Origin of the sequence: Methylobacterium sp. C25, assembly GCF_021352225.1 — a bacterium.
In the GTDB taxonomy this organism is placed as follows: Bacteria; Pseudomonadota; Alphaproteobacteria; order Rhizobiales; family Beijerinckiaceae; genus Methylobacterium.
Genome location: NZ_JAAUVI010000002.1, coordinates 664,464 through 720,039 on the forward strand (window position 1 = coordinate 664,464; position 55,576 = coordinate 720,039).

General features: G+C 66.4%; 54 protein-coding genes and 1 tRNA gene (1 of these 55 running past the window's edge). 18 read left to right on the forward strand and 37 right to left on the reverse strand.

Annotation, left to right across the window (positions count from 1 at the left end; genetic code table 11):
• Positions 1-21: 21 nt before the first annotated feature.
• The 6 genes from rpmH (at position 22) to HCU64_RS09540 (ending at position 5,895) form a co-directional block, all read left to right on the forward strand.
• Positions 22-156 carry a 50S ribosomal protein L34 gene (rpmH, locus tag HCU64_RS09515; protein WP_055947927.1) on the forward strand — a complete coding sequence of 45 codons (135 nt, stop codon included), beginning with the start codon at positions 22-24 and terminating at the stop codon, positions 154-156.
• A 47-nt stretch (positions 157-203) separates the two neighbouring features.
• The gene (gene rnpA, locus HCU64_RS09520) at positions 204-728 is read left to right on the forward strand and encodes a ribonuclease P protein component (protein WP_233383581.1); all 525 of its coding nucleotides are present in this window, start codon (positions 204-206) and stop codon (positions 726-728) included.
• Complete coding sequence (yidC, locus tag HCU64_RS09525; RefSeq protein ID WP_233383582.1) at positions 721-2,568, forward strand: membrane protein insertase YidC; 1,848 nt, start codon at positions 721-723, stop codon at positions 2,566-2,568. The genes rnpA and yidC overlap by 8 nt, the downstream gene beginning before the upstream one ends.
• A gap of 15 nt (positions 2,569-2,583) precedes the next feature.
• Positions 2,584-3,237: a ribosome biogenesis GTP-binding protein YihA/YsxC gene (yihA, locus tag HCU64_RS09530; RefSeq protein ID WP_233383583.1), complete on the forward strand. Its 654-nt coding sequence runs from the start codon at positions 2,584-2,586 to the stop codon at positions 3,235-3,237.
• A 146-nt stretch (positions 3,238-3,383) separates the two neighbouring features.
• Positions 3,384-5,480, forward strand: a complete 2,097-nt coding sequence (locus HCU64_RS09535) for a methyl-accepting chemotaxis protein (protein WP_233383584.1) — start codon at positions 3,384-3,386, stop codon at positions 5,478-5,480.
• 43 nt (positions 5,481-5,523) lie between these two features.
• Positions 5,524-5,895: a DUF423 domain-containing protein gene (locus HCU64_RS09540; protein WP_233383585.1), complete on the forward strand. Its 372-nt coding sequence runs from the start codon at positions 5,524-5,526 to the stop codon at positions 5,893-5,895.
• A 234-nt stretch (positions 5,896-6,129) separates the two neighbouring features.
• On the opposite strand, the gene HCU64_RS09545 is transcribed toward HCU64_RS09540, so the two are convergent.
• The 5 genes from HCU64_RS09545 to clpB form a co-directional block, all read right to left on the reverse strand.
• On the reverse strand, positions 6,130-6,753 hold the full coding sequence (locus tag HCU64_RS09545) for a carboxymuconolactone decarboxylase family protein (RefSeq protein WP_325169962.1): 624 nt from the start codon (positions 6,751-6,753) through the stop codon (positions 6,130-6,132).
• Between the two features lie 14 nt (positions 6,754-6,767).
• Positions 6,768-8,216, reverse strand: coding sequence for a short-chain fatty acid transporter (locus HCU64_RS09550; protein ID WP_233383586.1), 1,449 nt, complete (start codon positions 8,214-8,216; stop codon positions 6,768-6,770).
• A 64-nt stretch (positions 8,217-8,280) separates the two neighbouring features.
• Positions 8,281-8,955 (reverse strand): metallophosphoesterase family protein, encoded by a 675-nt coding sequence (locus HCU64_RS09555; RefSeq protein ID WP_233383587.1) that lies wholly within the window; start codon positions 8,953-8,955, stop codon positions 8,281-8,283.
• 49 nt (positions 8,956-9,004) lie between these two features.
• Entirely contained in the window at positions 9,005-10,180 is a 1,176-nt protein-coding gene (locus HCU64_RS09560; protein WP_233383588.1) for a glycosyltransferase family 61 protein, read from the reverse strand.
• A gap of 118 nt (positions 10,181-10,298) precedes the next feature.
• Positions 10,299-12,929 carry an ATP-dependent chaperone ClpB gene (clpB, locus tag HCU64_RS09565; protein WP_233383589.1) on the reverse strand — a complete coding sequence of 877 codons (2,631 nt, stop codon included), beginning with the start codon at positions 12,927-12,929 and terminating at the stop codon, positions 10,299-10,301.
• 233 nt (positions 12,930-13,162) lie between these two features.
• Here clpB and HCU64_RS09570 point away from each other — a divergent pair, with 233 nt between their 5' ends.
• Positions 13,163-13,939, forward strand: a complete 777-nt coding sequence (locus tag HCU64_RS09570; protein WP_233383590.1) for an MOSC domain-containing protein — start codon at positions 13,163-13,165, stop codon at positions 13,937-13,939.
• Between the two features lie 10 nt (positions 13,940-13,949).
• Here the strand turns inward: HCU64_RS09570 and HCU64_RS09575 are convergent, their stop codons facing one another.
• Together HCU64_RS09575 and HCU64_RS09580 are read right to left on the reverse strand one after the other, a co-directional pair.
• Positions 13,950-14,189 (reverse strand): hypothetical protein, encoded by a 240-nt coding sequence (locus tag HCU64_RS09575; protein WP_233383591.1) that lies wholly within the window; start codon positions 14,187-14,189, stop codon positions 13,950-13,952.
• Between the two features lie 184 nt (positions 14,190-14,373).
• A complete protein-coding gene (locus tag HCU64_RS09580) occupies positions 14,374-14,583 on the reverse strand; it encodes a hypothetical protein (RefSeq protein WP_233383592.1) in 210 nt (69 codons plus the stop codon).
• 323 nt (positions 14,584-14,906) lie between these two features.
• On the opposite strand from HCU64_RS09580, the gene argB reads away from it, so the two are divergent.
• The 3 genes from argB (at position 14,907) to HCU64_RS09595 (ending at position 17,151) form a co-directional block, all read left to right on the forward strand.
• Positions 14,907-15,803: an acetylglutamate kinase gene (gene argB, locus HCU64_RS09585; RefSeq protein WP_233383593.1), complete on the forward strand. Its 897-nt coding sequence runs from the start codon at positions 14,907-14,909 to the stop codon at positions 15,801-15,803.
• 191 nt (positions 15,804-15,994) lie between these two features.
• Positions 15,995-16,747 carry a pyrimidine 5'-nucleotidase gene (locus HCU64_RS09590; RefSeq protein ID WP_233383594.1) on the forward strand — a complete coding sequence of 251 codons (753 nt, stop codon included), beginning with the start codon at positions 15,995-15,997 and terminating at the stop codon, positions 16,745-16,747.
• Complete coding sequence (locus HCU64_RS09595) at positions 16,744-17,151, forward strand: metallopeptidase family protein (protein WP_233383595.1); 408 nt, start codon at positions 16,744-16,746, stop codon at positions 17,149-17,151. The genes HCU64_RS09590 and HCU64_RS09595 overlap by 4 nt, the downstream gene beginning before the upstream one ends.
• Before the next feature lie 4 nt (positions 17,152-17,155).
• On the opposite strand, the gene HCU64_RS09600 is transcribed toward HCU64_RS09595, so the two are convergent.
• From HCU64_RS09600 to HCU64_RS09620, 5 genes are all read right to left on the reverse strand, one after another.
• The gene (locus HCU64_RS09600) at positions 17,156-18,379 is read right to left on the reverse strand and encodes a peptide ABC transporter permease (protein WP_233383596.1); all 1,224 of its coding nucleotides are present in this window, start codon (positions 18,377-18,379) and stop codon (positions 17,156-17,158) included.
• 127 nt (positions 18,380-18,506) lie between these two features.
• Entirely contained in the window at positions 18,507-19,037 is a 531-nt protein-coding gene (locus HCU64_RS09605; RefSeq protein ID WP_233383597.1) for a DUF2937 family protein, read from the reverse strand.
• 63 nt (positions 19,038-19,100) lie between these two features.
• Complete coding sequence (locus HCU64_RS09610; RefSeq protein ID WP_233383598.1) at positions 19,101-19,367, reverse strand: hypothetical protein; 267 nt, start codon at positions 19,365-19,367, stop codon at positions 19,101-19,103.
• 9 nt (positions 19,368-19,376) lie between these two features.
• On the reverse strand, positions 19,377-20,384 hold the full coding sequence (locus HCU64_RS09615; RefSeq protein ID WP_233383599.1) for a WD40 repeat domain-containing protein: 1,008 nt from the start codon (positions 20,382-20,384) through the stop codon (positions 19,377-19,379).
• A gap of 31 nt (positions 20,385-20,415) precedes the next feature.
• Positions 20,416-21,087, reverse strand: a complete 672-nt coding sequence (locus HCU64_RS09620) for a YoaK family protein (RefSeq protein ID WP_233383600.1) — start codon at positions 21,085-21,087, stop codon at positions 20,416-20,418.
• 177 nt (positions 21,088-21,264) lie between these two features.
• On the opposite strand from HCU64_RS09620, the gene HCU64_RS09625 reads away from it, so the two are divergent.
• Together HCU64_RS09625 and HCU64_RS09630 are read left to right on the forward strand one after the other, a co-directional pair.
• Positions 21,265-21,699 (forward strand): response regulator, encoded by a 435-nt coding sequence (locus HCU64_RS09625; RefSeq protein WP_233383601.1) that lies wholly within the window; start codon positions 21,265-21,267, stop codon positions 21,697-21,699.
• A gap of 89 nt (positions 21,700-21,788) precedes the next feature.
• The gene (locus tag HCU64_RS09630) at positions 21,789-22,139 is read left to right on the forward strand and encodes a photosystem reaction center subunit H (RefSeq protein WP_233383602.1); all 351 of its coding nucleotides are present in this window, start codon (positions 21,789-21,791) and stop codon (positions 22,137-22,139) included.
• Positions 22,140-22,153: 14 nt separating this feature from the next.
• Here the strand turns inward: HCU64_RS09630 and HCU64_RS09635 are convergent, their stop codons facing one another.
• From HCU64_RS09635 to HCU64_RS09675, 9 genes are all read right to left on the reverse strand, one after another.
• Positions 22,154-22,813: a DUF2939 domain-containing protein gene (locus HCU64_RS09635; protein ID WP_233383603.1), complete on the reverse strand. Its 660-nt coding sequence runs from the start codon at positions 22,811-22,813 to the stop codon at positions 22,154-22,156.
• A gap of 45 nt (positions 22,814-22,858) precedes the next feature.
• Entirely contained in the window at positions 22,859-23,404 is a 546-nt protein-coding gene (locus tag HCU64_RS09640) for an RNA pyrophosphohydrolase (RefSeq protein WP_233383604.1), read from the reverse strand.
• Positions 23,405-23,462: 58 nt separating this feature from the next.
• A complete protein-coding gene (locus HCU64_RS09645; RefSeq protein ID WP_233383605.1) occupies positions 23,463-24,686 on the reverse strand; it encodes a divergent polysaccharide deacetylase family protein in 1,224 nt (407 codons plus the stop codon).
• A gap of 144 nt (positions 24,687-24,830) precedes the next feature.
• Entirely contained in the window at positions 24,831-26,153 is a 1,323-nt protein-coding gene (locus tag HCU64_RS09650; protein ID WP_233383606.1) for a S41 family peptidase, read from the reverse strand.
• The gene (locus HCU64_RS09655; RefSeq protein WP_233383682.1) at positions 26,153-27,505 is read right to left on the reverse strand and encodes a murein hydrolase activator EnvC family protein; all 1,353 of its coding nucleotides are present in this window, start codon (positions 27,503-27,505) and stop codon (positions 26,153-26,155) included. Before HCU64_RS09655 ends, HCU64_RS09650 begins: the two co-directional genes overlap by 1 nt.
• Before the next feature lie 25 nt (positions 27,506-27,530).
• Positions 27,531-28,022: a 23S rRNA (pseudouridine(1915)-N(3))-methyltransferase RlmH gene (gene rlmH, locus HCU64_RS09660; protein ID WP_233383607.1), complete on the reverse strand. Its 492-nt coding sequence runs from the start codon at positions 28,020-28,022 to the stop codon at positions 27,531-27,533.
• Between the two features lie 70 nt (positions 28,023-28,092).
• A complete protein-coding gene (locus tag HCU64_RS09665; RefSeq protein WP_233383608.1) occupies positions 28,093-28,287 on the reverse strand; it encodes a hypothetical protein in 195 nt (64 codons plus the stop codon).
• 94 nt (positions 28,288-28,381) lie between these two features.
• Positions 28,382-29,671, reverse strand: a complete 1,290-nt coding sequence (gene oxlT, locus HCU64_RS09670; protein WP_267922234.1) for an oxalate/formate MFS antiporter — start codon at positions 29,669-29,671, stop codon at positions 28,382-28,384.
• 332 nt (positions 29,672-30,003) lie between these two features.
• Positions 30,004-30,630, reverse strand: coding sequence for a 2-hydroxychromene-2-carboxylate isomerase (locus HCU64_RS09675; RefSeq protein ID WP_233383609.1), 627 nt, complete (start codon positions 30,628-30,630; stop codon positions 30,004-30,006).
• Between the two features lie 201 nt (positions 30,631-30,831).
• Between HCU64_RS09675 and HCU64_RS09680 the strand changes: the two genes are divergently transcribed.
• On the forward strand, positions 30,832-32,076 hold the full coding sequence (locus HCU64_RS09680) for an argininosuccinate synthase (RefSeq protein WP_233383610.1): 1,245 nt from the start codon (positions 30,832-30,834) through the stop codon (positions 32,074-32,076).
• A 46-nt stretch (positions 32,077-32,122) separates the two neighbouring features.
• On the opposite strand, the gene HCU64_RS09685 is transcribed toward HCU64_RS09680, so the two are convergent.
• A complete protein-coding gene (locus tag HCU64_RS09685) occupies positions 32,123-32,695 on the reverse strand; it encodes a hypothetical protein (RefSeq protein WP_233383611.1) in 573 nt (190 codons plus the stop codon).
• Positions 32,696-32,752: 57 nt separating this feature from the next.
• A complete protein-coding gene (mtgA, locus tag HCU64_RS09690) occupies positions 32,753-33,526 on the reverse strand; it encodes a monofunctional biosynthetic peptidoglycan transglycosylase (RefSeq protein WP_325169963.1) in 774 nt (257 codons plus the stop codon).
• 21 nt (positions 33,527-33,547) lie between these two features.
• Between mtgA and HCU64_RS09695 the strand changes: the two genes are divergently transcribed.
• Positions 33,548-34,510, forward strand: a complete 963-nt coding sequence (locus tag HCU64_RS09695) for a polyprenyl synthetase family protein (RefSeq protein ID WP_233383612.1) — start codon at positions 33,548-33,550, stop codon at positions 34,508-34,510.
• Between the two features lie 12 nt (positions 34,511-34,522).
• Here HCU64_RS09695 and HCU64_RS09700 read toward each other — a convergent pair whose 3' ends face one another.
• Together HCU64_RS09700 and HCU64_RS09705 are read right to left on the reverse strand one after the other, a co-directional pair.
• Positions 34,523-35,236: a DUF3053 family protein gene (locus HCU64_RS09700; RefSeq protein WP_233383613.1), complete on the reverse strand. Its 714-nt coding sequence runs from the start codon at positions 35,234-35,236 to the stop codon at positions 34,523-34,525.
• A gap of 33 nt (positions 35,237-35,269) precedes the next feature.
• The gene (locus HCU64_RS09705; protein WP_233383614.1) at positions 35,270-36,811 is read right to left on the reverse strand and encodes a caspase family protein; all 1,542 of its coding nucleotides are present in this window, start codon (positions 36,809-36,811) and stop codon (positions 35,270-35,272) included.
• A 223-nt stretch (positions 36,812-37,034) separates the two neighbouring features.
• On the opposite strand from HCU64_RS09705, the gene HCU64_RS09710 reads away from it, so the two are divergent.
• From HCU64_RS09710 to leuB, 3 genes are all read left to right on the forward strand, one after another.
• Entirely contained in the window at positions 37,035-39,362 is a 2,328-nt protein-coding gene (locus HCU64_RS09710) for a hybrid sensor histidine kinase/response regulator (RefSeq protein ID WP_233383615.1), read from the forward strand.
• A 121-nt stretch (positions 39,363-39,483) separates the two neighbouring features.
• Positions 39,484-40,923, forward strand: a complete 1,440-nt coding sequence (locus HCU64_RS09715; RefSeq protein ID WP_233383616.1) for a diguanylate cyclase domain-containing protein — start codon at positions 39,484-39,486, stop codon at positions 40,921-40,923.
• Between the two features lie 101 nt (positions 40,924-41,024).
• Positions 41,025-42,131, forward strand: coding sequence for a 3-isopropylmalate dehydrogenase (leuB, locus tag HCU64_RS09720; protein WP_233383617.1), 1,107 nt, complete (start codon positions 41,025-41,027; stop codon positions 42,129-42,131).
• A 116-nt stretch (positions 42,132-42,247) separates the two neighbouring features.
• On the opposite strand, the gene HCU64_RS09725 is transcribed toward leuB, so the two are convergent.
• From HCU64_RS09725 to HCU64_RS09780, 12 genes are all read right to left on the reverse strand, one after another.
• A complete protein-coding gene (locus HCU64_RS09725) occupies positions 42,248-42,661 on the reverse strand; it encodes a hypothetical protein (RefSeq protein ID WP_233383618.1) in 414 nt (137 codons plus the stop codon).
• Positions 42,662-42,758: 97 nt separating this feature from the next.
• A complete protein-coding gene (locus HCU64_RS09730) occupies positions 42,759-43,673 on the reverse strand; it encodes a hypothetical protein (protein WP_233383619.1) in 915 nt (304 codons plus the stop codon).
• Positions 43,674-43,814: 141 nt separating this feature from the next.
• Positions 43,815-44,432, reverse strand: a complete 618-nt coding sequence (locus HCU64_RS09735; protein WP_233383620.1) for a biliverdin-producing heme oxygenase — start codon at positions 44,430-44,432, stop codon at positions 43,815-43,817.
• The gene (locus HCU64_RS09740; protein ID WP_233383621.1) at positions 44,429-47,041 is read right to left on the reverse strand and encodes a histidine kinase dimerization/phosphoacceptor domain -containing protein; all 2,613 of its coding nucleotides are present in this window, start codon (positions 47,039-47,041) and stop codon (positions 44,429-44,431) included. The genes HCU64_RS09735 and HCU64_RS09740 overlap by 4 nt, the downstream gene beginning before the upstream one ends.
• 243 nt (positions 47,042-47,284) lie before the next feature.
• Entirely contained in the window at positions 47,285-48,064 is a 780-nt protein-coding gene (eutC, locus tag HCU64_RS09745) for an ethanolamine ammonia-lyase subunit EutC (protein ID WP_233383622.1), read from the reverse strand.
• Positions 48,061-49,443: an ethanolamine ammonia-lyase subunit EutB gene (locus HCU64_RS09750; RefSeq protein ID WP_233383623.1), complete on the reverse strand. Its 1,383-nt coding sequence runs from the start codon at positions 49,441-49,443 to the stop codon at positions 48,061-48,063. The genes eutC and HCU64_RS09750 overlap by 4 nt, the downstream gene beginning before the upstream one ends.
• 68 nt (positions 49,444-49,511) lie before the next feature.
• Positions 49,512-50,102 (reverse strand): LutC/YkgG family protein, encoded by a 591-nt coding sequence (locus HCU64_RS09755; RefSeq protein WP_233383624.1) that lies wholly within the window; start codon positions 50,100-50,102, stop codon positions 49,512-49,514.
• Entirely contained in the window at positions 50,099-51,664 is a 1,566-nt protein-coding gene (locus HCU64_RS09760; protein WP_233383625.1) for a lactate utilization protein B, read from the reverse strand. Before HCU64_RS09760 ends, HCU64_RS09755 begins: the two co-directional genes overlap by 4 nt.
• Positions 51,661-52,404 (reverse strand): (Fe-S)-binding protein, encoded by a 744-nt coding sequence (locus HCU64_RS09765; protein WP_233383626.1) that lies wholly within the window; start codon positions 52,402-52,404, stop codon positions 51,661-51,663. The genes HCU64_RS09760 and HCU64_RS09765 overlap by 4 nt, the downstream gene beginning before the upstream one ends.
• Before the next feature lie 110 nt (positions 52,405-52,514).
• Positions 52,515-54,275, reverse strand: coding sequence for a ubiquinone-dependent pyruvate dehydrogenase (gene poxB / locus HCU64_RS09770; protein WP_233383627.1), 1,761 nt, complete (start codon positions 54,273-54,275; stop codon positions 52,515-52,517).
• 82 nt (positions 54,276-54,357) lie between these two features.
• On the reverse strand, positions 54,358-54,957 hold the full coding sequence (locus HCU64_RS09775) for a cysteine hydrolase family protein (RefSeq protein WP_233383628.1): 600 nt from the start codon (positions 54,955-54,957) through the stop codon (positions 54,358-54,360).
• Between the two features lie 42 nt (positions 54,958-54,999).
• A tRNA-Arg gene (locus tag HCU64_RS09780) sits at positions 55,000-55,076 on the reverse strand.
• A gap of 219 nt (positions 55,077-55,295) precedes the next feature.
• Here HCU64_RS09780 and HCU64_RS09785 point away from each other — a divergent pair.
• On the forward strand, positions 55,296-55,576 hold the 5' end (the start) of the coding sequence (locus tag HCU64_RS09785; RefSeq protein ID WP_233383629.1) for an integrase family protein. It continues 1,309 nt past the right edge of the window; only the first 281 of its 1,590 coding nucleotides appear in the window; its start codon is at positions 55,296-55,298; its stop codon lies off the right edge, out of view.

Consider the following 55,576-nt stretch of genomic DNA (forward strand, 5'->3'; position numbering starts at 1 on the left):
CCGTCGCCCGGAGTTCACGTCATGAAGAGAACCTATCAGCCGAGCAAGCTCGTCCGGAAGCGCCGTCATGGCTTCCGCGCGCGCATGGCGACCGCCGGCGGCCGTAAGGTCATTGCCGCCCGCCGTGCCCATGGCCGCAAGAAGCTATCCGCCTAAGACGGCGCGCCGGCCCGCCAGGGCCGGATCTCAGGGACCCGGTGGCCGTGCCGAGCATTCGACGCCTGAGGCGGCGACCGGACTTCCTCGCAGCCGCGTCCGGCCGGCGCTTCCACACAGAGCGGATGACCGCGCAGGGGCGGCTCCGCGAGCCGGATGAGATGCGCGACGGTGGCCCTGCCGAGGGCATGCATCTCGGCTTCACCATCACCAAGCGAGTCGGCCAGGCCGTGGAGCGCAATCGCATCCGACGCCGCCTGCGTGGCGCCGTTGCCGCGGTCGCCGGCGATGCGCCCGATTGCGCGGCCGACGTCGTGCTCGTCGCGCGCCGTTCCGCCCTCGATGCGCCTTTCGACACTCTGGTGGACGACCTACGCCGAGCCCTCAGGGTGGTGACGAAGCCGCGCGGCGCGAAGGACACGCCCGGCCGCAGGAGTGACAACCCCGGCGTCGCGGCCCCTGGCGCTCAATCACGATCGGGGGCACATGTCGCCCGCCGGACGAATCCCGGCAGAGCACAGCCCCACACGACTTCCAAAACACAGACGGCGCACGGATCGACCGATGGGTAACGACAAGACGAACATGTTCGTCGCGATCGCCTTGTCTCTGGCGGTGCTGCTCGGCTGGAACTACTTCGTCGCCGCGCCGATGAGCGAGCGGCAGAAGCAGGCCGCCGCGCATAACCAGGCGCCAGGACAGGCTCCGAACGGAGCGCCTGTCGCTTCGCCGAGCCCGAAGGAAGGCGGCCCCGCCGCGCCCGCGCCGGGCACCGTCCCCAGCGCCGGACAGGCTCCGGTCTCGCGCGACGAGGCGATTGCCCGTTCGGCGCGCCTGCGCATCGACACCCCTGCCCTGTTCGGCTCGGTCGCTCTCAAGGGCGGCCGCATCGACGACGTGCTGCTGAAAAACTACCACGAGACCGTCAGCGACGAGAGCCCGCGCATCGTGCTGCTCTCGCCAAGCGGCAGCGCCAATCCGTATTACGCCGAGTTCGGCTGGGTCGGCTCCGATGCCGGTCCGCTTCCGAACGCCGACACGCTCTGGAAGGCCGATGCCGAGGTGCTCTCGCCCGGCAAGCCGGTCACCCTTACCTCGGACAACGGCGCAGGCCTGACCTTCAAGCGCATCCTCGCCGTCGACGACAAGTTCATGTTCACGGTGCGCGACGAGGTCGACAACACCGGCTCCAAGGCCGTGACCCTCTACCCGTACAGCCTGGTCTCGCGCTGGGGTAAGCCGCAGACCCAGGGCTACTACGTTCTGCACGAGGGTCTGATCGGTGCCCTCGGCGCCGACGGCCTGCAGGAATACACGTACGACAAGATCGGCAAGGAGCCGGTCTTCGGCGGCAACCCGAACACCCATGGCAAGGCGTGGGACAACGTGACGGGCGGCTTCGTCGGCATCACCGACAAGTACTGGGCAGCCGCTGTCATCCCTGATCAGGATAAGCCCTTCAACGGCGCCTATACCGAGCGCACCGAGGGTGCCACCAAAGTCTATCAGACCAGTGTGCGCGGCGACGCCGTCACGGTGGCGCCGGGCGCCTCGTCCTCAGCGACGCAGCGCCTGTTCGCAGGCGCCAAGGAGGTCAACCAGATCAACGGCTACCAGAAGGACCTCAACATCAAGCAGTTCGATCTGATGATCGATTGGGGCTGGTTCTGGTTCCTGACCAAGCCGATGTTCAAGGCGCTGGACTTCTTCTTCCACTGGCTCGGCAATTTCGGCGTCGCGATCCTGCTCGTTACGCTGATCCTGAAGATCTTCTTCTTGCCGATCGCGAACCGTTCCTACGTCTCCATGGCCAAGATGAAGGCCGTGCAGCCGGAGATGGCCTCCATCCGGGAGCGGTACAAAGACGACAAGATGAAGCAACAGCAGGCCATGATGGAGTTGTACAAGAAGGAGAAGATCAATCCCGTCGCCGGCTGCTGGCCGGTGCTGATCCAGATCCCGGTCTTCTTCTCGCTCTACAAGGTCCTGTTCATCACCATCGAGATGCGGCACGCGCCGTTCTTCGGCTGGATCCACGATCTCGCAGCGCCGGATCCGACAAGCGTCCTGAACCTGTTTGGCCTGCTGCCCTACGCAGCGCCCGACTTCGTCCATCTCGGCGTTTGGCCGCTGATCATGGGCGTGACGATGTTCGTCCAGATGAAGATGAACCCCGCGCCGCCGGACCCGGTCCAGGCGCAGGTCTTCACCTTCATGCCGATCATCTTCACCTTCATGCTCGGCTCCTTCCCGGCCGGCCTGGTGATCTACTGGGCATGGAACAACACCCTCTCGGTGCTGCAGCAATACGTCATCATGCGCCGCAACGGCGTGAAGGTGGAGTTGTGGGACAACCTGAGGGGAACCTTCAGCAAGAAACCGCCCGAGAAGGGCGCCGCAGCCAAGAGCTGACGGATCAGGGCCGACGTGAACGATACCGAGACAGAAAAGGCCGGCCTCGAGGAGGCCGGCCGCCTGCTTTTCGCCGGAAGCGCCGATTTCTTCGCCGCAGCGCCTTCGCTCGGTGTTCTGCCGCCGATGGACGGCGTCGAGATCGCCTTCGCCGGGCGGTCAAATGTCGGCAAGTCGAGCCTGATCAACGCCCTGACCGGGCGCAACACCCTGGCGCGCACGTCGCACACGCCGGGTCGCACCCAGCAGCTCAACTTCTTCAAGATCGCCGAACGACTGACGCTCGTCGACATGCCGGGCTACGGCTACGCGGCGGTCGAGAAGGCTAAGGTCGAGGCATGGACCAAGCTGATCCATGCCTACCTGAAGGGCCGGGCCAACCTCGCCCGCGTCTTCATGCTGATCGATTCTCGCCACGGCCTGAAGAGCATCGACACCGACGTGCTCGACGGCCTCGACAAGGCGGCCGTGTCCTATCAGATCGTCCTGACCAAGGGTGACGCGCTCAAGAAGAACGAAATCGAAGCGCGCATCGCTGGAATCCAGGCGGCCATAGCCAAGCGGCCGGCCGCCTATCCGGAGGTTATCCTGACCTCTAGCCGAGACGATCGCGGCGTAGCGGATCTGCGTGCCGCCGTGGCGCGCCTGCTAGCCGAGCGCGGGGCCTGAGCCGTCGGCACAATCAATTGTGTTGCCTGCCAAAATCACTGGCGCACAGCAGCGATCTCATCATTTGTTTACCGGTTCCAAGTAAAAATTAACAAAAGATAGCCGGCACTAGAGATGTCGCCGCCGGCCGGTGGAATCGGAATACGATGCGGGCTTTCTCTCTCTCGCTCAGGACCTGCCTTTTTGCCGTCGTGGGGCTGTTGGGGCTCAGTCTGACCGCGACGGCAGTCAACAATTTACTCGGCGCCTGGAGCGTGATGGCTCGGTCCGAACTCGCGCAGCACGAAGCCCTGGCCGATAAGGCGGTGCTGTCTGCCCTGCAAGCCACGCGCTTCGAGAAGAGCTACACGCGCAGTGCGCTGCAAGTGAGCCCCGTCACGGATGCCATGCGCGCGAAGATCGTCGCAACCCGCGCCGAGCTCGACGCGGCCATGGCCGATCTCGGCAAGCAGACCGCGTCCTTCACAGACCCGGGGACGAAGCCGACCGTCGAGCAGGTCTCGACCGACTACCAACAGCTCGCGGCTCTGCGCGTTGGCGTCGACGAGGCCTTCGGAAAGGCGCTGGATGCCCGCGATGTCTCGCTGCTGGGCAGTTGGTCGGCGAAGGGCGACCGGCTGCTCGTCGCCCTCGATGACCTCTCGGGAGCGCTGAGCGATCGCATCAAGCAAAGCGCGAGCGGCAGCGCGGTCTTCGTCAACATCAAGAATGCCGCTTGGCGCACCCGCGCCAGCATCGGTGAGGTCTACTCCATCCTGACGCAGGCCGTCGTGCGCATGCAGCCGCTGACCCAGGTGGAAACCGACGCGATGGCCGTGGGTTATGGCAAAGCCGAGGCGCATTGGTCGAATGTATTGGGCGAAATTCGCCGCGGCGGCATTCCCGACACGATCACCCAGGCGCAGATGGGGGTACAGACGGCGATCTTCTCGCCTGAGGGGATCGCTTGGCGGGAGGCGGTGCGCCAAGGCCTTGCCTCGGGCCATCTCGGCATGTCAGCGGGCGACTATCAGAACGAGAGCGGCCAACGGCAGCGCAGCGTCCTCAACGTCGCCACGAGCGCCATGGACAAGGTCATCGCCATGACCGAGGCGATGGCCGAGCGTGCGAAGATCGACATGTTACGGGCCGTCTTCGTGATTGCGCTGGCAGTGCTGCTCTCGCTCGGCGGCCTCGCGCTCGCGCAGTATCGCGTCGCCAAACCGCTCACAGCGATGACCGACGTGATGTCACGGCTGAGCCGCGGCGACATCGACGCGCACGTTCCCGGCGTGGGACGCCGGGACGAGATTGGCGCGATGGCGGCCTCGGTCCAGATCTTCAAGGACAACCTCATCCGCAGCCAAGTGCTCGAGGAGGAAGCGTCGCTCGCCCGTGCCGGTGCGGAGACCCAGCGCAAGCACGCCATGCGGCGGATGGCGGATACCTTCGAGGGGAGTGTGAGCGGGATCATCGGTGCCGTCACCTCCGCCGCCGCCCAGCTCCAGTCGACCGCACGGAGCATGGCCTCCACAGCGACCGCGACGGCGAGCCAGTCCGTCAACGTGGCCAGCGCTGCGGAAGAGGCCTCGGTCAACGTCAATACCGTCGCCGCCGCCGCAGAGCAGCTCGGATCCTCGGTCCAGGAAATCGGGCGGCAGGTCGAAAGCTCCGCGAATCTGGCGCAGATGGCGGTGAGCGAGGCGGCGCAGACCGGCGCCCTCGTCCAGAACCTCAGCAGCGCTGCTGCCAAGATCGGTGACGTGGTGGCGATGATCACCACGATCGCCGGCCAGACCAACCTGCTCGCCCTCAACGCGACGATCGAGGCGGCTCGTGCGGGCGAGGCGGGGCGGGGCTTCGCCGTCGTAGCGGCCGAAGTGAAGGCCCTGGCCAACCAGACCGCCAAGGCCACCGAGGAGATCTCTGGGCAGATCGGCCAGATCCAGGCAGCGGCCGGCCACGCCGTCGGCGCGATCGACGGGATCGCCGCACGCATCCAGGAGATCAGCGGTGTCGCAACCTCGATCTCCGCAGCCGTCGAGGAACAGGGCGCGGCGACCCAGGAGATCGTGCGCAACGTCTCGCAGGCCGCCGTCGGCACGAGCGAGGTGACCGGCAACATCGCCGGCGTCGCCCATGCGGTTGAGGCAACTGGCGCCTCGGCCGGCCAAGTGCTGAGCGCAGCCAACGAGCTTTCGCGCCAGTCCGAGGCATTGTCGGACGAGGTGCGGCATTTCCTCTCCGGCGTGCGGGCGGCATAGCTTCGATCGTGCCGGCAGGGCATGAGCCGATGCGGAGATGCCCATGACCGTTATCGATCGTATCCTGCTGGCCCTGGCGGCCCTGTCCGGCCTTCTCGGCGTGCTCGCGAGCGCCGTGGCCGCGCACAGGGACGGCGGCGAGACCTTGAAGACCGCGGCGCAATTCCTTCTGTTCCACGCGCCGCTCGTCGTCGGCCTCGTCGCGCTGGCCGGCTCGGGCGCGACTCATGGCCGGCTCACGCGGCTTGCGGGCGCCGCCATCCTCGCAGGCCTTGCCCTGTTCTCCGGCGATCTCGCGATGCGCGCCCTCTCCGGCGTACCGCTGTTCCCGATGGCCGCTCCGGTCGGTGGGTTCGTCCTGATGGCGGGATGGCTTCTCGTCGTTGCGACAGCGGTGGTTCCGCGACGAAAGTAACGGGCGAGCCCATCGTTCTTCCGAACTCTGGTTTTTCTGCTCGCAACTCTCGCTACTCCGCACAAGCGGGAGCGGAGTTCATGATGTTGCATGTCGTCTCACATGCAATGGACCTAGCGCGTGTGCTGAAGCCGGCCGGTCTTAGGTTGACGCTTGGACTAAACTAAAGGTGCGCAAGCAGGGGGCCGCGTCGGTCGCCAAGCGCGTGAGCGGGTCGCCCAGTCCGCTCAGCCGTTATTTCACGAGTACAGGTAGTGGCGGCGCGACGCCTGGAGGCAAGGCCGTGCGGGCCATGTTCAAGGTCATCGCGAGCAGCGTGTAGTAGCCGTTGATGCCGGCGAGATCGATGGCGCCCTGCTCCCCAAATTTCTGCACGACGCGAGTGTAGGTCGTATCGCTGACGGCCTTGTTGCGATGAAGTTCGGTCGAGAAGGCGTAAATCAGCGTCTCCTCTTCGCCCATCGCATCGGGCCGGCGGCCCTCCTTCACGGCCTCGACGATCGCCGGATCGAGCCCGGCCTTGAGCGCAATCGGCTCGTGGATCTGCCATTCGAGCTGCTGGCTCCACTCACGCGCTGTCAGCAGGATCGTGAACTCGCTGAGCTTGAGCGGGATCACGCTGTTGTAGCGCAGATAGAGCCCCATATTGCTCGCGTTGAGCATGAGTTCCGGGCTGCGCAACAGCGGCACGAAGGGGCCGAAGACCGGCACCTTTCGCGCCGCGAGGAACTGCTCGGAGGCCTTCTTTTGCGCCTCGGTCTGCTTATCGGCAGGGATCTCGGGGAGGCGATCCTGCGCCGAGGCGGTCGCCGTCATGAGCAGTCCCATAGCGAGTGTGAGAATGAAACGCATGGACATGTCCCTGCCATCCCTCAGCTCGGCAGCACCGGCGGGTGGTAATCCAGTGTGAAGGCGAAGGCCCACAGCAGGAACAGGACCACCGGCAGGTGGAAGATCAGCTGCAGGAAGCTGAAGCCGACGATGTCGCGCGCCTTCAGTCCGAGGATGCCAAGTAGCGGCAGCATGAAGAACGGGTTGATCAGGTTCGGCAGCGCTTCGGCCGCATTGTAGACCTGCACCGCCCAGCCGAGATGCACCTTCAGCTCGTTGGCCGCCTGCATCACGTAGGGCGCCTCGAGCAGCCATTTGCCACCGCCCGACGGCACGAAGAAGCCGAGCACGGCCGAATACACGCCCATTGCCAACGGGAAGCTGCCTTGCGTGTTCAGGGCCACGAAGGCGTGCGCGATGACGTCAGCGAGGCTATGGCCTCCTGCATTCTTGGCGCCGGTCAGGATCGCGGCAATCGCGGCATAGAACGGGAACTGGATCAGGATGCCGGCGGTGGCCGGCACGGCCTTCCCGAGCGAGACCAGGAAGCGCTTCGGGCGCCAGTGCAGCACGAAGCCGAGGAGCAGGAACAGGAAGTTGTAAGTATTGAGGTTGGAGATCGCGACGATCCAGCTCTGGCGCGCGAATTCCTGGATCAGCCAACCTGCGGCGAGCAGACCGATGGCGATGGTGAGGACCGGCGCATGCTCCAGCCACTCCCCCGGCTGCCGCGGCCCGGTGATCTGTTCTTCCTCGCGTTTCGGATCGATGCCGAGGTCCTGGGCGGTGACGGCACTGTCACGGCCCGGCGCGGAAGCCAGTGCGATCACCGTCGACATGATCACCAACATGGCGGCGATCACCATCGACTGCCAAAGGAAGATCGTCTCGCTGAACGGAATCACGCCGGTGATCGGCAGCAGGCTCGGCGGCAGACTTTTCGGATTGGCCTGAAGCTGCGCCGCGGAGGAGGACAGGCCCATCGCCCAGGTCGCCCCGAGCCCGAGATAGGCGGCGGCGCCCGCCGCGCGATAATCCATGCGCAGGTCTTCGCGCCGTGCCAGCGCGCGGGCGAGCAAGCCGCCGAAGATCAGGCTCAGGCCCCAGCTCAGGAGCGAGGACAGCATCGTCGCGATGGCAACAAGGCCGATTGCGCCGCGGCCCGTCTTCGGCACGAGGGCGAGGCGGTCGATCAGGGCCTGGACGGGGGGCGAGGTCGCGACGACATAGCCGCCGATGGTCACGAAGACCATCTGCATCGTGAAGGGGATCAGACTCCAGAAGCCGTCGCCGAAGCTCTTCGTCACACTCTCGACAGGGGCACCGTTGAGGAGCGCCGCGCCTGCCACGATGACCACGGCGATGGCGACGAACACGAAGGCGTCGGGGAACCACTTCTCGGCCCATTCGGTGAACCGCAGGGCGAGGCGCGCCAGAGCGCCCTCCCCTGCCGCCGCCGATCCGGATCCCCGCTGATTGTGCTCGGCCATTCACGCGTTCCCCTTTACGGGCATAGGTGCCGAAACCGCGTCCCGGCTCAAGCGGCGAGGCATGTCATGGGGCGCGGACCTGCAGGAAGTCCACCGCCTTCGACTCGTCGGGGCCGAAGACGCCCGCGGTCAGCGCACCGCCATAGACCGCGCCCGTGTCGAGGTTGGTGCGGAAGCGTCGTACGTCGGGCCGGCCCTTCGAGAGCGGCGTGTGCCCGTGCACGACGTGGCGGCCGTAATCGCGCTCTTCGGACAGGAACGGCTCGCGAATCCAGAGGCGCGCGCCATCATCCGGATCGGGCACGCCCGCCTCTGGCCTGAAACCGGCATGGACGTACCAGCGCCGGGCATCCTGGTGCAGGGTCGGCAGCGCCTCGATCCAGTCGAGCACGTCTCCAGGCAGGCCCTCCGGTCCGTCTGCGCCGAACGAGCGCAGTGTTTCGTGGCCGCCATTCTGCAGCCAGACCTCGCGAGCGCCGCGCTCGTGCAGGGTCTTCAGGAGCATCGCCTCGTGGTTGCCCATGAGACAGGTGACGCCACCCTCGTCGCGCCATTGCAGCCTGCGCAGGGTCTCGATGACCCGAGCGCTGTCGGCCCCGCGATCGATATAGTCGCCCAGGAAGACGAGCCGGCGCGAACGCCCGGCTGCGTGGGCTTCGATCTTCTCCAACAGAGCGTCGAGCAGGTCGGCGCAGCCGTGGATGTCGCCGATGGCGTAGGTCAGCGTATCGGCGTTCATGGAGCGGTTGTCGGAGCAATCGCCCGAAGGGGCAAGACGTCCAGCGCCACTACGGATCACGGCGCTGCGGAAAGGCGACACGGCTCAACCGACGGCCGATCCATCGGCGGCCGCTCTCGATGCGGCCGGCAAGCGAGCGCGCCCGGCGCTCCACGGTCTCGTCCTCCTCAGCGTCGCGCGCATCGACGCCGGCGAAGTCGTTCGCGCGTTCCATCAGCTCGGCTGCGGCGGCTGCGGGATTCTCGATCGTCCAGCGCAACAGATAATCGCCGCCCTTCGTGTACCGAGTCGTGCGAGGGGCATAGTAGAAGGCCGTGTTGTCATTGAGTCGATCGATCACCGGGAAGTTGGCGTTGATCTTCTCCCAGTAGTTCAGGGCGATGATCCGCCGTCTCGGCGCCGAATAGAGCGATGTGTGCAAGGCCGAGCCGGCAATGCCCATGATCGTCCGCCGGCGGGCCAAAAGTGCGACCTGCTCGGGAAAGCTCAGATCCTCGGGGAAGACGATCTCGACTCCGCGGCGTTCGAGCTCATCGACCAGGGCCTGCTCGTCGCTGGGCTTGTGCATGGAGCCCGCCGATAGCTTGAGCTTCGACAGGAAGATTGGCCGGTCCTCGGTATCGACCTCGTCGTCCCGCCAGAACGGTCGCCCGATGTGCCGACAGAGGGTCGCGTATTCTTCGTGAGCCCGGCCGTGGCTGAAGCTGGGTCCGGGAACCACGAGGTTCGGGATCCTGTGAGGCTCGTCGAAGCAGACGAGATCGTCGATGTCGAGGCCGAACCGCGCGAGCATCAACGCGATGAAGCTGTGCTCGCGCCACTGATCGAGCCCGGACGGCCCGTGATAGAGGAGCCTCGGCCGCTCGCCCTGCCACGCCACGAGAGGCCACAGCCGCGCAACCACATCGGTCACGAAGTGTCCGAAATGAGCGGTCATAGGCCCGAGATACAGATGGAGCCGCTCGTCCGCCGCAGGAAGTTCATCGCCGAGGGCGGCCGTGTCGAGTCCCACGCCGACGGCTGCTGCATTGGCCCCGCCGATCTCCCCGCCGGCATCGTAGATGCCCCAAGGACCCGGGCCGCAGAGCGGAACGTAGACGGCATCCGCGACGTGCCCGATGCCGGGCTGCGGGCCGATCAGCTCGACCGTTCCATTCGTTTCTCGGCAGCGCCGGATGGCCGGTTCGGTCCAGCGGCCCCTCGATGCTGGGCGAAGCGGCGTCATCGTCGTCCCTGTTGCGCCGGGCTATAGGCCCGATGCCGTCTCGATGCACAAGGGACGGCATCCGAAGCGACGAGGCGGCCGACGCTGCCGGTCGCCCCGTCCCTTCCTCAATGCGGCGTCAGTTCAACGTCGCGCCTGCGGGGCGCTTGTCGGCACCCACGGTGATGTCGCCGATCATCAGCCCCAGCGAGCCGAGCCGGACCGGCACCTCCTCGCCGTCATGGATCTGCCCGGCGAGCAATTGCTCGGCCATCGGATCCTGGACGTTCTTCTGGATCACCCGCTTGAGCGGCCGCGCCCCGTAGGCCGGGTCGTAGCCCTTGTCGGCGAGCCAGTTGCGAGCCTCGGCGTCCACGTCGAGCGTAATCTTGCGCTCGTCGAGGAGCTTCTGCAGGCGGCTGAGCTGGATATCGACGATCGCGCCCATCTCCGACCGCGCGAGGCGGTGGAACAGGATGATCTCGTCTATCCGGTTCAGGAATTCCGGACGGAAGTGTCCGCGCACGACGCCCATCACCTCCTCGCGGACCGCGTCCGTGTCCTGGCCGGCCGGCTGGTTGACCAGATACTCGGAGCCGAGATTCGAGGTCATGATCAGCAGGGTGTTGCGGAAGTCGACCGTGCGTCCCTGTCCATCCGTCAGGCGCCCGTCATCGAGCACCTGCAGCAGGATGTTGAACACGTCCGGATGCGCCTTTTCGACCTCGTCGAACAGCACGACCTGGTAGGGACGGCGCCGCACGGCTTCGGTCAGCGCCCCGCCCTCCTCGTAGCCGACATAGCCGGGAGGGGCGCCGATCAGCCGGGCGACCGCGTGCTTCTCCATGTATTCGGACATATCGATGCGCACGAGCGCGGTGTCGTCCTCGAAGAGGAAGCCGGCGAGCGCCTTGGTCAGCTCGGTCTTGCCGACGCCTGTGGGCCCGAGGAACATGAACGAGCCGATCGGCCGGTTCGGGTCCTGCAGCCCGGCGCGGGCACGGCGCACGGCCGTCGAGACGGCATCCACCGCCTCCCGCTGGCCGACGACGCGCTTGCCGAGCGCCTGCTCCATGGCGAGCAGTTTCTCACGCTCGCCTTCGAGCATCTTGTCGACGGGCACGCCGGTCCAGCGCGAGACGACGCCCGCGATGTGCTGTGGCGTCACCGCCTCTTCGACCATGCCGTCGCGCGCGATGGCGCTCTCGGCAGCCGCTTCGATCTCGGCGAGCTGCTTCTCGATCCCCGGGATCACGCCATAGGCGAGCTCGCCCGCGCGCTGGTACTGGCCCTGGCGCTGCGCGTTGGCGAGTTCGGTGCGCGCCTCGTCGAGCTTGCGCTTGAGGTCGGCCGCCGCGCCGAGCTTGTCCTTCTCCGCCTTCCAGCGGGCCGTGATGAGGGCGGATTGCTCCTCAAGATCGCCGAGCTCCTTCTCGAGCCGCTGGAGGCGGTCGCGGGAAGCCGTGTCGTTCTCCTTCTTGAGGGCCTCACCCTCAATCTTCAGGCGCACGATCTCGCGGTCGACGTTGTCGAGCTCTTCGGGCTTCGAATCCACCTGCATGCGCAGGCGCGAGCCGGCCTCGTCGACGAGGTCGATCGCCTTGTCAGGAAGGAAGCGGTCGGTGATGTAGCGGTTCGAGAGCGTCGCGGCGGCAACCAGGGCGGAATCCTGGATACGGACGCCGTGGTGCTGCTCGTACTTCTCCTTGATGCCGCGCAGGATCGAAACCGTGTCCTCGACGGTCGGCTCGGACACGAAGACCGGCTGAAAGCGCCGGGCGAGCGCCGCGTCTTTCTCGACGTGCTTGCGGTACTCGTCGAGCGTGGTCGCGCCGACGCAGTGCAGCTCGCCCCGGGCGAGCGCAGGCTTCAGCAGGTTCGAGGCGTCCATTGCCCCGTCCGCCTTCCCGGCGCCAACCAGCGTGTGCATCTCGTCGATGAACAGGATGATCTGGCCAGCCGCCGCCTGCACCTCGGAGAGCACGCCCTTCAGGCGCTCCTCGAACTCGCCGCGATACTTCGCTCCGGCGATCAATGCGCCCAGGTCGAGCGAAAGCAGGCTCTTCTCCTTGAGGCTCTCCGGCACGTCGCCGTTGACGATACGCAGAGCGAGGCCCTCGACGATGGCGGTCTTGCCGACGCCGGGCTCGCCGATGAGGACGGGATTGTTCTTGGTGCGCCGGGATAGCACCTGAATGGTGCGCCGGATCTCCTCGTCGCGGCCGATCACCGGATCGAGCTTGCCCTCGCGGGCCGCCTCGGTGAGGTCGCGGGCGTATTTCTTGAGCGCGTCATAGGCGTTCTCGGCCGAGGCGTTGTCGGCCGTGCGGCCCTTGCGCAGCGCGTTGATCGCGGCGTTCAGCGAGGCCGCGGTGACACCGGCCGCAGCGAGGATCTTGCCGGCCTCGGTATCCTTCTCGACGGCGAAGGCGAGCAGCAGCCTTTCCACCGTGACGTAGCTGTCGCCAGCCTTCTCGGCCGCCTTCTCGGCGGTGTCGAACAGGCGCACGAGATCGCGCGTCGCCTGCGGCTGCGCGGAATTGCCGGAAACCTTCGGCTGCTTGGCGAGCCACTGCTCGACCTGCGCCAAAGCGACCCGCGACTGGCCGCCGGCGCGGTCGATCAGACCGGCGCAAAGGCCTTCGGGGTCGTCGAGGAGTACCTTGAGCAGATGGCCCGGTGCGAGTTGGGGGTTGCCCTCGCGCGCTGCGAGGGACTGCGCGGACTGGACGAAGCCACGCGCGCGTTCCGTGTATTTTTCGAAGTTCATGCGTCGATGCCCTTTCCCGATCGAACGCACGGCCCGGTCAAACGGCGCGGCACGCTCGATGCGAATTCCCGCGAGGTCTGCCCCGCCGGGATACCGGCGCTCCCAGAGCCGCCAGCCTCACTGATTTGGTGTTGCAAATTCGCGACACAAGGGGCGAGATGTCAACCATCGGCGTGACTGCCCCGCACCCAAGAGTGCTTGCGTGGCGCTCGCACCGGGGCTAGCCGATACGAATGACGACCGAGCCGCCGATCCGCATCGCGCATCTCTACCGATACCCCGTGAAAGGCCTTTCACCAGAACGGGTTATGGAAGCCAGCCTGGAGACCAGCGGCTACTTCCCGGGCGATCGGCTCTACGCAATCGAGAACGGTCCGTCGGGCTTCAACGAGGTCGCGCCTCGCCACCTGCCAAAGATGGTTTACCTGATGCTGATGCGCAACGAGGCACTGGCCCGGCTGCGCACCCGGTATGACGGGGCCACGGGAGAGCTCAGCATCACCCAAGAGGACCGGCCAACGACGTCCTATGATCTCCGGAGCTCTCAGGGGCGCGACGCGCTCGCCGGATTCATGAAGGCCTATCTGCCGCATGAGTTGCGCGGTGAGCCGAGGGTGCTGGAGGCGCCGCCTGGATACCGCTTCACCGATTCCCGGACCGGGTTCGTATCGCTGATCAATCTCGCCAGCGTCCGCGCCGTCGAGGACTTCGTCGGTACAGCCGTGGACCCGCTGCGCTTTCGCGGCAACGTGTTCCTGGAAGGGCTCGAGCCCTGGGCCGAGCTCGACCTCGTCGGCCGGATCGTAGAGGCTCCGGGCGGCGCGCGCCTGAAGGTCACGTCGCGCACGGTGCGATGCGCGGCGACCAACGTCGATCCGCAGACCGGCTTTCGCGATCTCCAGATCCCGCGCGCACTCAGCGAGCACCTCGGCCACGCCGATTGCGGCGTCTATGCCGAGGTGATTGCCGGCGGCGCGCTGCGTGAGGGCGACGCGCTGATGCTCAGCTGAGCACCCGCGATCAATGGTCCGCTGGCTCGATGACGGAGGCCAGCTTGGTGCGACGCTCGCAGGAGATCTTGAGGTAGCGCCCGTCGCCGCCAGGAAGGCCGGCCGCGGCGGCGGAGGCCTGGGCGTGCATCATGCACTCCATGGCCGAGTGGACCGGCGAGATGATGACGTCGAGGGCGGTGTCGCGAGAGCACTCTGCAGAGGAGAGCGTGGTCGCGCAGACGAGGGCGACGGCGAGAAGTTCAGGCATGACGGACCCCATTTTCGTGTTGCGAAAAGGTCCGCGGAGTTGCTCCGGCGTGTGAGCCACCGCGTGGTCGTTGCCTGGGCGTTCCCCTCTTATGGTCTTACGGGCAATGTAAGCAGCGAGCGTGCCAGATTTGCCCTGCTACTTGTAGTGAGGTGTGCTGCGTGGGCGGAATGCCACACTGTGATCAGCCGCGCGCCTCAAGCCAGGCGGGCTCTGGCTCGCGCGGGGGCAGCAGGGCCGCCACGGCGTCGAGATCGACCGTGAAGCTCTGCGTCAGCCGATGCCAGACATCCTCCTGGGACGGTGCGTCCTTGCCGAACGCATGAAGTGCGCGGGCGAGCAGGTTCGGGCTGGTGAGCGTGGGACGCGGCGTGAACAGGTCGGTGTCGAGCATTTTCGCATTCCTAGACGACAGGAACACTATCCTCAGGCATGGTTAATCGGTCGTTAAATGGGGTCCGCTTGGCCCGCCTCGCCGGATAGCAGTGGTGCGAAGCTTTCGACCGATGATCGCATCGCCCGCGAACCGCAGTCTTCGCGAACACCGACACAGTCCCGTCGTCTCAGAGGGCGATGTCGATGCAACGATGGGCCGGTCTGGAGGGGCGCTTTGCTTGGGCCTCGCAGCTTTCTCGCAAGACGACGCTTCGCATGCCTCCGCGCCTGCGATAGAAGCCCGCCCGCGAGAGCCCTCAGCTACGGAGCCACAGGACCGCGATGACCGATCCGCTGCCGAACGTGCATGTGCGCGCCGAAATCCTGACCCAGGCGCTGCCCCACATGCAGCGCTACGATCAGGAGATCGTGGTCATCAAGTATGGCGGCCACGCCATGGGCGACCCGGCCGCCGCCGAGGACTTCGCCGAGGACATCGTGCTCCTGGAGCAGTCCGGCCTCAAGCCGATCGTCGTGCACGGCGGCGGCCCGCAGATCGGGAAGATGCTGAACCGGCTCGGCATCGAATCCGAGTTCAAGGGCGGCCTGCGCGTCACCGACGAGGCCACCGTCGAGGTGGTTGAGATGGTTTTGGCCGGCTCGATCAACAAGCAGATCGTCGGCTGGATCTCGGCCGAGGGCGGCCGCGCGATCGGCCTGTGCGGCAAGGACGGCAACATGGTGCGCGCCAAGCGCGCGCTGCGCACCATGAAGGACCCCGAGACGCATGCCGAGACCGAGCTCGATCTCGGCCTCGTCGGTGAGCCGGATCATGTCGAGCGCGGCGTGCTCGACGCGGTGCTCAAGGCCGAGTTGATCCCGGTTCTCGCCCCGGTCGCCTACGGTCCGGATGGCAAGACCTACAACGTCAATGCCGATACCTTCGCCGGCGCCATCGCCGGAGCTCTGCGGGCCAAGCGCCTTCTCCTGCTCACCGACGTGCCCGGCGTGCTCGACAAGGACAAGAACCTGATCCCGGAGCTTTCCGTCGAGGATTGCCGCCGGCTCATCGCCGACGGGACCATCACAGCAGGCATGATCCCGAAGGTCGAAACCTGCATCTACGCGCTGGAGCAGGGTGTCGAGGCCGTGGTCATCCTCGACGGGAAGGTGCCGCACGCAGCACTCCTGGAGCTGTTCACCGATTACGGTGCCGGCACTCTGATCCGCCGAGGATAACCGGCGCATCCCGACGAAACCATCCGTGGCCTGCCTATGGGACGCCACGGATGGCGACGCGCTGAGGGGCAGAGAGCGCGGCTGACCCGGATCGGCACGGGCCGCAGCGCTCTCCTGCGTTTCCCTTCCCCGCTGGCCTCCTCTATATGTCCACCGCGACGCCGTCGGGCCGCTCGCCACTACGAAGCCGCATGACAGGCCATATTTCTCCTCGCGACCCCACTGCCTTCAGCACCTCGGACAGCCGCGGCTTCGGCCAAGTCGATACCTGGGTGTTCGACCTCGACAACACGCTCTATCCGAGCGACGCCCGGGTCTGGCCGCAGGTGGACGAGCGCATCACGCTCTACGTCATGGGCCTATACGGCCTCGATGGGATCTCGGCGCGGGCGCTGCAGAAGTATTTCTACCACCACTACGGCACGACGCTGAAGGCGCTGATGGTCGAGGACGGCGTCGACCCGCACGACTTCCTCGACTTCGCGCACGACATCGATCACTCGACCATCAAGCTCGACGAGGCCCTCGGCGCGGCCATCGAGCGGCTGCCCGGCCGCAAGCTGATCCTCACAAACGGCTCGCGCCGCCATGCTGAACGCGTGGCGGACAAGCTCGGCATCCTCGATCATTTCGAGGACGTGTTCGACATCGCCGCCGCCGACTTCGTGCCGAAGCCGGAGCGCGTGACGTATGAGCGATTTCTCGACCGTCACGGCGTCGATCCGGAGCGCTCGGCCCTGTTCGAGGACATCGCCCGCAACCTGATCGTGCCGCATGATCTCGGCATGGCGACGGTGCTTGTCGTGCCGCCCATCCCCGATCCGTTCCGCGAGCGCTTCGAACAGGAAGCGGTGCAGGAACCGCATATCGACCACATCACCAGCGATCTCGCGGGCTTTCTCCAGACCTGCGTCTTGCCGCAAACCGCGACGGAAGCCGGATGAGCGACCGCTCCCACGAACGCGCGCCGAGCCTCGCCGAGATCGAGGCCATCGCGGAGGAGGCCTTCGCGGGTCTGCCCTTCGCCTTCCGTCGCCTTTGCGCGGGCGTGCGCATCCATGTCGATGATTTCCCCGACGACGCAACGCTCGACGAAATGAACTGCGAGAGCGAGTTCGACCTGCTCGGCCTGTTTCGCGGCGTGGGCCTCGCGCAATCTGGCGAGCCCACGACGGGCCAGATGCCCAACGCCGTGTGGCTCTACCGCCGGCCGCTTCTCGATTACTGGGCCGAACATGACGAGACGCTCGGCCACCTCGTCACCCACGTCCTGATCCACGAGATCGGCCACCATTTCGGCCTGTCCGACGGGGACATGGATCGGATCGAGGCGCAGGCGGACCGCTGAAAATTCAGCCAGGGAGCTTCGGCAGCAAACTCGCCTTCGGGCGGCTTGCCCGGAATTGCCCCTGCTCGATTGCCACGAAGGCGAGGATCGCAATGGCGAGCGAGGTCAGCCACCAGATCGCCGTGAGGCCGACGCCGACGCAGCCGATCGTGAAGGCCGTGGCGAAGGCGGCAATGGCGCCGGGTACCAACAGCGAGGTATCGCGGCCGGTCCTGCGAATCGCAGCATAGAGAGCGAAGGCCGCTGCGAAGGCGCCGACGATGCCGAGTTCGAACCAGAGCTCGAAGAGCATCGTGGTCGGCGCATTCATCGGCAAAAGGTTCACGAAGCGGCCGCGCAGGGCCGTCTCGAAGCCGTGGCCGGTGATCAGCCGCAGTGGCTCGGAGGTCACCAACTTCTGCCAGATCTTGAGCGAGATCGAGCTCGGGGCGGTCGAGCCGACGATAAGCGAGACGATTGGCCGGAGCAGGAACGGCAACAGCGGCGCGAGCGCCAGGAGCAGTGCCACCGCGAGCGCGGTGACCCGGACGCCGAGGCTTTGTCGATAGGTCGTCAGGGCGAAGGCCAGCGCGCCAACGCCTAGCGCAAGGAGCGGCGTCAGGCCGGGTGCAAGCAGCAGCGCGCCAGCCACGAGCAGGGCGGTCGCCAGGGCTCCGGTGTCGCGGCGGCGAGAGCGCAGCCACGCCACGGCCGGCCAGCACAGGATCGCGAGCAAGATGGCGCCGCGTTCCAGCGCGCCGTCGGCATCGCCGGCGTCGCGCATCATCGCGTCGCCGAACAGCCCGATCAGGATCGCGACGATTGCCGCCGCTCCGACGCCGAGCGGCAGCAGATAGAGGTTGGCCGAACGCATCCGGTCAGGCAGCGCGAGATAGCCAGCGAGCGTCAGCCCTAGCGTCGCGATGAGATTGGCGAGGCGTTCGGTGGCGGGACCCGGAAAGGGTGTCCAGGCCAGCGACAATGCTGACCAGAACACCATCAGCATGGCGGCGGCGAAGGCAGGTGAGCGCACCAGGCGCTTGACGCTTGTGCCTGGCGGCCGGTTCTTGCGGTCGATAGCGCTGGCGATGATCAGCAGGACGATGGTGATCGGAGCGAGCACCACCGTTGCACGGCGCGAGACCTGGGCCGCGACCGGCACGATCACGAACAGCGTGAAGAAGCCGATGCGCCGCAGCAAGGCTGCTGCGTCGAGGGCCGGATCAGTGGAGGTGGGCGCACGCGCCATATTCAGACCAAGTCCGGCGCAGCCAGCGGATGCTGGCACGGTCATGTTTCTCCTAGATAACTCGACGCTTCAACGCTGTAGGGCTCCTGCAACACCTGTGCCCCGACGGACAAGCGTTTGTGAGCGTTCAAACCGCGCGCGTTGCGGGGGCCGGACGGCGGCCACGGCGACCCATGCTGCGCCCGAGATCCGCGATGATCCGCCAGCCGCCCCAGGCGACAAGGAAGCCGACGAAGCCGGCGACCAGGCCGTCCGTCGTGGTTGGCACGGCCGGCTGATAGTCGCGATAAGCCGCACTGGCGACGGCCATATCGGGATTGCGGGCCACCGCGACCGTCTTGCCGAGCGGGGAGGACGCGGCGTCGATCGCCTGCTTCTGCGCGTCCAGAGCCTTGAAACGCTCGACATCGCCGCGCACTGCGTCGCCCCGGCGTGCGACGAGTGCATCCGCATTCTTGCGCAGGTTCTCGATGGCGCTCTCGCGGGTGTTACCGGTGGCCTGCGCATCCGCATCCAGAGTCGCGATCTGGCGGCGCAATTCCTCTATCGCGCCCCCGAGTCGCTGTGCGTATTGCTGAGCGAATTCAGGCGCTTGAGCCGCGATGGCAGCGCCGATCAAGCCGAGTGCGAGGCCGAATGTGCGGATGACCCGAAACACGATTGTCTCCTCGATTGCCCGAGGACAAAAGCATGACCGGCATGCCTGTTCCAACCGTCCCGATCACGAAGATGCAGGGATCGTGGCGATCACGTCCTCGTGGGTCACGTCGGAGAGTGGCTTGGCGATCTTGCCGGCCACGCTGCGCACGCCCGGCGCCATCACCAGGATCACGGTCTCGAAGCCTGGACAGGCCGGATCGGCGCAGACGATCTCGTTGACCTTTACGACGACGGCCTCGCCGTAGCCTCCGGCTTGGCGCGCCCACCCCTCGATCCTGCGTCGCTCGGCTTCGCCGGGGCGCGGTCTGCCAAAGCCGAACAGCGCCACGAAAACCCCTCAGCGCGGGAGGGTCAGGATGCCGGCCTGCCCATCGGCGCAGCCGAAGGCGAGGCGGCCGCCGGAGCCATCCCAGGCGAGTGCCGAGATACCGCTGTCCTTGACGGCCGGCCGCACCAGCAATTCGGCTGCATCGGTAAAGCGCACGAGCAGGATGCAGCCGTCCTCGTAGCCGATGGCGAGGACCAGCGCCTTGGGGTGGAAGGCGACGCGCGAGACTCGGGCGGGCCGTACGCCGCATTCGCGAGGCGCCTTTCCGGTCGGGCCTTCCTTGCTGTCGAACGGCCAGACGATGGCAGCTTCCGCACCGCTCGTCGCCAGCCAGTCGCCGTCATGCGACCAGGCGGTGGAGCGCACTTTGGCCGGATATCCCGACATCCGCATATGGCCGCGGTCGGGCTGAAGGCGCCAGCCATGCAGAGCATTCTCCTGCATCGTCGAGATGACGAAACGGCCGTCGGCCGACCAGGTCACATCGAGATGCGAGCCCTTCCACTCGACGAACTCCGCAGGTGTCTCGAGATTCGGATACCAGAGGCTGACGCCATTGTAGTGCGCGACGGCCAAGCGATAGCCCTTCGGCGCGAAGGCGAGCCCGCGGGCACTGGAGGGGGCGCTGAACGTCCTCTCGCGGCCCTTGGCATCGCGCGCCGTGACGTTGCGGCCGACCGAGTAAGCGACTCCACCATCGGGGTGCAGCGCCAGGGCGTCGATCCAGGCGCCTCCCTTGGCGACAGCGATCTCACTGGCGGAGCCATCTGCGCCGACTGCCATCACCCGGCCGTCGTCGCCTCCGGTGACGAGACGGCGCGCATCGCCAGTCGCGACCAGAATGCCGCCGTCGCCGTGTGGGGTCACCACTTGCCGCTCGTCGCCATGGACCAGCACGACGCCGCCCTCAGCCAGCGCCAGGGCCAGCGTGTCCTTGAGCCAATGCGCGAGAGTGACGTGCGCACCAGTGGCGAGCGGCGCGACGTGATCGGTCAGGGAGGGAACACTGGAGCTCATCCGGGCGGGCCTAATCGAGACGGGAGCGAGGTCAAGAGGAAGGCTTCACGATCGCTTTGCCGGTAACGAGCGCAGCGGTCGCCGCCCAGGCTGCGAGCGCCGCCATGATCACAGCCGGAAACGCGAGCGCATCGATGTCGTAGTGGGTGTGGCAGACCGTGCCAGCGATGGCGCCCACCATCAGCGCCAACCAGACGAGCCCGTCGCCAGCCCAGCCGAAACGCGCGCCGCGGCCAGCCAGAGCCAGGGCGACTTTCTGGCCGAACGAGAACAGCGCGCCGGTGACGAAGGTCGTGCCCGCGCGAAAGCCCTGGATATGGGCGAGCACCGCATTCTGCGTGCCCATCGCAAGCGACAGAAACAGGGCGGCCGTGCCGAGTCGCAATTGCTCGTGCGCGCTCAGGAAGGCCGAGGCCACGGCGATGGTCTCGAAGGCGAGGATGGCCGGCGTCGCCCAGCGCTCCGGCGCCAGCGCCGCGATGGCACCCCCCATCACCGCCCCGACGAGGAAGGCCAGGATCAGCAGGAAGGGCAGAAGCGCATGCTGCCCCTCGCCGTGCCCGATGGCGACGGCGAGCTGGGTCGTGTTGCCGCTCATCAGCGAGGTGTAGAGGCCGCCGAGCCGGATGAAGCCGATGGCGTCGATGAAGCCGGCAAGCGCCGTGAGCATGAGCCCGAAGGCGATCAGGATCGGTCGGCTCACCGCCTGGGCTCTCCCGGAAAGCACTTATTAACGCGAGGGGCCGAAAGGTTAACGATTCGGTTACCAGTTCGGCGCAAATCGAGGGAATCACGGTGAACGACGGCCTTAGCGGAGCCGTTGGTCCGGCGATCCGAAAGCTTTGCCGTTGCAGGGTTTCGGGTGAGTTGGAGTTCCCTCATGCTGCCCTTCGCCTGTGTTCCCGCCGTCCCCGCCTTCCGCCTCGACGGCATGGCCGATCGCGTCGTTCTCGTGGTCGAGGATGAGTTCATGGTCTGCGAGCTGACCGCCGAGGCCCTGCACGACGAGGGCTACCGCGTGCTGACCGCCGCGGATGCGCTCGAGGCAGAGGAGATCCTCGCGCAGGAGCGGGTCGACCTGCTCTTCACCGATATCGACTTGGCCCGCAACACCAACGGCTTGGCGCTTGCGCACCGCGCCCGCTGCCGGCGCCCGGACCTTCCGGTGGTCTACACCTCTGGTGGCTGCGGCGGCCTGTCGGAGAACGAAGCGGTTTGCGACTCCGTCTTCGTGCCGAAGCCCTACCTTCCGAGCGACATCGTCGCGCTCACCAACGACATCCTCCGTCGCGCCGCGAGCCCACTTCACGTTTGAAGGGCCGTGCAACCACGCGACAGCTCGGCAGTTTGCCCAGCGCGCGCATGCGCCCTCCAGTGCCCGTGATGATCGAAGGACCGCTTCCCATGCGCCCTGCCCTGCCGACGGCCCTCGTGATCCTGCTGGCGAGCGCCTGTGCGGCCTCCGCGGCCTGCGACGTGAAGGGGCTGAAGCTCGAACAGGAGATCGTGGACAAGAAGGAGCTGCAGGATCCGGCCAATGAGCAGACGGTGCGCGACCTGCGCACGCTGCGCGACGCGGCGATCGTCCTCGACGCCTTCAAGTTCGAGCCGGAATGCGAGCGCCTCGTCGCCATCGTCCGGCAGCTGACGGCACAGCCGATCAAGACGATCGAGCGCGGTGGCGACACCGACGAGGAGAAGGCCGAGGAGATCGAGCAAGAGCGCGAGCCGAAGGCTCAAGCGAAGCCGAAGTAAGGAACCTCGCGCCTTCAGGGCCCAGTGCCCGGCCTCAGTGGCGGATCCTCGGCGGCTGGCGTGTCGGAACCCTGCTCTCCCCCGCGTTTGGCGGCGAGGCGGGCGACCTTCTCGGCGATCCGACTGCGAAGTGTTTCCGATAGCTCGACGTCGATCAGGCGCCACGACCAGTTGTGCAGGCGGAGCCGCAGCTTGAATTGCTGGGGTCCTTTGCGATTCGGCGGCACGGCGACGACCACCGTGCGGAAGCCCCGCATCTCCGAGACGGTGTAGAAGGCGGCGAGCCGGCTGATCCGGTCGGCCCTCAGCCCATTGGACACGAAGAGCTGCGGTGGGTTCGGCAGGTCGAGGCTCTGAGGCCATCCGTCGTTCAGCAGATCGATCGTGGTCTGCGGCGTAACCAGCGTCTCGGCGAGCGGGAGCGCCAACGCCCCGGCGATATCGTTGATCCTCTGGCGATCACGCGGCTCCAGATCGGCGCTGCCGATCTTAATCGCGGTCGTGAGCTGGCGCGTCAGCGAAAGGCGCAGCGCGCGGAAATTGACGTGCTTCTCGACATAGGCGGCGTCGTCCGACTGAACCGCATGAGCGAGATCGTACAGCGCCCAAAGCGGAGTCAGCGTGAACGCGAACCAGCTGAGCGCCGCCACGATCGGGATGAGCCACCAACGCATGCAGCAGCCCGCGTCAGGTAACAGACGAGCGGTTGGACCGTGCCATCACGCGTCCACCCGCCACGCCTCATGGCGGGTGAAGGCTGCCACCACGGTCTCGTAGACGGACCGTTTGAAGGGGATGATCAGACCCGCCGTCGCCGCCAGCCGCTCCCAGCGCCAGGCGTCGAATTCAGGCTTGTGGGCGCCGCCGGCCGGATGGTCGATGTCGATTTCGTCGTCCGGCCCGGTGAAGCCGAAGGCGAACCATTTCTGGGCCTGCCCACGATAGCGGCCCTTCCAGGATTGCTTGAGCAACTCGGGCGGCAGATCGTAGGTCAGCCAGCCTTCGGTCTGTCCAAGCAGTGTGACCGAGCCGGGGGAGACATTGGTCTCTTCGTAAAGCTCGCGCAAAGCCGCATCTTCCGCTGCCTCGCCCTCGTCGATCCCGCCCTGCGGCATCTGCCAAGCATGGGATTGCGCAACGGGATCGCCGATGCCGCGCCGCCGCCCCAGAAAGACCAATCCATTGCGGTTGAACAACGCGATCCCGACGCAGGGTCGGTAGGCGGTGTCGTGTCGATCCTGGGGCTCGGGCGGAGAAACGCTCATCACCTCACGACCATAGGCTGGGCCGTGATCCGATCGCAATGACCGGTAGCCGCCTCAGTCAACGATCGGCCGATGAGAGCTTGGTTGTCGGCCGGCCGCCGCGCAGAGCCGTGCTGACCGGTACGAGCCGGATCCCACGGCTCTCGAGGTCACGCGCCCAGCGGGCGATGCGATCGATCGAGAGTTGCTGAGCGCTCGCTGATCCGAGGGCGAAACCATTCTTCTTCGCCTGCGCTTCGAGGTGCGCCAATTCCCGATCGATCGCATCCGGCCGTGCGACAGCATCGATCACGATCTCGGCGCGGGCATTGGGGGTCTTGAACTTTCCCGCGCTCTCGGCCGCCTTCGAGCCTTGAACGGCACCGTCGTCGATGAAGCCGAGACCGCGCGCTCCAACCTCCTTCATGACGGGTTCCATGGCGTTGGAATCGCTCATGAGCTTACCGCCCATGAAGTTTACGAGGCCGACAAAACCGGAGAAGCGGCTCATCGCCCAGGCGAGACGGTCGAGGTTCTCGGCCGGGCGCGATGACGCCAGAAGCGTCTGTGGACCGGGATCGCTGTCGGGATAGTCGAACGGCTCCATCGGCGTCTGGAGCAGCAGCTCGTGGCCGGCCTCGCGGGCGCGCGCAGCCGTCTTTTCGAGGTCCGAGGCGTAAGGCGAGAGGGCGAGGCTGATTGCGGGCGGGAGGCGCGCGATGGCCGAGGCGGTGGCCGCCTGACCGATGCCGATCCCTGAGACCAGGACCGCGATGCGGGCCGAACCCGATCCGTTGTCGGGGCGCGCATAGACGTCCAAGGCCCGTAGGCGCCCCTCGCCGATCTTCGGCATCGTGCCGTGCCGGCCGCGCTCGGTCAGGCGCGGATCGGGAGCCGAAGCGAGGTGGGTCGAATCAGGCGTCGGCACGCGGATGATGACAGCCTCTTCCGGCGCGGAGGTGCCGGCCGGACGGGTCACCGTTACGCCGGAGACCTTTTCGACCTCCTGCGCGGAGCTGTGAGAGGAGGATGAAGCCGCCTTCTCAGGCTGCGCCTCAACCGATGCAACGGCAGCAGGATTCTGCGCGGCGGGGGCCTCGCGAACCACGATGGTCGCGGTTGCGCGGGGCTCACCGCCGTGTGGATCGCCTGCCCAGGCGAGCAGGCCGACACCGATTGCGGCGGCTCCGCCGAGGGCTGGCGCCACGTAGCGCATGTAGGGCTTCAGCAGCGCGAGACGGCTCGGCTTCGGCGCGTCGACGCCGAGGGGACGGGTGAGGATATCGTCGGAAGGCTCGCTCACCGCTGTTCCAGGCCCAAGCGCAGTAGCGGGACAGCGTAAACGCAAGACGGCCCGCAGCATCGGTCTCGACCGACATTGCGGGCCGTCATGGTTAACGCATCGCTAATCCGCAGCACGAAAGCCGCGAAAGACTGCGCCTAAGGCTCAGTTCTGCGTCGGCGACTTGGCGATGTTGGCGGCGCCCTTTTGGATGCCGTGCAGGAAGTCGACGGCGGCGATGAGCTGCTTGTCCTTGGCCGGGTCCGGCGGAATGTAAGCCGAGGAACCGCCGCGCTCTTCGACGTCCTTCTGCTTGAGGTGGCCCTTCAGGCCGGCCTCGCCCTTGGTCTCGTCCTTGCCCTTCAGGTCCTCCGGGACGTCCTGCAGGATCTCCTGATCCGGCTCGATTCCCTTGGCTTGGATGGAGCGACCCGACGGCGTGTAGTAGCGCGCCGTGGTCAGGCGCAGAGCGCCTTGGCCACCGAGCGGGATGATCGACTGCACCGAACCCTTGCCGAAGGAGCGCGTGCCCATGATGGTCGCGCGCTTGTGATCCTGCAGGGCGCCGGCGACGATCTCGGAAGCCGAGGCCGCGCCGCCATTCACCAGCACGACGACTGGCTTGCCCTTGGCAAGGTCGCCCGGCTTAGCTGAGAAGCGCTGGGTTTCGTCCGGGTTGCGGCCGCGGGTCGAGACGATTTCGCCACGATCGAGGAAGGCATCGGACACCGATACGGCCTGATCGAGCAAGCCGCCCGGGTTGTTGCGCAGGTCGAGAACGTAGCCCTTGACCTTGTCGGCGCCGATATCGGTGTTGAGCTTGTCGATGGCCGTCTTCAGGCCGTCGAACGTCTGCTCGTTGAACTGGGTCAGGCGGATATAGCCGATGTCGTTGCCCTCGACCTTCGAGCGCACCGGGCGAATCTTGATGATGTCACGGTTGAGCGTGACCTCGATCGGCTCCTTGGCCTCCTTGCGCGAGATCTTCAGCTTCACCGGCGAATTCACGGGGCCGCGCATCTTGTCCACGGCCTGGTTGAGGGTCATGCCCTGAACCTGGTCCTCGTCAATCTGCGTGATGATGTCGTTGGCGAGCAGGCCCGCCTTGGAGGCCGGGGTGTCATCGATCGGCGAGACGACCTTGATCAGGCCGTCCTCCATCGTGACCTCGATGCCGAGACCGCCGAATTCACCGCGGGTGGTGGTCTGCATGTCGCGGAACGCCTTGGCGTCCATGTAGCTCGAATGCGGGTCGAGCGAGGTCAGCATGCCGTTGACGGCAGTCTCGATCAGCTTCGATTCCTCGGGCTTCTCGACGTAGTCGGTGCGCACCTTCTCGAAGACGTCACCGAACAGGCTGAGCTGGCGGTAGGTTTCGGCCGAGGCCGCCACCGCGCTCGTGCCCGAAAGCAGGTGAGTCTGCGTCGAAACCGCGGTCACGCCGGCGCCGAGGAACGCGCCGAACAGGACGAGGGACACCTTGCGCATTATCCGCGAACCTTCTCGCTGGGGCTCTTCGCCCACCAAGGCTCCGGATCAATGGAGCCGCCGTCTTTTCTGAACTCGACGTACAGGACTGGATCGCCCCGATCATCGTCCTTCGATGACGCAGTTTGCGACGTATTTACGGCCGAACCGCCCGTGCCACCCTCGCCCATGGCTCCGACCGGCTCACCCGCGAGCACGAACTGACCGACCTCGACGTCGATCCGATCCATGCCTGCAAGCAAGAGATAGTAGCCGTCGCCAGCGTTGATGATCAAGAGTCGGCCGTATGAGCGGAACGGCCCTGCGAACGATACCCATCCGTCGGCCGGGGACGATACGCTGGCCTTCGGGCGGGTGGTAAACGACACGCCGCGCATAGTGCCGCCATTGCCATCGGGCTGGTTGAAACCGCGCACCAGATTGCCGCTGACGGGCTTCGGGACGTCCCCGCGGAGGTCGGCGAACTTCACCTTCGGGGCGAGCCGAGCCGGATCACGGAAGCCTGCAGCGGCAAAACGCTCCTGCGTCGCCTTGGCCTCACGCTCTTGGGCCGCCTTGGCCTCGTCGGCTGCGCGCCGCGCCGTGGAGACCTCGCTCTCCATCTTGTCGATGAGATCTTTCAGCGATTTCGCCTGCGTGCCGAGCTCGGCCGTGCGCTGGCGTTCCGCGGAAAGATTGCCTTCGACCTCGGCCATCCGTTTGCGGCGCGCCTCAACCAAGGCGTCGAGGCGCTGCTTCTCCTTTGCCCAACCGGCGAGGTCGTTCTTCAAGCTTTCGCGATCGGAGGCGATCTGCCCGCGCACGCGGACAAGCTCCGTCAGATCGGCGGCGAGTGTCTCGGCCTCGCCGCGCAGCTCGGGCACCACGGCGCCGAGCAGCATCGAGGTTCGGATCACGGCCAGCACGTCCTCGGGCCGGACCAGCACAGCGGGAGGCGGGCGCCGGCCCATGCGCTGGAGGGCCGCCAGGATCTCAGCGATGACGTTGCGGCGCGCATCGAGCGACTTGCGGATCGCACCTTCGCTATTGCTGAGGTTCTTCAGGCGCTCTTCCAGCCGGCTCAGCCGGTCTTCCGTCGCCTGGGCCTGACGCCCGGCGTCAAGCAGCGCGAGGTTCAGTTTCGCCCTGTCGTTGCCGATCGAAGATATTTCGGCTTCGAGGCTTCCGCGGTTCGCTGCGCTGGCGTCGAGCGCATCCTGAATCTGCTTGAGGCTCTCGGCGCGGCGGTTTTTTTCCTCGATCGTGCGCTGGATCGCCTCGGGATCCTTTACCTCCTGTGCGAGCAACGGTGCCGCCAGCCCGAGAAGAGCGGCAGTCCACAAGCCCGCGATCTTGCGCGCTCGTCGCGTCATCGTCTCGTTCAGCGGCATTCAGCCCTCAGGCCTCTCCGCGATGGTACGGATGGCCGGCCAGGATGGTTAGGGTCCGATACATCTGCTCGAAGACAAGCACGCGCACCAGACCGTGCGGCAGTGTCGCTGCTCCGAAGGCGAGAATAAGGTCGGCGCGCGACCGAACCGAGTCGTTGAGACCATCCGGGCCGCCGATCACCATGGCGAGCATCGATCGGCCTTCATCGCGCCACCGACCGATCCGTCCCGCGATGGCCTCGCTCGCGAGATCGGAGCGACCGCGTTCGTCGAAGGTGATGACCGCCGCCTCGTTCGGCACTTTCGCGAGAATCGCCGCGCCTTCCTCCGCCTGCCGGTCAGCCGCCCGACGGGCACGGCTCTCGGGCAACTCGATCAGATCGAGCACCGGAAGGCCCTGGCCGCGGCCGAGCACAAGGCTCCTGTCGAGGTAGCGCGCCGCGTGATCGCGTTCGATGCCGGGTTTCAGCCGGCCCACGGCAATGGCTTGAATGTTCACGGGACAGGAACTTACCGACGAGGGCCAATCCGGTCAGCACCTGCACGATCGTGCGTAGAAAGGACAGCCGTCAGTGTGATGCGTAAGCCGCCGCCAGAGCGTGGGGAAAGGCCGGGTGACCGTCCGCGAAAGCGATCAGCGAGAGAGTGAGACCAAGCGCCGCAGCATAGCCGATCGCGAAGAAGTCGCGGTTGGGCGCTCCCGAAATCAGGAACAGCAGGGCGAAGGGGATGCTTTGCAGGGCCAATGCGGCAGCGACGTTCATCGAGCGATCCAGCGTTGATCGGTCTACAATGATCGATATCGGCGACCCATCAGGCCGCCGATACCGTGGATGTCAGCGTCCGGTTCGACGCCTCTCAGTGCGATGCCACCGGCATCGGCGAACCATTGGAGGCGTGGTGGCGCACGAGCATCGGGCGCAGCACCACTACCGCCAGGAAGGCCGCCAGCAGATCAAGCGCTGCGACGGTGTAGAGCACGGTCGCCCAGGTTCCGGTCGCCTGCATGATGATGTTGCCGACCGGCACGAAGAGTGCCGCGAGGCCCTTCGCGCAGTAGAGCACACCGTAGATCTTGCCGATGTGCTTCGATCCGAAGGTGTCCGCCGCCGTCGCACTGAACAGCGAGTAGACCTCCCCCCAAGCCAGGAACACGATGCCGGACAAGATCACGAAGGCCCAGGGATTCGAGCCGAAGTAGCCGAGCGCCACGATGCCGATGCCCTCGAGCGAGAAGGCGATGAACATCGTGTATTCGCGGCCGATCCGGTCGGAGACCCAGCCGAAGAGCGGGCGAGAGATGCCGTTCATGATGCGGTCGAGCATCAAGGCGAACGGCAGGGCCGCCATGGCGAAGAAATACAGGTTCACCTGGAAATTCTTCACGCCGAGGTCCTGTGCGATCACCCCGAGTTGCGCGACCGCCATCAGGCCACCCGTGACGGTGCAGGTGAACATCAGGAGCATCACCCAGAAGACCCTTTGGCTCAGGGCTTCACGTAGCGTGTAGTCACGCCGGCTCTGCAGCACCTTGGTCGAAAAGGTCACCTCGCCCTTCGCCGGTCCGCGCAGGAACAGGGCCGCGAACATGATCACCGCGCCCTGGATCAGGCCGAAGGTGAAGAAGGCCTGCTGATAGCTGCCGGCTGCGATCATGTTGGCGATCGGCAGGATGGTCAGGGCCGAGCCGGCACCGTAGCCGCCCGCCGTGAGACCGACCGCCAGTCCACGCTTATCCGGGAACCACTTCAAGGCGTTGTTGATGCAGGTCGCGTAGACGCAACCGACGCCGATGCCTCCGACGATGGCGCCGAGATAGAAGCCCCAAAGCGAATCCGCATAGGAATTGATGATCCAGGCAAGGCCCGTCATCAGGCCGCCGAACAGCACGACGCGGCTCGGGCCGTACTTGTCGATGAAGTACCCTTCGATCGGCGTCAGCCAGGTTTGGACAATGACGAAGATCGTGAAGGCGACCTGGATAGCGGCGCGATCCCAGCCGAAGGTCTTCTGAATTTCCGGGACGAACAGCGTCCAGGCGTATTGGATGTTCGCGGCAGCCACCATGCAGGCGACGCCAAAGCCCAGTTGCAGCCATCGGTTCGCGCTCGTGCGCTCCGCGATCGGCGCGGTGGCCGTAATTTCCATGTCTGACCTCCCTCGTCGATGTGCTGACGTCCGGCATGTGCTCCCGGGTCTGCCGATGTGTTCGTCAGCGTGCCGCCTTCACGGCAGCTGATATACAATATTTTGCATATCTCGGAGGCATGCAAATGCAATATTTTGCACATGCAAGGTTAAATCAATGGATTAAAAACCTCATCTGAACGTATGCTGATCAATCGCACGACAACATCAATCGACTAGCCATGACGACGTCGATGAATACAACGATTGCAGATTTTTAGATAGCGCGAGGGATTATCGACGAAGCGATGATCGTGGGACGCGACGGGGTCCCGATCGAACCGCAGCGCGGATCAGCGCATCCGACCGGGCCGGTTGCCTTGCGCCCAATCGAGCGCCTGCTCCAGCCGGTCGTTCCCCCAGAACAGCTCACCATCCCCGATCAGGAAGCTCGGCGCACCGTAGATGCCACGCGAGCGAGCCTCCTCCCCCGCCAGCTTCAGACGCCCCTTATTGGTGTCCGATGAAGCCGCTTTGAGGATCGAGGCGCCGTCGAGCCCGAGTCTGTCGAGGATCGAGGAAACGGCATGGGGCTCCGCGATGGAGCAGCCCTTCGCGAACGAAGCCTCGAAGGCGGCCTTGGTGAAGGGCACCAGCCAGTCCTGGTCTGCGCCATAGATCGCTACGCGGGTAGCAACGAGCGAATTCTGAGGAAATGGATTCGGCCGGGTGATCGGCGGCAGCGAAAGCCGCGCGGCCTCCCGATCAAGGTCGCGCCACATGTTGCGACCCTTCACGGGGTAGATGTTGAAGGGTGAGTTGTTCCAGCCTTGCGCCGCGAAGATCGGCCCGAGCAGGAACGGCCGCCAGCGCAGATCGACCTCGGCCGCCTCGGCCAGCGCTTCGACCCGCATCACCGCGAGATAGGAATAGGTGGAGGCGAACTCGTACCAGAATTCGAGGGTCGGCCGCCGCGCCATTCGTCGAATCTCCGGGGAGCTACTACAATTTGAGTGTCTTGCGAGAGCGTGGCCGCTGCAAGGCCGTTTTGCGTCGCAGCCAGCGGAAGACACAGGTCGCCAGACTCGCCGGTGAACGCCGGGCAGCCGGCATGGTTGCGCGGCTCGCGACTCCGCTGTTAAGCCGCCGGTTCCCGGCCGCCCGATACGAATGTCTGCTCCATGACCGACGCCAACCCCGCTGCGCCCCCCGTGAAGAAGGTCGTACTCGCCTATTCAGGCGGCCTCGACACCTCGATCATCCTGAAGTGGCTGCAGACCACCTATGGCTGCGAGGTCGTGACCTTTACCGCCGATCTCGGCCAGGGCGAGGAACTGGAGCCGGCCCGCAAGAAAGCGGAGCTGCTCGGCATCAAGCCGGAAAACATCTTTATCGAGGACCTGCGCGAGGAATTCGTGCGGGACTACGTCTTCCCGATGTTCCGGGCGAATGCCGTCTACGAGGGCGTTTATCTGCTCGGCACCTCGATCGCGCGGCCGCTGATCGCCAAGAAGCAGATCGAGATCGCCGAGAAGGTCGGGGCGGACGCGGTCTGTCATGGCGCCACCGGCAAGGGCAATGACCAGGTCCGGTTCGAGCTGGCCTACTATGCGCTCAAGCCCGACGTGACCGTGATCGCCCCCTGGCGCGAATGGGACCTGAAGAGCCGCGAGCAGCTCATCGCCTTCGCCGAACAGCACCAGATCCCGATCGCCAAGGACAAGCGCGGCGAGAGCCCGTTCTCGGTCGACGCCAACCTGCTGCACGCCTCCTCGGAGGGCAAGGTGCTGGAAGACCCGGCGCAGGAAGTGCCGGACTACGTTTATTCGCGCACGATCTCCCCGGAGGAGGCGCCCGACACGCCGACCGTCATCACCATCGGCTTCGAGAAGGGTGACGCCGTCTCGATCGACGGCGAGCGCCTGTCACCCGCCACGCTGCTGGCCAAGCTCAACCAGCTCGGCCACGACAACGGCATCGGCCGGCTCGACCTCGTCGAGAACCGCTTCGTCGGCATGAAGAGCCGCGGCATGTACGAGACGCCCGGCGGTACCATCCTGCTGCCGGCGCACCGCGCCATCGAGTCGATTACGCTGGACCGCGGCGCTGCGCACCTCAAGGACCAGATCATGCCGCAATATGCGGAGCTGATCTATAACGGCTTCTGGTTCTCGCCCGAGCGCGAGATGCTGCAGGCGCTGATCGACAAGAGCCAGGAGAAGGTCACCGGCGAGGTCCGGCTCAAGCTCTACAAGGGCGGCGTCCATGTCATCGGACGCACGAGCCCGCACTCGCTCTACGACCAAGACCTCGTCACCTTCGAGGAAGGCGCCGTGGCCTACGATCATCGCGACGCGGCCGGCTTCATCAAGCTGAATGCGTTGCGGCTGCGGACGCTGGCTCAGCGGAAGAAGCGCGAGGGGTGATCCTCTCTGGAGCGTCCGTGATCGATCGGACGCTCCGAACGGTCCCTCAATCGGCCGGCTGCCAGCGACCCTGCGACATCGCGAAGAACCCGGGCGCCAAATCCCCGTAACGCAGGAAGATCTGTAGCGCCGGCTGCATTTCGTGATGCTGGGGCGGCGTTTCGGCACCCGAGCCGTACGGGCTGTGTAGATCGATCGCCGGCACATTGCGGGCAGTGTCCCAAAGGACGGACATCCGCTGGATCAGAGCCGTGTGCTCCGCCGTGACGTCGAACGTCACATGCTCCGGCGTCTCGCCGGTAGCCTCGTCGCGGAAAACGTCGCCGACATCGCCGGAATCGAGCTTCGCCAGGGTGTTGTGGTACTGATACCGGCCGGGCTTGAGCACGGCGTTCTGCACGAAGACCGCCAGCGCATCGCCCAAGGCGCGATGCTCCTCCTCGGCACCGTCATCGTCCCCGGTCACGTTGAAGATGTCGCCGTCCCGGTCGGTGCTGCCATAGGGCGCATCGGGATGGACGATGGGCGCACCCGCGCCTTCTCCGTTCCAGGCCACGACCATCCGGCGGATCAGCGCAATCCGCTCCAGGGTCAGCTCAAAGGTGTTCTCGTCGGCCATCCGGTTCCGCTCGGTTTCGGGTTTTCTGGAGCCAGTACAGGATGAACGTGACGGGTGCTATCGCGGGCTGAGGCAGCCGATGTAGTCGTCCATCGCGCCGTAGACGGCCTGGATGCGCCCGGCCTTTGCGCGCATCTCGGTGGTGGGCTTGCGAGGGTTGCGCTCGATCGGATTCGGAAGGGTCGTCGCGAGCAGGATAGCCTCGGACGGCTTGAGATCGCGGGCGCTCTTGTTGAACCAGTGCCGAGCGGCCGCCTCCGCGCCGAAGATGCCCTCGCCCCACTCGGCGACGTTGAGATAGATTTCCATCGTACGCCGCTTGCCCCAGATCGCATCGACGACCATCGAGAGCGGGATCTCGATGGCCTTGCGGACGTAGGAGCGGCCTCGCCACAGGAACACGTTCTTCACCGTCTGCATCGTGATGGTCGAGGCGCCACGGCTCGGGCCGGCCTCGTCGTCGACGACGTCGGTGAGCGACTTCCAGTCGACGCCGTGATGCATGCAGAACTTCTGGTCCTCGGCCGTGAAGACCGCGCGGACGAGGGCCGGTGAAATTCGGTCGAGGGGCACGACGTCTCGGGTGACGCTTTGGCCCGTCAACCATCGCCCCAGCATCGGGGTTGAGACGGGCATCACCACGCGATAGACGAGCGTCAGCATAAGCGTGAGGGCGACGAGTCCGAGGGCGAGACGCATGGCCAGGCTGGCGATGCGCCGTGCCATCGTCCTTCGCCGCGCAGGCTCGATCCGCCGCAGGCTGCGCTCCTGCGGATGCCGCCGGCGGATCTCCTCCTCGCGTTCCACCCTTAGCACGCCGCTCGCGTCCATCCCCGAACCAGGCCCCTACCGATGACCTCAACGCAGGGTTCCGACGCCTCGGTCAAGGCGCACTCCCCGGACGAGCCGTTTACCCACAGGCTCGCCACCGTGGCGGATGACGTAGAGCGCTTTCTGGTCGCTCTCCTGGACGAGACGCTGCGTGCCGGCGAGATCGCCCGGCCGCCGCGCCTGATGGAGGCGATGCGCCACGCGGTCCTCGGCGGCGGCAAGCGCCTGCGCCCGTTCCTCGCGATCGAAACGGCCCGGATGCTTGGCGGTTCCGAGGAGAGCGCGATGGCGGCCGGCGCCGGTGTCGAGCTGGTCCATTGCTACTCGCTCGTGCACGACGACTTGCCGGCGATGGATGACGACGACCTGCGTCGCGGCAAGCCCACCGTCCACAAGGCCTATGACGAGGCCACCGCCATCCTGGTTGGCGACGCGCTTCAGACGCTCGCCTTCGAAATCACCGCGGATGCCCAGTGGCAGCCCGATCCGGCGATCCGCGCCGATCTCGTTCTCGGCCTCGCCAAGGCTTCGGGCCTCGGCGGCATGGTCGGCGGTCAGTTGCTCGACCTCACGGCAGAGGGCCGCTTCGGCGAAGTTTCTCTCGATGTCGACGATACGCTGCGTATGCAAGCCATGAAGACCGGCGCGATCCTCGCCTTCTCCGTGGAAGCCGGCGCCATCGTCGGCAACGCCGACCGTGAGCAGCGCGCCGCGCTCTTGCGCTACGGAAAGGCGCTGGGCCAGGCCTTCCAAGTCGCCGACGACATCCTCGATCGGGAAGCCTCGCCGGAGGCCATGGGCAAGGCCACCGGCAAGGACAAGGATGCCGGCAAGGCGACGCTCGTCGACCGACTTGGTCTCGAGGGCGCCCGCGCCGAATGCGATCGTCTGGTCGGCGTATGCGAGGAGGCCGTTGCGCCCTGGGGCGAGCGCGCGCGCATCCTGCGAGAAGCTGCACGCTTCACGGTCGCCCGCAAGACCTGAGCTGGGCGCGGGTTACTTGCCCGCCCCGTAGACCAGTTCGCGGAACTTCGTCTGGGCGGCGTTCACGGCCTGCTGGCTGCTCTGTAGCGCCTGCAGCTTCGCGTTGAACGCTTTCTGCGTCGCCGCATCCGCGGCTTGCACGGTGGCGTCGGAGATCTTCAGACTGCTCTTGTGCTGATCGATGTAGTCACCGAGGTCGAGCGCGTCGGCGAAGACCTTGTCGGCGATCGGTGAGACTTCTCGGAAGGTAGCGGCCACCGAGGTCACCAGCCGATCGTAGGCCTTATCGTAGACCGGCTTCAGGTCAGCCGGCTGGCTGAGTTTGCCATGCGCGGCATCGGCCTGAACCAAGTCGTCCCCGAGGGCAGTGTTCATCTCGCCGATCGTCGTCTTCGCGATCTTGAAGTCGTCGCGGCGCGCAGCAAGATCGGCCGCCGAGTGGATCGAGGCCTTCGAGACCGCGCTCGAAAACTTCGGCGAGACGCTGTCGTTCATCACCTTATGGAAGTTCGCGATCACGGCGTAGTGCTCGGCATAAGGACCGAACGCCTTACGCTCGTCCGCCGTCAGGATCGGCACGTGAATGCCTGGCTTGTCGATGATCCGGGTCTGTAGGAAGCCGATAAATGCCTTGCGCTGGTCCGGCTCCGGGTCGCCGCAAGCGGCGAGAGCCGTCATTGCCGCAAGCGTGAGCCCGAGGGTTCCCTTGGTCAGCAATCGTCGCATCTTCGATAGGCCTTCGGTGCTTGGCTGATGCCGTCAGTGCCGGAACATCTTCACGGCCGAGAGCGAGCCGTCGCGGTAAACGATCTGGGCTGAAGCCGACCGGGTACCGGGCGGCGCCTTCAGGTAGGGCGTGAAATTGCCTGGGATCGCGAAGGGGTTGGCCTCATCGCAGGGTGGCAACGGGATCACGCGGTCCGGCTCCGCCTTGTCGAGCCCTATCCGCAGTTCCTTGATCGCACAGCGATAGGAGACCAGGGCCGTGTAGTAGAGGAGCACCCCGTTGAAATCGCGAAACGAGAGCCAACTCCCGGCCACCATCTCGATGATTTTGCGCTGATCCTTGAACAGAGCCGCGCTCGGGTCAAAGGGGATCGGGAATGGACCGACGGTCACGCCCGCGGCATCGACATAGCGCAGGTTCAACGTGGCCGCAGGCGTATCGATGTCGAGCGGGATCGAGGGGTTGGGCATGCGGCGCCCGACACGTTGGTCGATGACGTCGAGGAAGCCGGTATCCTGGTACTCGCCCTTGTCGCCGAGACGCCACGAAATGGCGATGGCCGGTTCGGGCAGCGAGATCGTTGCGTTCCAGCCGCTATTGCTTCTCGAGAAGCTCACGAGCGGCGCGTTGACTGGCGCATTGGTCGAATCCGGCGTCGACTGACGCGCCGGCGGCAGCAGATCCTGAGCCGGCGGCAATGCGGCGACCTGCGCCGGCTTCTGCGCGACGGGAGGCGTCGGCGTCGCCGCCGTGCTCGGGAGCTTCGCGGGCAAGTTCGTGCTGGCGACGGCGGGCTGCGTCGCGAGGCTGTTGCTGACGAAGTAGAAGTCCTCGCCCGGCAGCGAACCGTAGACGAAGGGCTCCTGGCGACGCCCGGTCGACGCCATGACGTCGTCGCGCACCAGGCGGAACAGCTTGTTGATCTCGACACCCGGCGTCACGAGCCGGCGCGCCAGCGCTTCGGCAAACGGGCTGTTCTCACCATCGCCGTCGAGGGCGGTCTGACCGTGCTTGGCCGCGAAAGCCACCAGCGTGCCGCCTTCCGGCTCGACCTGGGCTAGGCCGCGGCCGACCGAGCGCGTCGCGATGGTCCGGCGCATGGAGCTCGCGAAAGGATTGTCGCGGCAGGCATCGAGGATGACGACGCGCAGCTTGTGCGCCGACTCGATCGCCTGGAGCACTCGGTCGAGGGGGATCGCTTCGTCCGTGATGTCGCGGTCGCTCTTGAGACGCGCATCGACGGGGATGAGGTAGTTGGCGCCGCCGATCTCGATGCCATGCCCGGCATAATAGACGATCGCCCAGTCGGCCCGCTCGGCAGCGTCGGAGAAACGGTTCAGCGCAGCGATCAGGTCGGCCCGGCTACCGTCGTCGACCACGGTCACGCTCTGGAACCCCGCTGAGCGCAGGGATGCGGCAATCCGACCAGCATCGCGCCGCGGATTGGGCAGCGCCGGGACGGCCCGGTAGCCGGAATTACCGATGACGAGGGCGACTCTCGTCTCGGCCTGTGCCGTCGATGCGAATGGCAACCCGACGATGATCACGGCCAAGAGCGCGAGGCGCCACCTCATCGAATCCTCCCGGTAAGTCGAAACGCTCTTAAGGCATCGCTGGCCTGGACGAAACGCTCGAGCGCGGCCGCGCATCGGGCGGCGGCATCGGGTCTATCAGCGCAAGTTGCGGGCGCATGTACGACTGCACACAGGGTAGGCATCGCCGCCGTTTCCGCAATTTCGCTAACGAGACGTTAACGCTCGTGAGGGAGGAAATCCCATTGATATTGCGGATCTCGGCATGCGCCTCCGAACCCTCCACGCGGTCTTATTCGCTGCGCTCGCTCTGGTTCTCACACTGCTGGGCTCGGCGGTTACTCTCAAGCTCGCCGGCCGCCAACTGCGGGCACAGATCGGCGGCGAAATGGCGACCGTCGCCGGCCAGGTGCGCCGCGTGCTCGACCGAAGCGTCTACGGCGGCTGGCGCGACATCCGTGTCTTGTCGGCAGTGGCTCATACGATCGCGCCCACCGTGGAGAGTCGCAGAGCGTGGCTCGAGGCCGTCAAAGGCACCTACCCGGCCTATGCCTGGATCGGCTTCGCCGACCGCAATGGTGTGGTGACGGCGTCCACCGGGCGGATTCTCGAAGGCGCAAGCGTCGGCGAGCGGCCGTGGTTCACCAAAGGCTTGATCGCGCCTTTCGCGGGTGACGTGCACAAGGCGCTGCTGCTGGAACGCTACATGCCGGCCAGCGAGGATGGCGGTCCGTGGCGATTCATCGACGTCTCGGCGCCGCTCCTCGATGCCGCCGGCTCCGTCGACGGTGTCGTCGGCGCGCATCTGAGCTGGGCATGGGCGCGAGGGCTGACCTCGTCGGTCGTCGACCCGCATGCCGTGAAGTCCCCCGGAATCGAGGTGCTCATCGTCGACAAGGATGGATCCGTCATCCTCGGACCCGCCGGGGTCCAGGGTTCGCCGCTACCGGACACCGCCACGCTTTGGCGCAAGGCAACGACCGGTGACAAATACGCGGTCGAGCGCTGGCCGGACGGCGTCACCTATCTCGTCGGCGCGAGCCGTACGGTCGGTGTCAGTGACTATCCCGGGCTAGGCTGGACGGTGATCGTGCGCCAGCCCGTAGCCTTAGCCTTCGCGCCAGCGCACCGGCTCGCGAGCCGGCTGCTTACTGGCGGCATCATCCTGGCTCTCGCCGCGGCCTGCCTTGGGGTCCTGATCGGACGGCGGATCTCGCGGCCACTCGTGCGACTGACGGAGGCCGCCGACGCCCTCGCCCGTTCGCCCGACTCCGCTCCTGCGCTCAAGCCCAGCGGTACTGTTGAGGTCCGCCGGCTCGCGGCCGCATTCACGCGGATGGGCGAGGCGGTGGCCGAGCGCGATCGCAAGCTCGCGGAAGCCAACGAGCAGCTCGAACGCCGTGTCGAGGACCGCACGCGCGAACTTGAAGGCATGCGTCGGACCGCCGAAATGGCGAGCCAGGCCAAGACCGAGTTCCTGGCCACGATGAGCCACGAGATCCGCACGCCACTCAACGGCGTGATCGGCTACACCGAGATCCTCCTGGATGAGAACGAGCTGCCGCCAGAGCAGCGCCGCTCAGTCGAGCGCATCCGCGGCGCTGGCAACGCACTGCTGACCATCGTCAACGATATCCTCGACTTCTCGAAGGTCGAAGCCGGCGAAATCACTCTCGAGCGACAGCCCTTTGCCATCTCCGCCCTCGTGGACGAGGCCTCCTCAATGGTGGCGCTCGGCGCAGCGGCCAAGGGACTTGCCTTCACCGTTTGCGTCGACCCTGATCTGCCTGCTCGGCTCCTCGGTGACGAGAGCCGGCTGAGGCAGATCCTGCTGAACCTCCTCAACAATGCGATCAAGTTCACGCGTCACGGCTCGGTCTCTCTCGCGGTGACGCGGGTCGCGAGTGAGGACGGTGACTGCACTTTGCTTTTCAGGATCACGGATACCGGGATCGGCATCCCCGCGGATAAACTCGACCGCCTGTTCCATCGCTTCTCCCAGGTCGACGGTTCGATCGGGCGCGAATTCGGCGGCACCGGTCTCGGCCTCGCCATCTCACGGCAGCTCGCCGAGCTGATGGGAGGCACGATGAGCGTTGAGAGCGAGGTCGACCGCGGATCATGCTTCAGCTTCACGGTGAAGCTTGCCCCAGCGCCAGAGATCACGGTGATCTCCCCCCTCGGCACCGAGGCTGCACGACCCGAGCGGTTGCAGATCCTGCTCGCCGAGGATGTTGCCATAAATCAGGAGATTGCCTGCAAGCTCCTCGAGACTGCAGGATATTCCGTGGATGTCGTCGCCGACGGCGTTGAGGCGCTCGCTGCGGTTCAGGCGAAGGCCTACGATCTCGTCCTGATGGACGTGCAGATGCCGCGCATGGACGGGCTTACTGCGAGCCGCGCCATCCGCGATCTCGACCACCCATCGAAGGCGGTCGTCATCATCGCGATGACGGCGAACGTGTTGCCCGCCGAGATTGCCCGGTTCCGCGAGGCCGGGATGGATGGCCACGTCGGCAAGCCGTTCAAACGGGCCGACCTCATCGCTGCCGTCGAGCGCTGGTCGCGTGGCCGCGCGGCCGAAGCCGCTTGACTCGGGCGGGTTTTCCAATGGTTAGGTGCGGATTAACGGGTTAGCGCTAAGTCGTTGAAATGACGTGGGCCGTGCGGTTCGTCCGGCATGACGGGGACTACACACGAATGTCTTTCTTGGCATGAGTGCCGTCAGCACACCGGATCCACTGGTCTCGATGTTGGAGCGCATCCGCCGCAGCTTCTACGTCCGTGCCGCCCAGCTCCGTTTGATGGACGACGAAGACGGCCCCATCGAGCTTTCCGCCGGTGCGCCGATCGCCTGGGCCGTCAGCGCCGCCGTCCATCGACTTCAGAGGCTCGCGGCGACCGAGACGGTCATCGTGCCGGACGTCGACCGCGAGGCAGATTTGCCGGGCGAGACCCGCGACGGGCCACGCATCCGCTTCTTCGCAGGCATCCCCCTTCTCTCCGACAAAGGGAAGGTCTTTGGAGTCCTCAGCCTCTATCACTCTAACCCGCGCTGGCTGACGAACGCACACGTGCGGGCCTTCGAAGATTTGGCGGCCGAACTCGCGCCTCTTGCCCAGTGCCGACGCGACGCCGTGACCATTGCGCGCCTGAAACATCGAATCGAAAGACAAGCCGAAACGTTCGCGCGCAGCCGAGACACTTTTGAGCGGGCGGCAATTGGCGCGCGGGTCGGGCTTTGGGAATGCGCGCTGCACGACGAAAGCCTGACCTGGAGCGGCCAAGTCTACGATATGTTCGGCATTGCGCGCGGCTCCCGTCTTGTGCGCCAACAATCGCTCGAATGCTACGCTAGCGCCTCGCGTGGTTTGCTGGAGCGCATCCGTCGCGAAGCGCTCGAACGGCGCCAGGGCTTCCAGCTCGATGCCGAGATCAACGCGACGAGCGGCGCGAGTCGCTGGATCCGGATCAGTGCGTCCGTCGATTGCCGGGGCGAACGACCCATCCGCCTGTTCGGGATGAAACAGGACATCACCGAGCAGAAGCTCCTGCTCGACCAGACGCGCTTCCTGGCGCAGCGCGACGCCATGACCGGGCTCGCCAACCGTACGCAATTCGAGGAGCGCTTCGCGACCCTCAGCGGCGACCTCGCGGGTCAGCCGCCGATCGAGGCTCTGATCCTAGTGGATCTCGACGGCTTCAAGCAGGTCAACGACGGCTACGGTCACGCGGCCGGCGATGCCTGCCTCAAGGAATCCGCTCTCCGGCTGAGCGCGATCTGCGCCCAAGCCGAACTCGTCGCGCGGATCGGTGGCGACGAGTTCGCGATTCTGCTCGGTCCTACCTTTGAGCGGGATGCCATCGACGCTTTGGGGCAAGAGATCGTCGCCGCTCTCGGGCAGCCGATGGCGGGCGTGGGCCTGGTCCTGCAGGTCGGCGCCTCGGTCGGCATTGCCCATGTCGACCCTCCGTGCACGCCGTCCGACCTATTCACCCAGGCCGACATCGCGCTCTACGCCGCCAAGGCCGCGGGCCGCGGGACAGTGCGAACCTTCGTCGGCGGCATGGGCTCCGACAGCGAGCGGCGCATGCCCTGGCCGATCGCACACTCAGCCGAGCACTTTGGTTCCACCCAGCAGACGACGCACTGATCCGAGCCATCGGGCTTGCCAGCACGGGGATGTGAACTTTACAGCCGCCGCAGCAACGGCCCGGCACGAAGCAGCCCGGGCGCGAGAAGGCCACGGCGATCATGACCAGCTACAAGCTCCTGCTCCTCCCCGGCGACGGCATCGGCCCCGAGGTGATGACCGAGGTCGAGAAAGTGGTGGCCTGGCTCGGCAAGACGGGCGTTGCAACCTTCGAGACCGAGACCGACCTCGTTGGCGGCTCGGCCATCGACGTGCACGGCAAGCCGCTGGCCGACGCGACCCTCGCCAAGGCCGATGCGGCGGATGCGATCCTGCTCGGCGCCGTCGGCGGCCCGAAGTGGAACGGCGTCGCCTACGAAAACCGTCCCGAGGCCGGCCTGCTGCGCCTGCGCAAGGAACTCGGCCTCTTCGCCAACCTGCGCCCGGCGATCTGCTACCCGGCGCTTGCCGAGGCCTCGGCGCTGAAGCCCGAGTTGGTCGAGGGCCTCGACATGATGATCGTGCGCGAGCTCACCGGCGGCGTCTATTTCGGCGAGCCGAAGGAGATCACCACGCTGCCAGACGGCTCGAAGCGCGCCGTGGACACGCAGGTCTACACCACCGCCGAGATCGAGCGCATCGCCCATGTCGCCTTCGACCTCGCGCGCAAGCGCTCCGGCCGCGTCGCCTCGGCCGAGAAGAACAACGTCATGAAGACCGGCGTCCTCTGGAAGGAGGTCGTCACCCGCGTCCACGAGGAGAACTATTCCGACGTCGCGCTGGAGCATGTGCTCGCCGACAACTGCGCCATGCAGCTCGTGCGCCGTCCGAAGCAGTTCGACGTGCTCGTCACCGACAACCTGTTCGGCGACGTGCTCTCGGACGTCGCGGCGATGCTCACCGGCTCGCTCGGCATGCTGCCCTCGGCCTCGCTCGGCGCTGTCGACGCGAAGGGCACCCGCAAGGCGCTCTACGAGCCCGTGCACGGGTCCGCGCCGGACATTGCCAGCAAGGGCTTCGCCAACCCGATCGCCATGATCGGCTCGCTCGCCATGTGCCTGCGCTATTCCTTCGGCCTGGGCGACGCCGCCGACCGCATCGAGGCCGCCATCACCCGCACCCTGGCCTCCGGCGCGCGCACCCGCGACATCGCCAAGGAGGGCGAGAAGACGATCAGCACCGCTGAGATGGGCGACGCCATCGTGCGGGAGCTGGCAAGCGCGGCCTGAACGGAACAGATCCCAAGCGTCATTCCGGGGCCGCGACGCGGCATCCGAGTGACGTGTAGTCAAACGAAAACGGGCCCCGCTGAGGGGCCCGTTTCCGTTCGAGAGGTCGCTCGATCCTAGTAGGGCGACATGCCCGTGCGCGAGCGGTAGGAGGTCGGGTCGATCACGTCGATCCCGGAGAAGTCGATGTTCCGGATCGCCGTGGAGCGGGCACCGATGAACGGGCCGTTGGTGATCGGGTCGGGCAGGTTCGAGCCGCCGTACATGTCGTTGCGTCCGTAGACCGGCGACAGCATGTTGCTGGCCTGGATCAGGTAGGGGCTCGTCGCCGGGTTCGAGACGGAGCCGTTATAGGGCTCGGTCGTGCGGCCGGCATCGAGCCAGCTGCGCGGGCGGATGCGGATCGGCAGCGGACGGCTCACCCGGACATAGCCTGGGCCACCATACGGACCCTGCGCCTCGGCGGCGGAGCCGAACCCGACAGCGGTGAGCGAGAGGGCGCCCAGAAGGGCGAGCTTGGTGAAGCGCATGGCTGGACCCTGATGTGTGTGGGCAGAGGCTACGGTGGGCTCGTTAAGATTTAGCCCGTTGTGAATAAGACGCCCGAGCTGAGCCGTTGTTCCATGCTTATAGCCGAGCTTCGGTAGTTCGCCGCAGTTCTGCCTCATTTTTTCGAGTCCGACGCGCATTCCGGTCGCCTGTTGCAGTTTTGCGACCGGTAATCGAACCGGTTTCTTCCGTGCTACGCGCGTTGGTAGAAGCGGCTTGTGCGGAGGCGCACCCGGCGCTGCGACGGAGTTCGGCTTCCCCGAACGCAACCTCGATCGTCGGCGTCGTCGCGATGGCGAGCCGCACCGAATCGATCGCACAGGCCACTGCCTGAGGTTCTGGCGCCTGGCCGAGGATGCCACAGAGCCAGCCATCGATTCGCATGGCCTTGGCGCCGATACTCGTGAAGCCGGTGCAGAGGCGCGAGCCGTGGCCGCCGAGCGTCGCCTCAACGGTCTCAAACGTGCCGAACTTGGTATCGATCGTCCCTCGCATGCCGGTGCGAAGCACCGACAGACTTTCCAATTCGGCCGCCCGACGCGCCAGCATGACGAACAGGCTGCCCGGCGCCTCGATCGAGGGAGCCGTTTCGGTCATGGTCAGCCGCAGGAACGGCGCCTCGATGGCGTCGAACCCGCCCTGGGTCAGCGAATCCTCGCGTAACCCCGTCGCCGCATTCCAACGCGGCGGCGCGGCTTTTGCCGATTGACCGGAAGCGTCCATGGTGAGCAGCGGGCCGGCCGTGCTCGCCGGCATCGCCGCTCGGGCGGACGGCGCAGACAGGGCCCGTTGCGGCTCGGTCCAGCCGCGCGACGTGGTGTCCGGAACGATGCGCTCGCGGGCAAACAGCGTCAGGCCGGCAATAGCTGCGGCGGCCAGTCCGAGACGCACCATGAGGCGCGTTCCGTCGAGAGAGCGCGGCCCGGCATTGCCAAGCTCACTCTCGGGAGCATCGTCGAAATCCAGGTCGTCGAAGGTCGGTTCGCGCCGCATCCTGGCTGCCTCGCATCGGGTCGGCTGCGGCAGTGACGCCGCGCCCATCTCGATGCTTTGGCGCGCAGGTTCGAAGGATCGGGTTTCCTCAGGGACGCTTATCCACCAGAGCTTCGCGCGAAGGTGAATCGAACCTTGGCGCTAGCGCCCCGCGTGTCCCGAGCCGGGTTGTTGGCTCTTCGAGGACTGGACGAACTCCAACGGTGGCTGCTCCGCCAGCCAAAGCCTCAGCGTATCGAACGTCGCGATGCCGGCCTCCAGTGCCTCATCACCATCGAGCGCCTCGAGCCTGGCGCGATAGGCGTTCCACATGCGTCCAGTGTCGCGACCATGCCCGCGATAATAGCTGCAGGCGGCTGCGATTTCCGGGCCGTGCCTTTCGGCGATGGAGCGGCCGATCACCTGTCCGCCGAGAGTCGAGCCTTCGAGCACGTAGAGCGCGCCATAGGCCGCAGCTGGGCTGGCCAAGGCGATGGGTGTGATCGTGGGCAACGTCGTGATCGTCCCCGGATCGAGGCCGAGGCAGGCGAGATCGGCATCGAGACGGTCGAGACGGCGGCGCGGCCCGAAGAACGTTTCGTCATCGAGCGCCCGCCCGATCGCCGGTTCGAAGCCGGCGTGGAAGCCTCGCATCAGCACCAGCAGGCCGAGATATCCCTCGAGAGTCGAGGTGCGCGCCTCCCAATCGAGGTCGCGTTCGAGCGCCTCGTGCGCCTGTGCCGTCGCCGCGCGAAGCCGCGAATGAAGGCCGGAACTCACGCGTGCACGGTGAAGCAGGCGCCGGGCACGTTCTCGACCTCGATCCGCGCATTGATCTGTTCGAGCATGGCGCGCACGAGCTTCATGCCGAGGCCCGTGCCCTTCGCCTTGTTGTCCCAGCCGTCGGGCAGGCCTTCGCCGTCGTCGCAGACCCTGAGCGTGATGCCGCTATCCAAGGCCTTGACGCTGACATTGACCTGGGCGCCCCGGTCCTGGCTACCACCGTACTTGAAGGCGTTGGTGACGAGTTCGGTCGCAATCAACGAGAGCGAAACCGCCTTCTGATAGGGCACCATCAGCCCAGGTTCGGCGGTGAGCTCAACACTGTGCTGGTTGCCGGCGAGACCGGTGAGATCGTTGCACAGATTCTCGATGGTCTGGCCGAGATCGACCTCCTCCACGCTGCCGGCCTGATAGAGGCTGTCGTGGACCCGGGCGACGCTCATGACGCGTCCCGAGGTCTCGGCGAAGGCCTGACGTGCCTCGGGGTCGGTGATCTGACGGCGCTGCATGTGCAGGAAGGCCGAAACGATCTGCAGCGAATTCTTGACCCGGTGGTCGATCTCGCGCGTCAGCAGATCCTTCTGGGCGAGCAGGCGCTCCTTGTCGGCGAGAAGCTGCGTCAGCTCCTCGATCTTGCACCGCTGGCGCAGGACGACGCCCTCGACCGCCTGCGCGAGTTGCTCGGCGAACGACACCTGCCAGTTCAGGAAGGGCACCGACACACCGCGACGCTGCTCCACCCAGCGCTCGAAGGAACGGCGCGGCAGCACCGCCACCGAGCCGGACCCGGCGATAACCGGCTTTCGCGGATCGCCCCCCCAGGTCACGGAACTCGGAACCTCCGGTCTGAACCAAAGCAGGAGATGCACCCGCTCTGCATCGACGAACGCGGCGAGGAGGCCGCTCGCCGTCTGCGTATAGGCACCGGCACGCGGGTGGGCACTGGCAAGAGCGTCGGTGCTGTAGCTCGGCTGTCCCGGCGGCAGGCTTTCCTTCAGCCATGCGGCGAGAGCCAGGACCTCCTGCTCGCTCGGGCAGGCGCCGATCAGGCTGACGTGACCTTCCGAGACAATTCCGGCTCCTCCGGCTTCAAACAGGTCGAGCAGAGTGGTCGACCCGACGGTCAGCGCCTGCACGAAGTCGTCGGACTGGGCTAGGCTGCGCACCAGCCGCCCCTCGATGTCGAGATGCGTCTGCTGCTGGACCCATTGCGCATGGGCCTCGATTTCCTGCACGCGCATGGCGAAAGCGTCGGTGAGAACGGCCGAGGCTGCCCGGGTTTCCGGCGCGACGTAATGGGGCTGACGGTGATGGCCGATCATCAGTCCCCATAGCCGCCCCTCGACCAGGATCGAGATCGACATCGAGCCATTCACACCGAGATTGCGCTGGTACTCCAGATGAATCGGCGAGAGCGTGCGGTTCTGGGCGAAGGTCAGGTCGATCGGACCATTACCGGCCTCCTTGCCCGCGACCAGCGGCACCGGCACGCAGTCGCGATCGATCACGAACCGGCTCTTTGCCTTGTGGTAGAGGGCGCGTGCCTGCGCAGGGATGTCGGAGGAGGGAAAGCGTAGCCCGATCAGGGGGCGGTCCCAGTCCGGGATCATGTCCTCGGCGATCGCCTCGCCATTCCACTCCTCATCGAAGCGGTAGACGAGGACGGATTCGAAGTTTGTGAGGACCCGGATCTCGCTCGCAGCGATCCGTGCCGCGTCGTCGAGGGTCTCGGCCGCGCGCAGCCGGACCACCGCCAGCTCCATATCGAGCGGGCTGGCGGACCCGAAATCATCCGGCCGCTCAGGCGCGCGCTCGAGTTCAACGATAACCCGGCCGCCCTGGACATGCGCTACGGCGTAAAAGCGCTCGTCCGGACGACCTGCCAGAGTGATGGCCTGACGCAGCAACCGGCCATCCTCCAGGCTGCGCGCCGCGATACCCGCCTCAATCGACGCCATGAAAGCCGGCGGCAGGATCGCGCTCAAAGGGCGCCCTTCGATCGAAACACCATCAGCGAGGATGTCGGCAACGTTGGCGCTGTGGGCGAGGATCTCGAGGCTTGCCACATCGGCCGCGACCATGACGGCATTCGGTTGGATGGAGCCGGGAATGTGAATCGGCTCGCGCTCGCACAAACCCGGATCGACCGGCTCGGCCCGGACACGTTGGCCCACGGCAGCCATCACCGCCTCGCGCGAGCGCCCTGCACCGACCTGCTCCAAGGGCGTGATCACCATCCAGTACCGGCCCGGACTGGACGAGCCACGCATCTGGATACGGGCCCGCAGCGGCTGCGGCGTGCGGCCGAAAACGAACTCGAACACCTCGTCGAGTTGCCCGCGGCGCACACCGCTCAGGAAGCGGCCGTGAAAGCCCGGGACATTCGTACTCGGCGCGACCTCGCGGAAATAGTGCCGTCCAACGACGGCCTCGGACGACAGGCCCGACTGGCTCTCAGCCCCCTCGCTGAAGGAAAGGATGCGTCCATCGGCGCCCAGCGCAATGACGCCCTGGTCGAGACGGTCGAGATCCTCGGGAGACAGGTCGTCGAGGTCGACGGACCCGGCGAGGACGTCCTGGGTCCGGGTGTGGGACGGGTCACTCATTCGGTCCCGGTATGCCGGTGCCCAGCCGCAGGCGCAATCCTCGGAACGCCACGGTTCGGCATATGCGGTGGAGACGCCGCAGCAAAATATCGTGTTCAGTCCGTGACTTGGCGTATGATATCAGACAGAGCGGACCTCAGCCCTACCGCGGCAGCCGGGTAATGGACCAGCCTGGCTGACCGTGTCCGAGCTGTCTCGTGATCTCGGACCGCAAAGGCAAGAATGTGCGCGAGGCCGGTCCCGTCACCGGAGGCCGTCGAGTCCGGCTTGCGCCTCTGGAGCCGTGAGCAAGGCGTCGCTCTCATCCTTGAGGTTCACGCCGGTCAGCCCGCGCGTCAGGGCCTGGGCAATCAGCCAGTGCAGCTTGAACGCCGCCAACTCGTACGAGAGACCGGCGGGGCGGACGTTCGAGATGCAGTTGCGCTCCGCATCCGAGCGGCCGGAGCGCGGATCGAAGGTGAGATAGAGGCCGAGGCTGTCGGGCGAGGACAGCCCGGGTCGTTCGCCGATCAGCACCGCCACGGCCCGCGCCTTGAGGAGCGCCCCGATGGCGTCGCCGAGCGCCACCCGGGCCTGCAGCGCCACCACGACTGGTGCGAGGCTCCAGCCTGATGTGTCGACGAGCGGCTTCAGCGCCGCCAGCATCGTCGCCGCTCCCTCGTGAACGGCCCTGGCCGAGAGGCCGTCGGCTACGACGATGGCGAGATCGGCGGCCTCGCCCGCGCGCTCTCTCAGCGCGGCCTCGCTCTCCGCCGACAGGCGCCGGCCGTAATCGGGCCGCCGCAGATAGGTCGCGCGATCACCAGCGTGCGACGCCACCGTGAGAGTAGGTAGCCCCAAAGCCTCGATCGCGCCGGCAACCGCCTCGGCGTCAAGCGGCGTGTGCACGGCGTCGCGCGCCTGGGCGTGGGCAAGGCCGAAGCTCAAGACCTCGCGGGTCGGCAAACCGGCGCCAGCACGGCCGAGGCCGATGCGGGCCGGGGTCAGCCGGGACAGACGCTTCCAGAGGTCATCCTCGCTCACGCGGCGAGATCCGGCGCGGCCGTGAGCAAGGCCGCACCCGCGCCCCCCGGCAGCAAGGCGCCCTCCCCGTCCGTGAGGCCGATCCGTTGGAGCCAGGCCTCGAATTCCGGCGCCCGCTTCAGCCCCAGCACCTCGCGCAGGTACAGCGCATCGTGGAAAGAGGTGGACTGGTAGTTCAACATCACGTCGTCGGCGCCGGGCACGCCCATGATGTAAGTGCAGCCGGCCGCGCCCAGCAGCGTGAGCAGGGTGTCCATGTCGTCCTGGTCGGCCTCGGCGTGGTTGGTGTAGCAGACGTCCACGCCGAGCGGCACGCCCATGAGCTTGCCGCAGAAATGGTCCTCCAGCCCGGCCCGGATGATCTCCTTGCCGTCGTAGAGATATTCGGGGCCGATGAAGCCGACGACGGTGTTGACGAGAAGCGGCCGGTAGACCCGAGCCACCGCATAGGCACGCGTTTCCAGCGTCTGCTGGTCGATGCCGTGATGGGCGTCGGCCGAGAGGGCCGAGCCCTGGCCCGTCTCGAAATACATGACGTTGTCGCCGAGCGTCTCGCGCTTCAGCGCAAGAGCCGCCTCGTGCGCCTCCTTCAAGAGCGGGAGGGTCACGCCGAAACTCGCATTCGCGGCCTGCGTGCCCGCGATCGACTGGAACACGAGGTCCACCGGCAGGCCGCGATTCATCGCGTCGAGCGTGGTGGTGACGTGGGTGAGCACGCAGGACTGGGTCGGGATGGCTAGGCGCTGGATCACGTCGTCGAGCAGACGCAGCAGGTCTGACAGCGTGCGGATCGAATCCGAGGCCGGGTTGATGCCGATCACAGCATCGCCGCAGCCATAGGACAGGCCGTCGAGGATCGAGGCGGTGATGCCCTTCGGATCATCGGTCGGGTGGTTGGGCTGCAGCCGGACCGCGAGCGTTCCGGGCAGGCCGATCGTGTTACGGTACTTCGTGACCACCCGACATTTGCGGGCGACGAGGATGAGGTCCTGGTTGCGCATGATCTTGGAGACCGCCGCCGCGATCTCCGGCGTCACCGCCGGAGCGATACGGGCTAGCGTCTCCGACGAGGCCGTGAGCAGGAACTCGCGGAAGTCGCCGATGGTGAGATGGGCGATCTCGGCGAAGGCGGCCTGATCGTGCGTGTCGAGGATCAGCCGGGTGACGTCGTCATCCTCGTAAGCGATGAGTGGCTGCGCCAGGATCTGCGACAGCGGCACCTCGGCGAGGCACCAGCGCGCGGCCATGGTCTCCTCGGCCGATTCCGCAGCGATGCCGGCGAGCCGGTCGCCCGAGCGCACCGGCGTCGCCTTGGCCATCAGGGTGGCGAGGTCGCCGAAGACGTGGGTGCGCGGGCCGACGACATGGCGAAAAGCCATCCGGTGTCTCCTGATGTCACCGGATCACAGGATGCCAGGATCGCGCCGCGTGTCGAGCCTGCCCTGTCTCAGCGCGGCAGCATCACCACCATTAGCGAGCGCACGCCCTGCGCACCATGGATCAACACGCCCTCGATATCCGCCGTCGCCGACGGCCCGGTATGGAGCACCGCATAAGCCGAGCGCCCGAATTCCGGCCGGCGATAGGCGGATTGGACCGTGTCGACGAGATCGGCCGGGTCGAGCAGCACGATGAGGTGCTGGGCGAGATACGCCACCGAGTTCACGATCAGCTCGGCCTGTGTGAACAGCACGGAGCCCGATTCCGCGATTCCGAAGGCAGCACGCACCACGGCGATGTCGACGTCTTCGAGATCGCCGGGTTTTGCGACCGTCGCGAGGTCACGATTGCCCGTGACCTCGGGCACCGCCGAGGCGACAACCTTCGCGGCAGCGAGGCGCTCGCGGATGCCGGCCAGCGGATCATCGCCTTCGGCGGCCGGCTCGATGCGACCGCCCATGCGCTTCAGCCGCTCGCCGAACTCGGCGACGAGATCCTCGCCGACGAGGGGCGTGAAGGCGCGGATCGGCGGCAGAGGGAAATCTCCCTTCGGCCGGTTCGCCCGGATGGCGGCGAGCGTCGCCTCGCGGCTCGTCATTTCGCGCCGTCCTTCATGCGGTTCTGCTTGTACCAGGCGTGGAAGCTCTGCTTCGGGCTCTCCGGCATTTCGCGCTTCTTCCCCCAGGTGTTGACCGGGTTGTAGACGGCGAAGCGCGGCAGCGCCTTCAGCGCGGAATCCGCGGCGCCGATCGCGGCGCGATAGGCGGCCGGGCGGCTCAGCACGGCGCCGGCCGCCTTCATCATGCCCTGCTTGAGCAGCGGGATCTGGTGCTCCTCGGCCAGCACCTTGCGCCAGGCGAAGATCTGCTCGTGGATGTTGATCTTCACCGGGCAGACGTTGGTGCAGGAGCCGTTCATCGTCGAGGAGAACGGCAGCGTCGAATACTTCCGCTTGTTGAAGGTCGGGTCGATGATCAGCCCGATCGGCCCCGAATAGGTCGCGCCGTAGGAGAGCCCGCCGGAGCGCCGGTAGACGGGGCAGGTGTTCATGCAGGCGCCGCAGCGGATGCATTTCAGCGAGGTCCAGAACTCCTCCATCCCGAGCCGGGCGGAGCGGCCGTTGTCGACCAGAACCATGTGCATCTCGGTGCCCTTGCGGGGGCCACGGAAATGAGAGGTGTACTGGGTGATGGTCGAGCCGAGCGCCGAGCGCGCGAGCACGCGGATGAACACGCCGAGATGCTCGATCCGCGGGATCAGCTTCTCGATGCCGATGGAGTGAATTTGCAGCTTCGGCACGTTGCCGGAGAGGTCGGCATTGCCCTCGTTGGTGCAGGTCACGACCGTGCCGGTCTCGGCGATGGCGAAGTTGCAGCCGGTCATGCCGGCATCGGCCTGCAGGATCAGCGGGCGCGTCGTCATGCGCTGGCTCTCGGCGAGGTAATGCGCGTCGTCGTTGGTCGGGTCGGTGCCGAGCGTACGGGCGAAGACCTCGGCGACGTCGATGCGGGTCTTGTGGACGGCCGGCATCACGACGTGGCTCGGCTCCTCCTCGTCGAGCTGCTGGATGCGCTCGCCGAGATCGGTCTCGATGATGTCGATGCCGTTGGCCGCCATGTAATGGCGAAAACCGCACTCCTCGGTGAGCATCGACTTCGACTTGATCAGCGTCTTGGCGCCGTGGTCGCGCAGGATGCCGTGCACGATGCGGTTGTGCTCGGCCCCGTCCGCGGCCCAGTGGACATGGACGCCGTTCGCCTTCGCCGCCGCCTCGAACTGTTCGAGGTAGGTGTCGAGGTTCGCCAGCGTATGCGTCTTGATCTGCGAGGCGAGCTCGCGGAGCTCTTCCCATTCGGGGATCGCCTGGGTGGCGGCATCGCGCTTCTTGCGGACGTCCCAGAGCCGGGCATCGTGAGCCGCCTGGTGCAGCGGCGCGGCGATGAAGCGCTCGGCAGCTTCCGCCTGGTCAATCGGCTTGTCGCCATGGATCTTGGCGCCCCGGGGCTGGGCCTCGCGGGCGGCGGGTGCGCGCACGGGCTTCGAGGCACCCTCGGCGTGCTGCAAGCGCTGGCCGTCCTGGCCGCGGGCACTCTCATCGCCGGGAGGTTGGACCTGCGGGTGGAGCGGGTCCTTCTGCGGGTTCATGCCTTCGGCACTCATGCGGCGGCTCCGTTCAGCACCTGCGCGATGTGAATGTACTTGGTCGGCAGGCCGAGGCGCTCGGCACAGCCCTTCTGGTGCATCAGGCAGGAGGAATCCGCCGAGACGACGTAATCGGCACCGGCCTTCGACTGATCGGTGACCTTGTCGTAGCCCATCTTGGCGGAGACGGCCGGCTCGAACACCGAGAAAGTGCCGCCGAAGCCACAGCACTCGTCGGGACGCGCCAGATCGACGATCTCGATGCCCTTCACCTTCTTCAGGAGGTCGAGGGGCTTCGAAAAGAACGGCTTGTTCAGCTCCGAGGGCCGCGCGTGGTGGATGCCGCGGAGCGAATTGCAGTTGTTGTGATAGGCGACCCGGTGCGGGAATTCCGCCCAGGGCAGTTCTTCGATCTTCAGGACGTCGTGCAGGAACTCGACGAGCTCGAACGTCCGGCTGCGCACCGCCTTGACCTCGTCGGTCTGGGGGATCGCCGTGAGATGCTCGCGGACCTGATGCACGCAGGAGCCCGACGGGGCGACGACGTAGTCGAACGCCGAAAAGTTCTTCACGAACAGCGCCTCGGTGGCGGCGGCCTCGGCGTGGCAGCCGGTATTGGTCATCGGCTGGCCGCAGCAGGTCTGGTCGTAGGGATATTCGACCTTCAGTCCGAAGCGCTCCAGCAGCTCCAGCGTGGCGATGCCGACCTCGGGCTCGAAGGCATCGACGTAGCAGGGGACGAACAGCCCGACGCGCATGGGTTTTCCGACTCGATGACCGCAGCGCCGACACCGCCACCCCGGGGCCGCGAGGCGGATCCCGGACGCATTGCGGCGCTGCAGACTGGAACCTTTGTAACCTGCGCGGTCTAGCGCAGGAGGTTCGTCTTGGCGAGATCGAGAACCGAGTCGCCGCGGCCGCTCATCACCGCACGCAGGACATAGAGGCTGAACCCCTTCACCTGCTGCCCGGCGATCTTCGGCGGCATCGAGAGCTCATTGCGGGCCACCACCACGTCGAGCAGGGCCGGTCCGTCATGGCCGAGCACGTCCGCGGCGGCCGAGGCGAGTTCCGCCGGGTCCTCGACCCGCACGCCGTGGATGCCGACCGCCCGCGCCATCGCGGCGAAGTCCGGGTTCGCGAGGCTGACGCCCGTCTCAAGATAGCCGGCGGCCTTCATCTCCATCTCGACGAAGCCAAGCGAGCCGTTGTTGAACACCACGATCTTGGCCGGCAGCTTCTCCTGACGAAGCGTCAGCAGGTCGCCCATCAGCATGGTGAAGCCGCCATCGCCCGAAAGCGAGACCACCTGCCGGTTCGGTTGCGCGGCCTGTACGCCGATCGCCTGGCACATGGCATTGGCCATCGAGCCGTGCACGAAGGAGCCAAGCAGCCGGCGCCGGCCGTTCATCTTGAGATAGCGCGCGGCCCAGATCGTCGGCGTGCCGACATCCACCGTGAACACGGCATCGTCCGCCGCCGTCTCGCTGATGACCTTGGCGACGTATTGCGGGTGGATCACCGGCTTGCCGCGCTTCAGGCCGAGCCAGCCGCGGGCAGGCTTCGCCGTGGCGAGTTCGTCGAGGCCCTCGCGGGCCTTCTCGTAGTGCTTGAGGGTGTCGTCGAGGAAGGCGCGGTCGGTCTTGCTCCGCAGCTTCGGCAGCAGCGCGTCGATCGTCGCGCCGACATCACCGACGAGGCCGAGATCCAGTTTGCAGCGCCGCCCGAGATTCTCCGGCCGGATATCGACCTGCGCGATCTTGGCATTGCCCGGATAGAACTGCCGGTAGGGAAAGTCCGTGCCGAGCATCAGCAGCACGTCGCAGCTCATCATCGCCGCGTAGCCGGATGAAAACCCGATCAGCCCGGTCATGCCGACATCGTAGGGGTTGTCGTATTCGACATACTCCTTGCCGCCCAGCGCATGGACGATCGGGCTCTTCAGCGTCTCGGCGAGGCGCAGCAGGTCGCCATGCACCCCGGCGCAGCCGCGCCCGCAGAGCAGGGTGACGCGCGAGGAGCCGTTCAGCAGTTCGGCCAAGGCGTCGAGATCGGCCTCGGCCGGCCGCACAACGGGCTTGCGCGGGATCAGGCCGGCATTCGGTGCGATACCGCGCGCGGGTGCCTCGGCCATGGCCACGTCGCCTGGAATCACCACCACCGCGACGCCGCTCTGGCCGACGGCGGCGCGGATCGCCGCCTCGATCACCTGCGGCAGCTGTGAGGCGTCAGAGACGAGCTCGCAGTAATGGCTGCACTCGCGAAAAAGATTTTCTGGGTGCGTTTCCTGGAAGTAGCCCGAGCCGATCTCGGCCGACGGGATATGTGCCGCGATGGCCAGCACCGGCACGCGGGTGCGATGGCAATCGAACAAGCCGTTGATCAGGTGGAGGTTGCCCGGCCCGCAGGAGCCCGCGCAGACCGCGAGCTTGCCGGTGATCTGGGCCTCGGCCCCGGCCGCGAAGGCCGCGACCTCCTCGTGCCGGACATGGACCCAGTCGATGCTCTCGCGCGTCCGGATCGACTCCGTGATCGCGTTCAGGCTGTCGCCGACGACGCCATAGACCCGCTCGATGCCGGCCTGGACGAGGGTTTCGACGAAGAGATCGGCAACGTTCGTGATGGCCATCGGTCCGGCTCCTGCTGCGTGGAGCCTGAACCGTTGAAGCGGCGCCGTGTTCCGCGCTGCAGCAACGCGATCGGCGCGAGCCTCAATCCGGGATGTCGGATTGCCGGCGCGTGACCACCGCGAAGAGATCGCCGAGCGCGGCAAGGCTCGCCGCCTGCAGCGCCTCGGCCTTCACCACGGAGCCATCGGCCGCAGGCAGATCGCGCGTCGCGGTGGCAGCCGCCACCACGGTCGGCGAGAAGCCGAGATTGAAGGCGCCTCGCGCCGTCGAGTTCACGCACATATGCGTCATGAAGCCGGCGACGATCAGGTTCTTGGCACCCGCCTTCTCCAGCCGCGACTGGAGGTCGGTGCCGACGAAGGAACTCGGATAGCCCTTGGTGATCACCGGCTCGTCGCCCTTCGGCGCGACCTCGTCGCTGATCTGGCCGATCCGCGCCTCGACGTCGTAGGGCGAGCCGGCCCCTGCATTGTGTCGGATATGGAAAATCGGGATGCCGGCCTTGCGGGCGCGCTCCAGCAGCGCCTTGGCCTCGGCAATCGCCGGCTCCACCCCCGAGAGCTGCATCAGCCCCTCGCGATAGGTGTTCTGCAAGTCGATCATCAGCAGCGCGGACTGGCTCAGCGGAGCCGGGCTCGGGCTGAGGCCGGAGACATCGCGCAGCGTCTTGAGATCCGACATGGGCCTCGCTCCCTCTCGATTGTCTGCAATGACTTGGGGCAATGGCGACCCCGGTAGGGCTCGAACCTACGACCTGCCGCTTAGAAGGCGGCTGCTCTATCCAGCTGAGCTACGGAGTCTATCGCCCGAAACGTCGTATCAGGCCCCTCGGCACCTGTCATCAACAGACTCTGGCAACAAGCATTTCCGCTCTGTAGGGAGCTGAAAATCGCCCCTCGCCAGCCGGTTCAGGCGGCGCTGGCGAGGTCGCGGTCCCCGCCTTTCACAGGCCGGGTAGTTCGCGCCGGTATGCTACAGGTGTGCTACGCGGTAGAGCAGACGCCTCACGCGAGGCCCTCATGCCCAGGCAGGCTGCTCTAGTCCTTACCGCGACCGCCGTCGCCCGCATGATCCGCGAGGCGGCCGCCCCGGCGCGCGACGTCGCCGACGGGCAGTGCCCGGGGCTGACGCTGAGGCTCACGCCGACGGCGGCCACCTGGTCCGTGCGGTTCCGGCATGACGGCAAGCCTCTCCGGATCAAGCTCGGCGACGCCGGCGCCTGGTCTCTGGCGCAGGCCCGCTCCGTCGCCGTCGATGTCCGGCGTCATGTCGAGGCCGGGCACGGCGAGCCTGATCCCGC

Bases quoted from the DNA above. Each gene is read 5' to 3' on its own strand.
- HCU64_RS09755 (WP_233383624.1), bottom strand. From the start codon at position 50,102: ATGACGAGCCGCGAGGCGACGCTCGCCGCCATCCGGGCGAACCGGCCG.
- HCU64_RS09595 (WP_233383595.1), top strand. From the start codon at position 16,744: ATGAGCGACCGCTCCCACGAACGCGCGCCGAGCCTCGCCGAGATCGAG.
- HCU64_RS09725 (WP_233383618.1), bottom strand. From the start codon at position 42,661: ATGCGCTTCACCAAGCTCGCCCTTCTGGGCGCCCTCTCGCTCACCGCT.
- HCU64_RS09540 (WP_233383585.1), top strand. From the start codon at position 5,524: ATGACCGTTATCGATCGTATCCTGCTGGCCCTGGCGGCCCTGTCCGGC.
- HCU64_RS09695 (WP_233383612.1), top strand. From the start codon at position 33,548: ATGACCTCAACGCAGGGTTCCGACGCCTCGGTCAAGGCGCACTCCCCG.
- HCU64_RS09750 (WP_233383623.1), bottom strand. From the start codon at position 49,443: ATGGCTTTTCGCCATGTCGTCGGCCCGCGCACCCACGTCTTCGGCGAC.
- mtgA (WP_325169963.1), bottom strand. From the start codon at position 33,526: ATGGACGCGAGCGGCGTGCTAAGGGTGGAACGCGAGGAGGAGATCCGC.
- HCU64_RS09715 (WP_233383616.1), top strand. From the start codon at position 39,484: ATGAGTGCCGTCAGCACACCGGATCCACTGGTCTCGATGTTGGAGCGC.
- HCU64_RS09700 (WP_233383613.1), bottom strand. From the start codon at position 35,236: ATGCGACGATTGCTGACCAAGGGAACCCTCGGGCTCACGCTTGCGGCA.
- HCU64_RS09625 (WP_233383601.1), top strand. From the start codon at position 21,265: ATGCTGCCCTTCGCCTGTGTTCCCGCCGTCCCCGCCTTCCGCCTCGAC.
- HCU64_RS09615 (WP_233383599.1), bottom strand. From the start codon at position 20,384: ATGAGCTCCAGTGTTCCCTCCCTGACCGATCACGTCGCGCCGCTCGCC.
- oxlT (WP_267922234.1), bottom strand. From the start codon at position 29,671: ATGGAAATTACGGCCACCGCGCCGATCGCGGAGCGCACGAGCGCGAAC.
- HCU64_RS09550 (WP_233383586.1), bottom strand. From the start codon at position 8,216: ATGGCCGAGCACAATCAGCGGGGATCCGGATCGGCGGCGGCAGGGGAG.
- argB (WP_233383593.1), top strand. From the start codon at position 14,907: ATGACCGATCCGCTGCCGAACGTGCATGTGCGCGCCGAAATCCTGACC.
- leuB (WP_233383617.1), top strand. From the start codon at position 41,025: ATGACCAGCTACAAGCTCCTGCTCCTCCCCGGCGACGGCATCGGCCCC.
- HCU64_RS09630 (WP_233383602.1), top strand. From the start codon at position 21,789: ATGCGCCCTGCCCTGCCGACGGCCCTCGTGATCCTGCTGGCGAGCGCC.
- HCU64_RS09765 (WP_233383626.1), bottom strand. From the start codon at position 52,404: ATGCGCGTCGGGCTGTTCGTCCCCTGCTACGTCGATGCCTTCGAGCCC.
- HCU64_RS09535 (WP_233383584.1), top strand. From the start codon at position 3,384: ATGCGGGCTTTCTCTCTCTCGCTCAGGACCTGCCTTTTTGCCGTCGTG.
- HCU64_RS09590 (WP_233383594.1), top strand. From the start codon at position 15,995: ATGACAGGCCATATTTCTCCTCGCGACCCCACTGCCTTCAGCACCTCG.
- rpmH (WP_055947927.1), top strand. From the start codon at position 22: ATGAAGAGAACCTATCAGCCGAGCAAGCTCGTCCGGAAGCGCCGTCAT.
- poxB (WP_233383627.1), bottom strand. From the start codon at position 54,275: ATGGCCATCACGAACGTTGCCGATCTCTTCGTCGAAACCCTCGTCCAG.
- HCU64_RS09685 (WP_233383611.1), bottom strand. From the start codon at position 32,695: ATGGCCGACGAGAACACCTTTGAGCTGACCCTGGAGCGGATTGCGCTG.
- HCU64_RS09740 (WP_233383621.1), bottom strand. From the start codon at position 47,041: ATGAGTGACCCGTCCCACACCCGGACCCAGGACGTCCTCGCCGGGTCC.
- HCU64_RS09710 (WP_233383615.1), top strand. From the start codon at position 37,035: ATGCGCCTCCGAACCCTCCACGCGGTCTTATTCGCTGCGCTCGCTCTG.
- HCU64_RS09570 (WP_233383590.1), top strand. From the start codon at position 13,163: ATGACGACCGAGCCGCCGATCCGCATCGCGCATCTCTACCGATACCCC.
- HCU64_RS09640 (WP_233383604.1), bottom strand. From the start codon at position 23,404: ATGAGCGTTTCTCCGCCCGAGCCCCAGGATCGACACGACACCGCCTAC.
- HCU64_RS09655 (WP_233383682.1), bottom strand. From the start codon at position 27,505: ATGACGCGACGAGCGCGCAAGATCGCGGGCTTGTGGACTGCCGCTCTT.
- clpB (WP_233383589.1), bottom strand. From the start codon at position 12,929: ATGAACTTCGAAAAATACACGGAACGCGCGCGTGGCTTCGTCCAGTCC.
- HCU64_RS09555 (WP_233383587.1), bottom strand. From the start codon at position 8,955: ATGAACGCCGATACGCTGACCTACGCCATCGGCGACATCCACGGCTGC.
- HCU64_RS09650 (WP_233383606.1), bottom strand. From the start codon at position 26,153: ATGCGCAAGGTGTCCCTCGTCCTGTTCGGCGCGTTCCTCGGCGCCGGC.
- HCU64_RS09675 (WP_233383609.1), bottom strand. From the start codon at position 30,630: ATGGCGCGGCGGCCGACCCTCGAATTCTGGTACGAGTTCGCCTCCACC.
- HCU64_RS09665 (WP_233383608.1), bottom strand. From the start codon at position 28,287: ATGAACGTCGCTGCCGCATTGGCCCTGCAAAGCATCCCCTTCGCCCTG.
- HCU64_RS09560 (WP_233383588.1), bottom strand. From the start codon at position 10,180: ATGACGCCGCTTCGCCCAGCATCGAGGGGCCGCTGGACCGAACCGGCC.
- HCU64_RS09575 (WP_233383591.1), bottom strand. From the start codon at position 14,189: ATGCCTGAACTTCTCGCCGTCGCCCTCGTCTGCGCGACCACGCTCTCC.
- HCU64_RS09580 (WP_233383592.1), bottom strand. From the start codon at position 14,583: ATGCTCGACACCGACCTGTTCACGCCGCGTCCCACGCTCACCAGCCCG.
- HCU64_RS09545 (WP_325169962.1), bottom strand. From the start codon at position 6,753: ATGTCCATGCGTTTCATTCTCACACTCGCTATGGGACTGCTCATGACG.
- HCU64_RS09600 (WP_233383596.1), bottom strand. From the start codon at position 18,379: ATGGCGCGTGCGCCCACCTCCACTGATCCGGCCCTCGACGCAGCAGCC.
- yidC (WP_233383582.1), top strand. From the start codon at position 721: ATGGGTAACGACAAGACGAACATGTTCGTCGCGATCGCCTTGTCTCTG.
- HCU64_RS09635 (WP_233383603.1), bottom strand. From the start codon at position 22,813: ATGCGTTGGTGGCTCATCCCGATCGTGGCGGCGCTCAGCTGGTTCGCG.
- HCU64_RS09680 (WP_233383610.1), top strand. From the start codon at position 30,832: ATGACCGACGCCAACCCCGCTGCGCCCCCCGTGAAGAAGGTCGTACTC.
- HCU64_RS09730 (WP_233383619.1), bottom strand. From the start codon at position 43,673: ATGCGGCGCGAACCGACCTTCGACGACCTGGATTTCGACGATGCTCCC.
- HCU64_RS09760 (WP_233383625.1), bottom strand. From the start codon at position 51,664: ATGAGTGCCGAAGGCATGAACCCGCAGAAGGACCCGCTCCACCCGCAG.
- HCU64_RS09775 (WP_233383628.1), bottom strand. From the start codon at position 54,957: ATGTCGGATCTCAAGACGCTGCGCGATGTCTCCGGCCTCAGCCCGAGC.
- HCU64_RS09705 (WP_233383614.1), bottom strand. From the start codon at position 36,811: ATGAGGTGGCGCCTCGCGCTCTTGGCCGTGATCATCGTCGGGTTGCCA.